The organism is Nocardia sp. NPDC023852 (assembly GCF_040639505.1).
GTDB lineage: Bacteria > Actinomycetota > Actinomycetes > Mycobacteriales > Mycobacteriaceae > Nocardia.
The window spans coordinates 226150-282007 of record NZ_JBFAAB010000006.1 but is presented as its reverse complement, the minus strand read 5'-3'; the positions used below and the strand labels follow the sequence as shown (position 1 = coordinate 282007).

Genomic DNA, 55858 nt, shown 5'->3' with positions numbered 1-55858 from the left:
GGCGCTGATGGTCCGCATCGCGCAGGCCGAAGCGTACGCAAGGACTCGTCCCGGGTTTGCGGGAATCGTGGTCCGCGACCGTACGACCGGTGCGGTATGGCGCAGCGCGGACGCGGGCGCGCTCGTCTGGGCTTGTTCCACGCCGAAGCTGGCCATGGTGGTGGATTTGCTGCTACGCAACGACTCCGGCGCGATCACGCTGACCGCGGAGGACCGCGAGCTGATGCACACGATGCTGAACTCCAGCGACAACGAGGCGGCCACGACGATGTGGTACCGCTATGGCGGTGAGGCGGAGTACCCGACGCGGTTTCCGTCCTACGGCATGACCGACATGAAATTCACCGATCAACACAAGCATTATTGGGGCTGGATCCTGACCACAGCGAACGATCTGGACCGTCTGATCAACTACGTGCTGGAGAAGCTGCCTGCGCAGCATCGGGACTACATCGTCGGTGAGATGCGTTCGGTCGATGTCAACCAGCAATGGGGGGTCTGGGGTGCTGGCGCGAAGGCACGGCCGGGGAACAAGAACGGCTGGTCCGACGACAACGCCGACGGTTCCTGGCTGATGAATTCAGTGGGCTTTGTCGGTCCGGACGAGCGGTACACGTTGGCAATCATGGACAACACTCGGGTGATCGAGGGCGGTGACAAGGTCGGCATGGAGACCACAACCAAGATCAGTGAAATCCTGTTCAACGGCTACTTCGGCTGACCGTGAGCGCGACCCCGCGCAGCACACGTTCAGATCCGGCGACGGGCATTCCGGAACTCGATGTGTTGCACTCCATCGAGCGGAAGACCCGTCCCGCGATCGTGGAATTCGAGAGTCGTCAGATGTTCACGCCGTAGTCGCGGGCGATACCCCCGAGACCCGACGCATACCCCTGGCCGATGGCGCGGAATTTCCACTCATCGCCGTGCCGGTACAACTCGCCGAACACCATCGCGGTCTCGACGGAGGCGTCCTCGGTCAGGTCGTAGCGGGCCAACTCGACGCCGGTGGCGGCGTTCACAACCCGGATGAACGCGTTACGGATCTGGCCGAACGACTGTCCCCGCGCGTCGGCGTCGTGGATGGACACCGGGAAGAAGATGTTGGTGATGGTCGGCGGGGTGGCCGTGAGATCGACGTTGATCACCTCGTCGTCGCCTTCGCCCGCGCCGGTGAGATTGTCGCCGGTGTGCTCGATCGATCCTTCCGGCGAACGCAGGTTGTTGTAGAAGATGAAGTGCTGGTCGGACAGTACCTTCAGGTTCGGTCCGCATGCCAGGGCGCTCGCATCGAGGTCGTAGTCGGCGCCGGTGGTGGTGCGCACGTCCCAGCCGAGACCCACCGACACCTTGGTGAGATTCGCCGCCTGCTTGGACAGCGAAACGTTGCCGCCTTTGGCCAAAGTGACGCTCATGATCCCCTTTCGCGCGGCACACCGGTGCCGCCTATCTCCGTTGCTATCGAGAGAACTGTTGTGCCGAGTCAGTTCTTGCTGTCTATCCAGGATTGCAGCGTGGTCACACGCCCTTTCAGTGCACGCAGCTCGCTCTCGTCGTCGAGCACAGTGCGCTGAATGCCCTGTGCGACGGCGAAGGCCGACTGGCGGTGGTCGTCGATCACCTCGACATCGATCCGGACCGCCACGTAATCGGCGGCGTCCGGCATCTCCTCGGCGACCACGTGCGCGGTGCCCCGCGCGCACATCGCCACATTGCCCCCGCCGAGGATCAGTACTGCAACGTCGGGCCGCTCCCGGAGCCGGGCCAGCGAGCCGCGGTCGGACTTGAGGCTGATCAATATCTGTCGATCGCTCGCACGCACCGGCCAGGACACCGGGATCGCGTGCGGTGCGGGATCGGTCGTGACCAGCACGCCGATTGTCTCCAAGGGCCATTCCGGGAGCACGTCCAGCTCGGGATGATCTAACGAGTGGTCTTGACGTTGAACAGGGCTCGCTCCGGCTGCCATCTTCGTCACCTCATGGATCGTCGCGCGCGGCGGGCTGTGCCACGCTTCATAGCAGTCTAGTACTGCGGCGGCACCCGCCTGAGTGAGTCCTGGGAGGTCCGGCATATGGTGTGGGATCGCATTGTGGCCGAGCCGGTTACCGAAGCGGCGCACGGATTCGGCACCTTGTGGACCGCAGAATCACCGAGTACGTGGCATGGCCGCGGCGATCTCGCGCCGTGACCGTAGGTCGAGTTTCGCCAGGATATTCGACACGTGCGACTGAATCGTCCGACGCGACAAGAACATCTGCGCCGCGATGTCGGAATTGGAGCAGCCTTCGGTCACCAGCGCGGCGACCTTGCGCTCGGTATCGGTCAGGGCCGCCCACCCGGACTTCGGGCGGTTGCGCGGCCCGCGGACACCCAGCCGAATCCCGTACGGTCGCACGCGTGCGACCGCGCGGCCGGTATCCCATGATGCGCCCAGTCGGTTGTAGAGCCTTATCGCGGTTGCCAGCGCGCTGCGGGCGTCGGCATCTCGTCCGGCGGCAGCGAGCAGCACGGCGGCGTTCTCCTGTGCCTGCGCTTCGTAGAGCGGCCACCCGGACTGCTGGAATGCGTGGACGGCCATGAAGAGGGTGTCGGGATCATGGTCGGCCAGGCCTCGGCACAGCAGGGCCGTTCCTTTTCTGGCGGCGGTCGCCCGTCGCGCCAGGAGCTCCTCCGCGCTGTCCACCACCGACCGGGCCGCATCCTTGTCACCGACATCCACGGCCAGCCGGGCGATGTCCGGGAAGATGTAGTGCAGCGTGGACGCGGTCAAGCCATCGGCCAGTCGCTGATGGGTGTCGACGAGCAGTTTCAGCGCCACGTCCGGGTGACCGCGTGCCTCCTGCGTCAAGGCTTTGACCCAGGGGTGGAGCTGCGCATAGCCGGTGCTGCCCAAACGTTCATCCGGTGCGGGAATACCATCCGGGTCCGGCAGGAAGGTGCCGCGGTGAATTCCGATGAGTGCTGCCAGGCTGTGCGCGACCGGCGCGTACCCGAGCGCGTCGGGCGCCTCTATACTCGCCGTGCATTCGGCCAGCGCATCGTCCCAGCGGCCGTCCAGCAGGTACAGCCGCGCCTTGGCTAGCAGGTTCGGGGACAGGTACACCCCGTGCATCCGGCGGTTGTGCCCGATGGCCGTCTTCAATGTCTCTTCGGCGTCGGTGAGCCGATCGAGCTCGATCAGGCAGTGTGCGTACAGCACATACGGATCGAACTGGTCCGACCCGGTCCCGTCCTCGAAGAGGGTGAGGATCCGGGTGCTCAGATCCAGCGCCTCGTCGAGGTGGCCCTGGGTGTAGCGGACCGCACCCAGAGCCAGGAGACCGTATGCGGTGGCGAGCGGGTTCCCACTGCTCTGCCCCATCGACACCGCCCGTCGGCCGGCTTGCTCCGCCGCCTCGAACCGCTCGAGGAAGAAATTGTCCAGTCCGCACATTCCCAGGAACCGGCCCGCGTCTTCGGCATCGAGATCCATGGTGGACAGCGCTGTTTCGGCGACGACGACAGCGTCTGCCAACCGGCCCTGCGCTTGGCAGACTTGGACGAGCAGCCACCGCAGTTCGACGTCGTGGCTGTGTTCCGGCCGGGTGTGCAGCGCGGCGCGCACCACGGCCTCGGCTTCGGCGGCCCGGCCGTTCCACAGCAATGCGCGGGTCTGCCAGCGGATCAGCACCGAACGCATGGCGCTGTCGAGGTCCATCGTGGTCGCCACGCGGTTCAGCAGCTGCACCGCCAGCTCGGGCGCGCGCACGATCAGCTTGTCGGCCACGGCCACCAGCCAGTCGAGGCTGGTCTTGTCGAGTTCATGGCCACCGGCCGATAGGTAGTAGGCGACTCGCTCGATCGGCGCATCGGTTGCTTGCAGGACCTGCCCCGCCCGCCTGAGCAGATCCGAGCGCAGCGAAGCAGGCACCTGGTCGGCCAGCACGTCGCGGATCAGATCGTGCCGGAACACCAGTTCGGAGTTCACCCGAGTGAGCAGCCCGCCGTCCATCGCCTCGGTGACGGCGCTCCAGACATCCAGAAGGGGGCTGTTCAGCACTGCCGCCAGTTCCGCGACATTGATGGCCGGTCCCAGGGCAGCGGCCATCGGCAGCACGTCTCGCGTCGGGCGGGACAGGAATTCCAGCCGCTGTGCGATCGCGTCCGCCAGCGAGGCGGCCGGCCCGTCGCCGGCGGCCGTTTTCCTCGGGGCGGCGATCTCGGCGACCACCATGATCGCCTCATCGCGCAACAACGCGGCCACCAATTCGGTGATGTGCAGCGGATTGCCGCCCGCACCGGCCACCTTTCGCAGCAAACTCGGGCCAGGGGCGGCACCGACCATATGTCGCACCAGGGTCGCCGCAGCCGAGTCGGGAAGTGCGTCGAGCCGAATCATCGGGGCACGACGTTCGACCAGTTCGGCCGACAGCGCGGCGAACGCCCGGTCTCGGGGCAGCGGGCGGGCCGCAAGCAGGAGCAGCAGCGGCAGCGGTTCGATGAGGGCGCAGAGCCGGCGCAACACCAACAGACTCGACGCGTCCGCCCAGTGGACGTCATCCATGATCAGTGCGACCGGAGCGGCGACACACCAGGTGTCGATGTGATCCAAAATCGCCTCGGCGATGGTGAACTCGTGGGTCGCCGCCGCGTCGCCCGCCCGATCCCCGCTGTTGAGCAGCGCGCGAATCGGATCCGAGCCCGAGACGGATGGAGTGCCCTCGACGTCCAGCCAGGAGCGCACCGCGGCGAACGGTACGTCGCGCTGCAGTTCCATGGCGGCGCCGATGCGCACCTGCAGACCCGCTGCGGCAAACCGGGTCCGGGCCGCTTCGAGCAGCGACGTCTTGCCGATACCGGGCTCACCTTCCACGAGCACCACGGCTCCCTGTCCCGCGGCGACTCGGCCCGCGAGGGACGCCAGATTCTCGATCTCGGCATCACGACCCACGAAGACCGTCGCGAAGGACTCCTGCATGCGGGTGAGCTTAGGCATCTCGGGCGCGAGTGGCCGGGCGAACTGTCGTTCGGCGGGACCGACCGTGCGGATATTTCTTTCCGGTGCGACGGATGTTCCGCTCCCGCACGTGCCATAGCGTCCCTGATAGCGGCCCGATATCCAGACATCGGTCGCGGCAATCGAAAACAACTGAGTAGAGGAGATATTCGTTGGCGTCCAGTGCTGCCACCCGTAACCCCGTGCTAGAGGTGATGCGGGGGATCGGCCGCATAGGTGGTCATGTCGCCAAGGAATCGCTCGCACGGCCTCGGGCCCGTGTCGCGACCGACGTCCCGGTGACCGGCCGTGAGGTGACCGCGGAATGGCTGACCGCGGTGCTGTGTGCCGGACATCCCGGCGCAGAGGTCGAAGCGTTCGACACGCAGGACGTGAGTGCCGGCACCTCCACCCGTTGGAAGCTCAGCGTGAGCTACAACGATGCCGGCCGAGCCGCGGGCCTGCCGGAGCACCTGTTCGCGAAGACCACCGCTGGCTTCAAACAGCGCCTCACCTTGGAGCTGGCCGGGATCCTCGGCGGTGAGCCGGGTTTCTTCGGCTCCGTGCGGCCGACGCTGGACATCGAAGCGCCGCGCGGCTACCACAGCGCGATCGATCATCGGTCGGGCCGGACGATCTCGCTGCTCGAGGATATCGTCAGCACCAAGGGCGCCACCTTCTGCACGCCGCAGACCCCGATCGACCGCACTCAGATCGAGGATCTGTTGTGCACCATGGCGACCTGGCATGCGCGCTACTGGAACGATGCCCAACTCGAGCAGCATCAGTGGCTGAAGCCGCCGCGGGCGCACTTCGCCAATCTCGACCGGTTGATCGGCATGTCGAAACGAGCACAGGTGGGGGCCCGGCGGGCAGCCGCGGTGCTGCCGCGAACGCTGCCGGACGACCATGATCGGCTGTATCGAGCGCTGCAACGATCCTTGGAGATCGCCAGCACTGGTGCACAGACCTTCTTGCACGGCGACAGTCACATCGGCAACACCTACATGACCTCCCGTGGTCGCATGGGGTTCACCGACTGGCAAGTCGTGCTGCGTGGCAGCTGGGCGTATGACTTCGCCTATGTGGTCAACTCCGGCCTCACCGTGGACGATCGGCGGGACTGGGTGCGTGAGCTGCTGGCCGTGTATCTCGAGCGCTTGGCGGCCTGCGGCGCCCCGGCACCCGATTTCGACACGGCGTGGCTGGCTTACCGGCAGCAGGCGTTGTATCCGTATTTCATCTGGTTGGCGACCATCGGCCACAGCGCGATTCAGCCGAAGTACCAACCGGACGAGATCTGCCTCGGCATCATCGAGCGCACCGCCAGCGCGGTGCTGGACCTCGATGCCGCGAAAGCGATCGAGGAAGCGGGGTAATCCGTGCAGCTCATCAGTAATCGTTGCCACACGTTCGAATACATGGTGACGGAGCCGAGCCCGTGCGCGGTCGATCTGGAGCCGTCGGCCGTCTGGGTACGCAGGTATTTCCACGATTGCCTACTCGTGACCGTCGGTGTCGGCCACGGTGATCTTGCCTTGGCGGGCGCGGCGGTGCGGGTTGTTCGGCGCATCGTCGACGAGACCGATGCGTGGCAGGTTGTCGTCGACGGCGTAGCAAACCTGCCACTACCCGGTGACATCGCGAATGCACCAGCGGAACTAGATGTGCTTTCCGAGCTCGCCGACACCCTCGACGTCCTGGCGGAATTCGCCGAACGACTGGAAGAACGCGGCGAACGAGTTCATCTGATGCCTTTCGGCTGGCACAAGACCTGCCACATCGATGCCATCGCGGGGCCGCGAGCGCGGCAGATCCTCCAGCTGTCGGGCGGTGGGACCGGCTCCGGGCATGTTCCCCCGAATCCGGTGTGTCTCGGCACGTCCGCGTTGTCCATGCGACCACACGGCGGACGCCGGGCGTCCCGATCCTGGTAATCCGAGCGCTTCGCCACCGGAGTGCCAGTCGAGTATCAGCACTGGCACCGGTCAAGCGGTTCGCGTCGGTGGTCGCAGCCGCAGGAGTGATGTCGACCGAGCTCTTCAGGCCGAGACGAGCGTGGGGATGTCGAGCGTTGCGGCCCACTCTCGTGCCATGTCCTTGGCACGAACCTCGGTCGAGGCGTCGTGCCGCCCGTGCTCGCCGGCCTGCGTGGCCCCGCACGCAATGAGCTTTTCGGCGATGATTTCGCCACCGCGGTTGAAGGTGTCGCCGTACACGGTGTCGCCGAGCCCGAACACGGCGAACCGCAGCCCGGTCAGCCGCGGTGGGCGGCGGTCGAGCGCCTCGGAGAACGGCTCGGCGCTGGTCGGCAGATCACCGTCGCCGTAGGTCGAGCAGACGATGATGTGGAAGTCGTGCGCGTCGAGGTCGTCGACGTCGAAGTCGGTCATGTCGTAGACCGAGACCTCGTGTGCCGACGAGAGCTCGTCGGCGATGCTGTCCGCGGCGGCCTCCGCGGTCCCCATCTCGGTTCCGAACAAAACGACGACACGCACTGGCACTACTCCTTACAGGCGATATGGTGAGCCTATCCTAACTGCGCGTCTCGGGTGTGTCACGACCAAGGGTTCGCCGGTCGCAGCGGAGGGGCAGCGGAAGGGCAGGTGGAAACCGAACGTTCCGATTGACGTACTGCCGCCCGCGTTGCATCATTCGTAACGGAGCCTCGTTTTTGTCGGGGACCGTCCACTATTTTGCTGCCGGCCGATGACTGTCCGGCTCCGCGTGCTGCGGCTCGCGCCCTCACCGGCGTCGCCGCGCACGAGTGCAGCGCTTCCATCTATGACGCTTCGGCGTCCGGCCGTGAGTGAGGTGAAAACGAAATGGTTTACCAGTCGTCTGGATATCAGGTGAGCAATTCGTTCCTGCGCTTCGGCACCCTTCCCCACTTCTGAATGTCGCGCCGAGCGCGGCCGCCCGGAGTCGATGCCGCGGCATCGACTCCAGGCGCCGCCGGAGATCGGCGCGGACCCCGGATATGAACGAAAACCGGCGTATGGACGGATGTGGAGACAGCGATGATGGACAAGGGAGCAGTGAATTCGGGGGCGGTAGAAATGGTGGCGCGGCGGGCGGCGGCCAATCTTGCCGTATCGACCGCGATGATCGAGGATCTCGCCTATCTGCGGGCGGAATTGGCGGTGGCGGAGGTGCCGTTCCTGCTCGTGCGCGACAGCCGAGACCGGTTCGTGCTCGCGGCCGACGCGGCGCACCATGTCATGGTGCGCAGGGTGACGGCGGCGGCGATGTCCGCGGGATTCTCTTGTATGGAATTGGAGCACAACGTATTCCGGCTCGGTCGTGACCATGACCCGGCCCACCACGTCGATCTGGAACTGTGGGAATACCACGGTGACACGGTGACCTGCCCGCGCCCGAACGCGTTGACGCGCGCCGTCTTCGACCTCGCCGACGTCCAGGCCACGCAGGTGCGATTGTTCGACCGCACCTGGCCGACCCTGGTGGACATGTTCGCGCCCCAGCCGACCGACGTCGACTTCGACATCGACCTGGTGTTCTCCTGGGTGGACGGCTCCGATCCAGAATTCCGCGCCCGTCGAGCCGGAATGCTCGCCCAGGTTGTGGTGGGGGAGGGTGACGACGCGGACGCCAGGATCCGGCAGATCGACGAGCTGAAGTACGCGCTGCGGTCGGTGCACAAGAACGCGCCGTGGATCCGGCGTATCTTCATCGCGACCGATTCCACGGCACCGGATTGGCTGACCGCGCATCCGAAGGTGACGGTGGTGCGCGCGGTCGACCATTTCCGTGACACCGCAGCCTTGCCGACCTTCAATTCGCACGCGGTGGAATGCCAGTTGCAGCACATCGAAGGACTCAGCGAGCACTTCCTGTACGCCAACGACGACATGTTCTTCGCGCGTCCGGTGCGCCCGTCGATGTTCTTCACTCCGGCCGGAGTGAGCCGATTCATCGAGGCGGACACCAGGATCGGCCCTGGACGGAACGACGAGCGGCGCAGCGGATTCGAAAACGCCGCACGGGTGAATCGCGCACTGCTCGCCGAACATTTCGGGCATGTCATCACCCGGCATCTGGAACATACGCCGGTTCCACTGTGCCGCAGCGTACTGCTGGAGATGGAGGAGGAATTCGCGGCCGATTTCGCACGAACCAGCGCGAGTCGATTCCGCTCGGCGACCGATATTTCGGTAACCAATTCCCTGTACCACTACTACGCGCTGCTGACCGGTCGCGCGGTGCCACAGGAGGCGGCGAAGGTTCGCTACGTCGATACGACGAGCTACCGGGGCCTTGCCCTGTTGGAGGGGTTGGCGCGCCGCCGGGACGTCGACTTCTTCTGCCTGAACGACGGCAGCTTTCCCGAGATCGCGGAGGCCGAGCGAGTCCAGGCGGTGTCGGAGTTCCTCGCCGAGTACTACCCGGACACCGCGCCGTGGGAGCGGCTCAGTGCACCGCCTCGTCATCCGATTCCGGAGTCGACGCCGGGCGCCGCATGACTTGCGGGATGCCCGCGGCGGGCGGTATCACGATGCCCTCCTCCGCCAGCTTCCGGTTCGCTTCCTCCGGCGTGGCCGGGGTGCCGACCGTGGGACCACGGTCGATGGGGACCACGGAGTGCACCACGGTGTCCGGGTAGATGTGCACGTAGTTGAAGGCCTGTGCGCCGTCCCGGCCACGCGTGCCACCCTGTGCGACGCCGAGGTCCTGGCTGTAGCAGGTCGCCGACGCCACCGAGACCGGGATGCCCGCGAAGGTGGCGCTGGTGGAGTAGTGCAGGTGGCCCGCGAGGATGGCGCGCACGTCGCTGCCGTCGAGCACGTCGGCCAGCCTGCGCTGGTCGCGCAGCTCGACAGTGACGGCGAGGTCGAGCACACAGGGAACGGGCGGGTGGTGCATGGCCAGGATGGTGCCGAACGGGGCGGGCTCGGCCAGCACCGAGCGCAGCCAGGCCAGCTGGTCGTCGGTGATTTCGCCGTAGTGGTGTCCGGGGACCGAGGTATCCAGGGCGATGACGCGCAGGCCGTCGATCAGGTGGACGCGGTCCAGTGGCGAGGTGGAAGCGCGCTCGCCGAGCAGCCGGGCGCGTAGCGCACTGCGGTCGTCGTGGTTACCGGTAACCCACACGATCGGCGCTCGCAAACTTCTAGCAAAAGGCTCGACGATCGCTTTGAGCTTGTCGTATGCGGCGGGTTCGCCCTGGTCGGTGAGGTCGCCGGTGAACACGATCGCGGTCGGCCGGATGTGGCTGGCAGCGGCCTGCTCCAGTAGCTGCCGTAACCGCAGGTCGGCGTCGACATCGCCGTACAACGCGTCGTCACCGGCGATGAGATGAGTGTCACTGAAATGGAACAACACGTGATCCGGACGCGGGTGCTCCGCGACTCTGGTGATGGGCACCGGACCGAACGTCCCTCCCGGCGGTTTGCCCGCCATTGGTGCTTGGATTCCGTCGCCAGGATAGCGAGGCCTATGGACAGGATTCCCAGTGCCTGGTGACGACATGCTTGCGGGAAGGTGAGCGTTCGGTGTCGAACAGCGCGAAATCAGCCTGCTGACCGAACGGGCGGCGTCACCGCCCGCCGAGCGCGTCGGCGGTGCGCAGCGCGTCGACCACCATCGGAACGTCCACGGTGAACGGCTCGTTGTGGATCGTTTCACCAGGGGCGGTCGCGCGGGCCGCGATAGCGGTGACCGTTTCCTGGTCGGCATCGTCCACGCCGAGCGCGGCGAGGGTGGTCGGCAGTCCGACCTCGGCGCAGAAATCGAGCACCGTGTCGAACTCAGCTGCGGGCGCGCCTTCCAGTACCAACTGGGTGAGGACGCCGAAGGCGACCTTCTCGCCGTGCAGGCGTGTGCGGGTGCGCGCGGCAGCGGTGAGACCGTTGTGCACGGCGTGCGCGGCGGCCAGGCCCGACGATTCGAACCCGAGTCCCGACAGCAGCGTGTTGGCCTCGACGATGCGCTCGAGCGCCGGAGTGACGGTGTGGTTGCGCACCGCGGTCAGCGCCTGCGGCCCGTCGGCAAGCAGGGTGCGGTAGCAGAGTTCGGCGAGAGCGGCGGCACTGCGCGTCGTCGCCCCGCCCCGCATGTTGCGCACCTGCGCCGCGCTGCACGTGCGTGCCTCGAACCAGGTGGCCAGTGCGTCGCCCATGCCGGCGACGAGCAGCCGGGCGGGCGCCCGCGCCACGACCGCGGTGTCCACGAGCACCAGGGCCGGATTGCGTCGGACCAGCTGGTATGACTCGAACTCGCCGGACTCGGTGTAGATCACCGACAGCGCGCTGCACGGCGCGTCGCTGGAGGCAGTCGTCGGGCAGCTGATCATCGGCAGGTCGAGATCGTCCGCTACCGCGCGCGCCGCGTCCAGCACCTTGCCGCCGCCCGCGCCCAAAACAACTGTGCTGCCGGTCTCTTCGACGGCGTCGGCGATCCTGGAGATCTCCGCCCTGCTGCATTCACCGCCGGACAGGTGGATCGAATAGGCGATCTTCGCGTCGGTCAGCGACCGCTCCCACATCGTGGCCAGTATCCGAAAGGCGCTGGTCCCCGCCACGATCAGTACCGGGCCGCCGATCCCGAGACGCGTCATCTCAGCGCCGAGCGCGGCCGTCGCGTCCCGACCCTGCACATAGTGTCCCGGTGCGGAGAACACACTCAACATTTGGCACCTCCCGATTCCGGGCGCCTAGCCGTGCCGAATCCTGTGCACGCCACTGTTGCCCGACCGACGACTCCCCACGCTACGCGCCCGGCATCGGCCCCGGCCATGCTTCTCGAACTCGGCTTGATCGACGCGGCTCGGCTCTCGCCGTCGTCCGTGTCGGGGCGAACGCCGGGCTTCTCCTTCACGGTCCGATGAACAGCGCATAGGCCGCGTCGGACTGATGCCGCGGCCTATGCGCGATCAGCTCGGGGCGGTGAGGGTTTCCGGGATTAGGCGCGGCCGGTCGCGCTCCTTGCTGTCGAGCAGCGCGAAGTAGCGGCGGAGCATCAGGATCGCGGTGGTGGCCAGGCCCGCGGTGAGCCCCCACCACACGCCCGCGGCGTCGAGACCGAGCGGGAACGCGAGCAGCAGGGCGACGGGCAGGCCGACACCCCAGTAGCCGATCAGTGAAAGCCGGAAGCCCGCGTTGGTCGCTTTGAGCCCACGCAGCAGACCGGTGCCGATATTCTGGGCGGCGTCGAAAAACTGCAGAACGATCCCGATCAGCAGCAGTGTATGCGCGATCCGGATGGTGTCGGTGTCGGACGAATCCAGGAAGGGACGCAGCATCAGATCAGGGGTGATCACATACACCGCGCCGGTCACGGCCGCGACCACCGCCGCATGCCGCAGCGCGAGCCAGGCGAGTGCGCGGGCGTGCCCGAATTCGTCGCGGGCGACGGCGTGGCTGACCAGGATCGACGCACCGTGCGAGAGACCGATCGCGACCTGGAAGACGATGTAGATGATCTGGTAGACGACGTTGTGGGCGGCCAGCGCGGCGGGTCCGATGCTGCCCATCACGAGGGCGAGCACCGAGAACATCCCCGCCTCGGAGCCGTAGGTGAGTGCGATCGGCGCGCCCAGCTTCAGTTCGGCGCGGACCGTGGCCGGTCGCACCGGCAGCGGACGCATAGGGAGGGTGCGGCCGAGTTGGTCGTCGCGCCACACCATCGCCCAGAACACGCCGAAGGTGATCAGGAAGACCAGCGAGGTCGAGACACCGATGCCGGTGAGTCCCAGCGCGGGCAGCCCGGCCCTGCCGTGGATGAAGCCGAGCGCGAGCAGCAGATTCAGCACGACCGACCCGAGCGTCACCAGCAGCAGTGCCTGCGGGCGCTGCATGCCGACGGTGTATTGGCGCAATACCTGGAACCACAGGCAGGGCAGAAGACCCGGCGCGAGCGCCACCATCAGCGGCCGTGCGTCGGCGAGTACGCCGGGGTCTTGCCCGAGCCGGGGCAACGCCCAGCCGAGCCCGATCAGCACCGCTCCACCGGCGATGCCGGCGACCGTGGCGATCAGGAAGCTCGACCGCAACAGGCCCCGGATCTCTCGATCCGGCGCCTCGCCGCGCTTTCCCGCGGCGCTCACCGCGGTGGCGATCTGGTTGCCGCTCGCGGTGATCAGCCCGACGCACATGGTGCGGATCTGGTTGAACAGCACGATCGCCAGACCGCCCGCGGCCACCTGCCGCACGCCGAGCGTGCCCATCAGCGCGATGTTCGTGGTGGACACCGCGATCTGCGCGAGCTGGGTGAGGGCGATCGGGGTCGCGAGCGCGGTCAGTCGCCGTCCGTCGGTGCGGAAGCTCGACAGGTTCACCGGCCCTCCTCGGCGGGCGATGGGCTCATCGTCGAGCCCGGTGTCGATGGGATTACCAGCCGGCGCGAGATCACACAGGCCGAGAGTGCCCCGCGATGGTCGCGCCCCGTCGGCTCGATGAGCGCTGCGCGATTGTGACTCATCGAGCCTCCACGAGACTGCCGCGCCGGGCGGCGGGAGTGTAACGCTCCAGCAGGTCCAGCACCTCGCGTTCGGCGTCGGAGTCGAGCAGGTCGCGGTCGTTCATCCAGTCGTCGTCGAAGACGGTGTCCAGGTACTTCTCCCCGCCGTCGCAGACGATGGTGACCACGGTGGAGCCAGGGGGGAACTCCTCGAGTCTGGCGAGCGCGGCATGCACCGAACCCCCCGCGGACCCGCCGATCATCAGGCCGAGCTTGTTCGCCACCGCGCGCGTGGTCGCGAACGCAGCTGCGTCGGAGACCTTCACGCCCTCGTCGAGCAGCGCATAGTCCACAGCGGTACCGATGGTGGCGCCCGGCGGTGTGCCGGTGCCGGACTGCCAGTACGGCCCGCCGGGTCCGCCGAACGCGATCGAACCGATCGGCTCGACGCCGATCACATAGGGCGTGCAGCCGAGCTGGCGCAGCCTGGTCGCGGTGCCGAACAGAGAACCGCCGGTGCCCACCGCCGACAGCAGGATATCGACCCGCTCCACGTCCTCGAGCAATTCCTCGGCCACCGCGTAGTAGCCGACCGCGTTGGCGTCGTTGTTGTGCTGCTCGGTGAAATACGCGTCGTCCCGCTCGTCCGCCATCGCCTCGGCCAGATCCTCCCGCGCCGAGGTGGCCAGGGTGTCGTCGTCCTCATCGGCGACGAACACCAGTTCCGCACCCATTGCTCGCATCGCGCGCAGTTTGTCCTTACATGCGTGGTGGTCGACCACCGCGGTGAAGCGATACCCACGTTCGGCAGCCACCACAGCCAGGCCGAGCCCGGTGTTCCCGGATGTGGACTCGATGATATGCCCGCCACCGGCCAGCAAACCGCGGCGCTCGGCGTCGAGCACCATTTCGCGCGCCATCCTGATCTTGGCCGCGCCGGTCGGGTTGAACTGCTCCAGCTTGAGCAGGAGCCGGGTGCCGGTCGAGGTGGCTGCGAGCTCGAACAGCGGCGTGCGGCCGATCAGATCCGTCACACGCGTGACGAGCGGCATGGGTGGAACTCCTCGTTCGTGTCGGTCAGGGGGCTAGCTACCGTCGCGGGTCCAGCGGAAGCGATCGCCGGATGCGTCGTTCAGCACCACCTTGGGTGGAATCGGCAGTTCGTGGAAGGCGGACTCGTTGGAATCCATCTGGTAGCCGGCGGTATTGGGGTAGATCAGCAGATCGCCGATCTCCGCGGCGCGCGGCAGCGGCACGCGACGCCAGCTGAGCATGTCGGAATCCAGGCAGGTTGCCGCACCGACACTGGTCGGCGTCGGTGTGCCGGGTCGCCTTGGCCACAGCATCGGATCGGGCAGATATTCGCTGTCGAACCACTGCTCGGAGAGGCTCAGGCTGCTGCCGTCGACCGTGAGCAGCCGGTACGGCTGCCCGTGCGCGTGCCTGGTCTTGCTGCCCTGCACACGGAAGACGGTGCAGCCGGCGTGTGCGAGCAGGGCGCGTCCGGGCTCGATCGCGAGCCGGATGGCGTTGTCGCGCAACCGACCGGCGAGATCGTCGTGGTGCAGGATCTGGGCCAGCATGGCCGGGCCGGGAGCGGGAAAGTGGTACGGATAGTACGAATCGAACGACTTGCCCGAGTGGAACCACTGCCTGCCGACCCGCTCGGTGAACTCCGCGGCCGCGTCGGCCGGAACGTAGTCGACGCCGAACCCGCCGCCGATCGACACGGTCGTCGCCGGATGCCCGAGCGTGCGCGCGTGCAGACACCGGGCGATCAGCTCGCCCGCCAGTTCGGCCCGCGCCACCGCGTCATACCCCGACAGGTGGAAGCTGAAGCCCTCCAGACGAATCGAATCGTTGTCGCCGTGCAGCGCCAGCGCGCCATCGATCTCGTCGGAGGTCATGCCGAACCGGCTCGCCGAGGCGGCGGGCAGCACTCGAAGCAGCACCCGCGCAGGCGCGGCAGGGGAGCCCAGTGCGGCGAGCCGGTCGAGCTCCGCGAGATCGTCCACGGCGATCAGCGCGCCGTGCCGGGTGGCCAACCAGAGCAATTCGTCGGCCTTGGCCGGACCGGTCACCATCAGTTCGTCGCCGCGAACGCCATGAGCGAGCGCGCCGGTCAGCTCGCCGACACTGGAGACGTCCACACCCGCGCCGTTTTCCGCGCAGGCCCGGGTGGCGCAGGCGGCCTTGTTCGCCTTCTTGCCGTAGTAGACGAAGCCGTGCACCCCGGCCCGCTCGAACGCAGCGCGGAATTCCCGGATGTTGTGCGCCACGCGCGGCGGGTACATGACGTGGAACGGGCCGCCGATCGCAAAGGCGATGTCGCCGAGCAGGTTCGGGTCGTCGAGCAGGCGATGTTCCCACGGATCGAGATGCGCTGGCATCGGCGCCGCACTGACGGTGTCGTGCGCGGCGTTGCCGACGTTGTCCGTACCGCCTCGCGCCGGCGCCGCGGCGGCGAGGACGACCGGGCCGCCGGCCGTGGGCGCCTCGCCGCCGAGGCCCGCCGTCAATCCCACAGGGGCACCTCCGTGCCACGGCCCTCCGCGATGGCCCGCTCCGCCAAGGCGTGGGCGACGGCGATGTCGGTGAGCACCAGCCCGCTGTTGTAGACGAAGATGCGCTCGTCGTCCGTGCGCCGCGCCACCGCGCGCCTGCTCAGGATCCGCGGCAGTTCCGCGTCCACTGAGCGCAGCGTCCCGTCCGGACCCACCATGTCGGTACCGGTCAGTGCCATCTGCTCGGCGCTGGTCGCGATCACACGATCGGCGTCGACCAGCGTCGAGGGCGCGAGCCCGTAGCCGACCAGCACTGCCACCGAACCCGGTGCGAGATCATCGGATTCGAGCGCGACCTCGGTGCCAGGGCCCGCGGTGGCGAGCACGACATCGGCGGTCGCCGCCGCGGCACGCGGATCCTGCACCGTCTCGAGCAAGGCGTGCGGGTAATGCTCGGCGAGCAGGCGGCCCACGGCTTCCAGTCCCTCCGGGTGCGTTCCGTACAGCATCAGCTTGCGCAGCTGCGGATTCGCGGCGAGCAGGTGTGGAAGGGCGTTGCGGCCCTGCGTTCCGGTGCCGATCAGCAGGACGCTTTCCGCTCCGCGGCGCGCGGTCTCGCGGACCAGCAGCGCCGACACCGCCGGTGTACGCAGCGCGCCGACCCTGGCGCAGTCCATCATCGCGATCGGCGCACCGGTGGTGTCGTCGTAGAGCGTGATGGTCGTGTAGTACCGCTTGGTGCTGCGGTCGTGGCCGGGGTCGAATTTGTAGGAGGTCTTCATCGCCACCACCCGCCTACGGCCGTCCCGGCCGAGCATGGCGTAGGCGACCGACCAGCCGTCCGGGTTCGCGACGCTGAGCTTGCGCGGATTGTCCGAATCACCCGCGGCGAACGCCAGATACGCCTCTTCCACGGCGCGCACGACTTCGGCGGGTGTGATGGGCACGTCGGCCAGGTCGCTGCGGCTCAACACCCGCAGCGGCGCGCTTCGGTCACGAGTGCTCAAGGGTTCCTCGATCATTCGGTACTACATCCCACTCATGAGTGCCACGCTCGATCGGCAGGGTGCCTGCCGATCGGAACGGGGCGACGATCCGTTGCCCGTAGCCATTCTCGTCGGCTTCCGCGGCCCGCCGCTGTCGTTCCGGGAGACGGATGTTCACCCGCTTCAGCCACCGATCGGTGCCGTCGTAGCGCGCGGTGAACGGCACGCGTCCGTGTACGGCGACGTCGTTATCCACCAGCAGCACCTCGCCGGGTGCGAGCGCGGCGGTCACGCAGACGCGCTCCAGCTCCGCGGTGAGTCGTGCGTAGGCCGCACGGAACTCGGGCGCGGCGTCATCGAGCGGGGTATATGCCGGGTCGTAGCGGAGGGTCTGCTCGTCCGGGCCGGCCGCGCTCCAGAGGGTAGGTAGCGGTGTGGCCGAACACTTTTCGTGTCCGTCACCGTAGGAGACGTCGGGCAGGATCGGCAGGACGGGTGTGCTCAGCAGCCCGCGTTGTTCGGCGGAGAGCTCGACCCGGCGCACCGACGACACCGTGGTGCCGACCAGTCCCGGGTTGCGCAGGCAGCCGAGCATCAGCAGGTGGGCACGCTCGGGATGGAACGCGTCCTCGGTGTGCGGGCTCAGCAGCGTCGCACTGCTGGCACCGGACTGCTCGTGCTCGTGGCCCGCCGCCGGGACGATGTTGTTGACCAGCCGCCCGCCCTGCTGGCCTAGCCAGCCGAACGGCTCACCCGCGCTGCGTGCGAGCAGCAGCATGACGAGGTCGAACTGGAACGAGTTCGCGCGCGTCGCCGGCTCGCCACTCCATCGCGCGGCCTCGCGCCAGCTCGGCGGCGTAGGGCCGAATTCTGTGTCGGTCAAGGGAAGGCGGCTGACGATGGTCGCGCCATGCGCGGTAGCGGGCGGGCGCACGGCCTGGCGTACCTCGCGGGGAAGCTCCGCGACCCTGGCATCGATCTGCTCGATCAGCGCCGGATGGGTGAGCGTGCGCGCGGCGTCGGCTTCGCCGAGGGTCGCGTCGAGTGTGGTGGATATTTCTCTGGCGAGCTCGCGCACCGCTTGGCCTGCGGCCGCGGGGAGCTCACGTCGTTCGACATTCTGCGGGTGAAGCGTCTTACGTTCGGAGAGAACGCTTTTCACCGGAGTGTCCCTTCTTCGCATAGGGTTTGACATGCGGGGTGACGATTCGATCTGCGAAGTTAGCTGTTCTCGCAGAGCCAAGCAAGGCTTACCTAAGCGCGCCGTGAAATATAGCCGAGTTGCATAACTGCGATGCGACCGAGGTTAGGCTGCCGATGGTCTTGGTGGAGCTGTTTTGGGCTTTGCGGGCGGTCTGTCCGATCGCACCATTTGTTGGCGGTGCCGGGGAGTCTTCCGCATGTTTAGGCTAGCCTGTCCTGATCCGTAACCTGAAATATGCCGGTGGTGCGCGGGATTCGTCCAGGAAGAAGGCAACGCAATGGGTTTGAATCGACGGCAGCTTTTGCAGTCGAGTCTCGGGGTGGGAGCGGTACTACTCGTCGCCGCGTGTTCGGACGGCGCGGAGGCGTCCGGCCCCGCCCGGCGTGGCGGCACACTGCGAGTCGGTGCGCTCGGCACCTCGGCGCGCATCGAACGTGATCCGCACGCCAACCTCAGCAACGATAGCGACTTCCTGATCACCTCGCTGGTCTACGACGCCTTGACCGTGCCGGGAGCCGACCCGAATGTCGCACCGCGCCTCGCCACCCGGTGGGAGCCGGACGCCGATCGGCGCCGCTGGAGCTTCACCCTGGCCGACGGCGCGACCTTCCACGACGGTACGCCGGTCACCTCGGAGGACGTGGTGTGGTCGCTGCGCCGACTGCGGACGGTCGGCGGAGCCTCGAAAATGCCAGTGGCGGTGGAGGAAATCACCACCGACGGGCCGAATCGGGTGGTGCTCGCGGTCCCCGAGCCGAACACCCAGCTTCCGCTACTGCTCCGACTGATGACTTTCACCGTCAAGAAGGACACCGCGGACTTCACGAAGGCCGTCGGCACCGGACCGTTCCGCCTGGAGTCCTATCAGGGCGGCAACGCGCGGCTGGTGCGCAACGACCAGTGGCACGGCACGCCGCCGCTGCTGGACGCGATCGAGGTCACCATGTTCGAAAGCGTGGCCGCACTCGGCAACGCCGTGCTCGGCGGACAGATCGACCTCGCCTCCAACGTCGGCGCCATCGCGGGCCGTGCCGCGGAAAGGCGCGGCGATCTGGCGGTGATCCGTCGCGCGAACGACACCATGGTCGGGGTAGCCATGCGCACTTCTGACGGGCCCTTCGCCGACGTGCGGGTTCGTACCGCGCTGCGGCTCGGCGTCGACCGCAAGGCCCTGGTAAATCAGGTGCATTCCGGTTACGGCACGGTCGCCAATGACATTCTGGGCACCGGTGACCCGGCCTACGACACCTCGATCGCGCAGCGCACCCGCGATGTCGACCGCGCGAAATCCTTGCTGCGCGACGCGAATTTCGACACCGGACGTAGCTATCCGCTGGTCACCAAGGCCGAAGCGCCCGGCGAGGTCGAATCGGCGAAGGTGATCGCCACCCAACTCGCCGAGATCGGTGTCCGGCTCGGTGTCGTCCCGCAGGAACCCAACGTCTTCTACGACCAGACCTGGCTGAAGGCGCCGCTCTACACGGTCTCCTGGGGCACCAACGACTCCACGCTGTTTTTCGCGAGCAAGCTGATGACGAATGGATCCAACCGCAACGAAACCGATTTCAAAGACGCCGGTTTCGATGCCGCGACGGTCAAAGCGCTGGGTGCACACACCGACTCCGAGTACATCGCGGCCAGTCGTGACGTACAGCGCATCCAATACGACAGGGGCGGATACCTGGTGTGGGGGATGGCCGACGGCATCGACATCGCCACCACCCGGGTGCGCGACCTACCGACACTCGGCGGGTTCGCCAGGGTCCAGCTGGAACGAGCCTGGCTGGCGGAGTGATCTCCTTCGCGCGACTCCTCATCCGGCGTGTCACCCTCCTGGTGACGCTGCTGGCGACTGTGTTCGTGGCCGTGGACCTGCTGCCGGGCAACACCGCCCGTGCCGTTCTCGGTCGCGATGCCACGCCGGAACTGATCGCGGCCAAGGAGCGCGAACTCGGTGTGGACCGACCGCTGGCGGTGCGCTTCTGGAACTGGATATCCGGTGTCGCGACCGGCGATTTCGGCCGTACCGCACGGGGGCGTTCGGTCAACGAATTGCTGGTCGATAAGTTCCCGCCGACGCTGCTGCTCGGCGGAACGGCCCTCGCGGTAACCGTGCTGGCGTCGCTGATACTCGGCGCGTGGTGGGCGGTGCGGCAGGGCGGTGTCTCGACGCGGCTGTTGCAGCCCGTGACGACGATGGCGGTCGCGGTCCCTGAGTTCGTCGTCGCGACCTTGCTGATTCTGGTGTTCGCGTTGGCGCTCGGCTGGTTGCCCCCGGTCACCATCACCGGCCGGTCCGGGTTCCCGTCCCGTCCCGACATGCTGGTGCTGCCGGTGCTCGCGCTGGCGGTGCCGCAGATCGGCTGGAACACTCGGGTGGTACGCGCCGCGCTGGCCGACGCGGCTCAGGCGCCGCACGTGGAAAGCGCGGTACTGGATGGGATCTCGACCCGCGTTGTCCTCGCGCGGCACGTCCTGCCGTTCGCACTGCCGACGATCGTCGCCAGTTTCGCCACCACGGTCGGGATGATGCTCGGCGGCTCACTGGTGGTGGAGACCATCTTCAACTACCCGGGCCTCGGGGCGGTGCTGGCCGGCTCGGTCGGCGACCGCGATACCTCGGTGGTCGCCGCGGTGGTCGCGCTATCCGGCGTAGTCATCATGGGCATGCTCGCTATCGCCGACGGCATCCGGGCCTGGTCGCTGCGGGGGACCCGATGACCGGTCTTCGTTCGATCCACACTGCTGGTCCGCCGAAGCGACGGCTCCGGATATGGACTATCGCGCCCGCCCTGCTGGTCACCGTGCTCGCGGTCCTCGGGCCGACGCTGGCGCCGCGCCCGGCCGAGGAGGCAGTGGGTATACCGTTCGGCGATCCCGGCGACGGCGCGTGGCTCGGCACCGACCGGCTCGGCAGGGACGTGGTCAGCCAACTGTTGTACGGCGGTTGGGGACTGCTGCTGCTGTCGGCGGTTATCGCGGTGGTGGTGACTTTGTTGTCGTGCGTGCTCGGCGCGGTCGTCGCGCTGCGCCCGCGGATCGGGGCCGTGATCGAACTGGGCACCGACTTCGTCATCCTGCTGCCCGCGGTACTCGGCATCCTGCTGGTGCTGACCTCCTGGCCGGACGCGGGCGTCTATGGGCTGATCATCGTGGCGCTGCTTTTCGGGGTCCCATATTGTGGGCGGGTTTTCGCGGCTGCGGCCGCGGGGGTAGCGGCGTCGGGGTACGTGGAAAGTGCGGAGGCCAGCGGTGAGTCGCTGTCCCACCTGGTCTTCCGGGAAGTCATCCCGAATCTGCGTGCTGTGCTGGCGACTCAGCTCGGCCTGCGTTTCGTCGCGGCGGTCTACCTGGTGAGCACTGCGTCGTTTCTGCAGCTGCCCACCACGCTGGGTGCGAGCAACTGGGCGGTCATGGTGCGTGAGAACGCCTCAGGGATGCTGCTCAATCCCTGGGCGGCGCTGGCACCCGGTCTGGCGATCGCGATCGTCGCGGTGAGCGTGAACCTGGCGGTATCCGCGTTCGGTCAGGAGGAGCGGACATGAAAATCGCTATGAGCCTTGTCGTCGCCCGTGTGGCGAAGCTTGATTCGTACCGGTCGGGCTGCTGTCGGACGGCTCGGCGGGGTGCGGAAATTGAGTGATCTCGTCCTGGTCGACAGGCTGACCGTGCTCGCTTCGAACGGGCAGAAATTGGTCGGTCCAGCGAGCTTCCGGATACCTGCGGGTACGGTCACCGCGCTCACCGGGCCGTCCGGATCTGGCAAGACCACGGTGATGCGTGCGCTGCTCGGCCGGCTGCCGTCCGTCACGGCCCGGGCCACGGGGACGGCCTCGGTCGCCGGAAACGATGTGTTGGCGCTGAATCACGTTGCATTGCAACGTTTTCGGCGCCGGCACATCGCCTATGTCGGGCAAGACCCCGGATCGGCGCTGAACCCGTTGCTGCGGGTGCGCGCACTCCTGCGCGAGGTCGCGCCGGACGCAACCATGGCCACCCTGGTCGACACCCTCGCGTTGGTCGGCCTGTCGGCGGAGTACCTGCGCCGCAGGCCGAGCGAACTTTCCGGTGGCCAGCAACGCCGAGTCGCCCTGGCCAGGGCGCTGATCCGCGACACCGGCGTATTGGTGCTGGATGAACCACTCGCCGGATTACACGGCGCCCTGCGCACCGACATCGCGGGACAGCTGGTCGACATAGCGCGGCGACGTTCGGCGGCGATCCTGCTGTCCGGCCACGACACCGCCCTCGTGCACTCGATAGCCGACCAAGTCGTCGAACTCGGCGCCGTCACCGACCTGACCGAGGCCGGGCCGCCACGAGCACTGGTTTCCTCCGGTCGTCCTCAGGGGCGAACAGCGAATCCCTCGGACGGAACCGGCACTCAGTCGAAAATCGGGGACGCTTTCGTCGAACATGCCTCGCCGGTCGTCACGTTGCCCGACCGAGCCCCCGGGGTGCCGGTATTGCTCGACACGGATTCGGTCGGCGACCGGGCAGGCGATCATCCGATCGGCAGCGACGCAGACCCGGTCCGCAACGGACGGCGTGGTTCGCTCGGCACCGCCGCGGAGGCCGGATTCGCCCAGGACGAATTCGCCTTGCGCGCACAGGGTATCGGCGCATCGGTCGATGGCCACCAGGTGCTCGCCGACGTCGATTTCGAGCTGTGCGCAGGTGCGGCCCTCGCCGTGGTCGGCGCGTCCGGCGCGGGCAAGACCACCTTGGCCCGCGTCGTCGCGGGTCTGCATCGCTGCGCGACCGGATATCTCGAACTGCGCGGTGCGCCGATCTCGGTGGGTCGGGGACGGCGAATCTCGCACGGCGCAGGGGGTATCCAGCTGGTCACCCAGAATCCGCGATCGGCGCTCAACCCGCGCCGCACCGTCGCGCAAACCCTCGGCCGTCCGCTGCGTCGCATCGGCGGCGTCCCGAGACGACGACTGCCGCAGCACATCACCGAGCTCCTCGCCTCGGTCGAACTGCCCGCCGATCTGGCCGCTCGCTACCCGTACGAGCTTTCCGGTGGCCAACGTCAACGAATCGCCCTGGCCCGGGCCCTCGCCGCCGAACCAGCTGTGCTGCTCTGCGACGAGATCACCTCGTCCCTCGACCACACCACCGCTGCCTCGATCATGGCTCTCCTCGACCGCGTCCGCGCCGACCACGGCACCGCGCTGCTGATCATCAGCCACGACATGGCCTTGGTCGCCGAACACTGCTCTCGCCTTCTCGTCCTCGACCACGGTCGCGTTGTCGAGTCGGGTGACACCGGAACCGTTCTCGCCGCGCCGACCCGTACCGCTACCCGGGAGCTACTCGGCTGAGGCTGCCGCGCGGAACGAGTATCCGGCGCCGACCGATGGGGTCGCCGGCGACGGTTGGTTCGGCGATCGACGGTGGGCCCTGGCGCCGGCGCCCATCTGGATGATGGAAGGTGTGTTCCTGAAGAAGACCGGCGCCTTGGCCGCCGCCATGGTGATCCTCGCGCTCGCCGGTTGCGGGATCGATCGCGACCACACCCCGATCCCGGAGGGGATTCCGCCCGGCCCCGGTACCCCGCTGCCCGTCATCGACCTGGACGCGCCCGGGCGCACTGCCGTCCAGCTGCGCGGCTGGGCCGACGAGCAGGTTGATCGGCTGGGCATTCCCGCCGTCGCGCTGGAGGCATACGGCTACGCGGCGGCGGTACTGGCCAGGGCACGTCCCGACTGCGGCATCGCGTGGACGACGCTCGCGGGCATCGCCAGCGTGGAGAGCAAGCACGGCACCCACCGCGGGGCGGAGGTCGGCGCCGACGGCACGGTCCGCCCGCCGATCATCGGGGTCGCGCTGGACGGCTCGCCCGGCGTCGCGCTGGTCGAGGACACCGATGCTGGTGTGCTCGACGGCGATCCGGTCTTCGACCGAGCCGTCGGTCCGTTGCAGTTCATTCCGGAAACCTGGAAGCGCTGGGGCGTCGACGCCAACGGCGACGGGGTCGCCGACCCACAGAACATCGACGACGCAGCGCTCACCGCGGCCCGCTACTTGTGCACCAGCGGCGGCGATCTCACCTCCGAGCACGGCTGGCGGCAGGCGTTGCTCACCTACAACCAGTCGCTCAGCTACTTGCACGCGGTGCGCGATCGCGCCGCCGTCTACAGCGTCGGGCGCAGAGCGTGATCCGCCGCTCGCCGGAGTGCCGGTTACCGAGCCGGCCGCGAGGACGATAGGCTCGCAGCGCACGGCCAATCCCGTGAGACCTACCGTGTCCGCAGCCGAAGGAGTGTCGTTTTCGTGGCCATCATCGAACAGGTCGGAGCTCGCGAGATCCTTGATTCGCGCGGAAATCCCACCGTGGAGGTCGAGATCGCCCTCGACGACGGCACCCTGACCAGGGCGGCCGTGCCGTCCGGGGCGTCTACCGGCGAGCACGAGGCTGTCGAGCTGCGCGACGGTGACGAGCGGTACGGCGGCAAGGGCGTGCGGAAGGCCGTCGAGGGTGTGCTCGACGAGGTCGCGCCGGCAGTCATCGGTCTGGACGCGGTCGAGCAGCGCACCGTCGACCAGGTGCTGCTCGACTTGGACGGCACCCCCGACAAGTCCCGCCTCGGCGCCAACGCTCTGCTGGGCGTTTCGCTGGCCGTGGCCCGCGCGGCCGCCGAGTCCTCGGGCCTGGAGTTGTTCCGCTACCTCGGTGGCCCGAACGCCCACGTGCTGCCGGTGCCGATGATGAACATCCTCAACGGCGGCGCGCATGCCGACACCGGCGTCGACGTGCAGGAGTTCATGGTCGCCCCGATCGGCGCGCCGACCTTCAAGGAGTCGCTGCGCTGGGGTACGGAGGTTTACCACGCGCTCAAGTCGGTGCTGAAGGCCAAGGGCCTGGCCACCGGACTCGGCGACGAGGGCGGCTTCGCCCCCGACGTGGCAGGCACCCGGGACGCGCTGGATCTGATCAGCTCGGCGATCGCGAAGACCGGCCTGAGGCTGGGCAGTGACGTGACGCTCGCGCTCGACGTCGCGGCCACCGAGTTCTACACGACGGGCAGCGGCTACAAGTTCGAGGGCAGTCTGCGTTCGGCCGAGGAGATGGCGCGGTTCTACGCGGAACTGCTCACCGACTACCCGCTGGTCTCCATCGAGGACCCGCTGTCGGAGGACGACTGGGACGGCTGGGTGGCGCTGACCGACGAGATCGGCGACAAGATCCAGCTGGTCGGCGACGACCTGTTCGTCACCAACCCGGAGCGGTTGGAAGAGGGCATCGCCAAGGGCGCGGCCAACGCGCTGCTGGTCAAGGTGAACCAGATCGGCACGCTCACCGAGACTTTGGACGCCGTCGAGCTGGCCCACCGCAACGGCTACAAGACCATGATGTCGCACCGATCCGGCGAGACCGAGGACACCACCATCGCCGATCTCGCCGTCGCGGTCGGTAGTGGTCAGATCAAGACGGGTGCTCCCGCGCGCAGCGAGCGTGTGGCCAAGTACAACCAGCTGCTGCGCATCGAGGACGCACTCGGGGATTCGGCGCGCTATGCGGGCGACGTCGCGTTCCCTCGATTCGCGTTCGAGGGCTGACCCCGCGGTACGACCTGACATGACGGAGCGACGTGCGCGTGGTACCAGTCCAGCCGGACGCGGAGACCGCCGCACGTCGCGTGCCGCCAGATCGCGCCCGGCCGACGCCGCGGCCAAGCGCAGCCGCAGGCGGGCCGACTCCGCGGAGAAGAAGCCGGGGCCGCGCAAGAGCGAACAGGGTTCCGCGGGCGACAAGCACGACCACACCATCCTCGGGCTGTCCACCGGCAAGGCGGTGATCCTCGCGATCGTGGTGTGCGGGCTCGCCCTCACCCTCGCCGTGCCGATGCGCACCTACTTCACCCAGCGCGCCGAGGCAGCCCAGCTGGCGCAACAACGCGACGAGCTGGAGGCCGACCTCGCCCGGTTGCGCGATCGCCGTGCGCAGCAACAGGATCCCGCCTACATCCGCTCGGAGGCCCGGGACCGGCTTCGTCTGGTGCTGCCCGGCGAGACGCCGTACATCGTGCAGGTGCCCGGCATCGAGGCACCCGCACCGCCCGCGGCGCCCACCAGGTTCAGGGAGCCCGATCCCTGGTACACCCAGCTGTGGCGCAGCATCTCCGAGCCGCAGCCGACGCCAGCGGCCGCGCCGCCAGGACGGGAAGGACCCAGGTGACCGCACCGAACGACCAGGATCTCGCGATCATCGCCGAGCAGTTGGGCCGTGCACCGCGCGGTGTGCTTGCCATCGCTTACCGCACCCCGGATGGGCTCCCGGCTGTGGTGAAGACCGCCCCTCGGCTGCCGGACGGTACCCCTTTCCCGACCCTCTACTATCTGACCGATCCCCGGCTCACCGCGGAGGCGAGCAGGCAGGAATCCACCGGTGTGATGCGCGAGATGACCGAACGGCTCGGCGCCGACCCGGAATTGGCCGCCGGCTACCGCGCGGCGCATGAGAGCTATTTGGCCGAGCGCGACGCGATCGACTCGCTCGGCACCGATTTCACCGGCGGCGGGATGCCCGAGCGGGTCAAGTGCCTGCATGTCCTGATCGCGCACTCGCTGGCCAAAGGGCCGGGCGTGAACCCGCTCGGTGACGAGGCGGTGGCGCTGGCCGCCGACCACGGCTTGCGCGGCACCGCTATTCCGGCGGACTGGCCGACGTACGAGCCGAGCGGTCCACGAGACAAGGAAGTGCGGTAATGAGTAACCGGGTAGCCGCCGTCGACTGTGGCACGAACTCCATCCGACTGCTGATCGCCGACGTGCTCGGCGACGGCCGCTTGGCCGACGTGCACCGGGAGATGCGGATCGTCCGCCTCGGCCAAGGGGTCGACGCGACCGGCTCGCTCGCGCCGGAGGCGATCGAACGCACCCGCGTCGCCTTGGCCGACTACGCGGCGCTGATGCGCGAGGCAGGTGTCGGCCGGGTGCGGATGGTCGCTACCTCCGCGACCCGGGACGCCGCCAACCGCGAAGATTTCTTCGCCATGGCGCGTGCCGAACTCGGCATAGTGGTGCCGGGCGCCGAAGCCGAGGTGATTACCGGTGACGAAGAGGCGCGGCTGTCGTTCGCCGGCGCGATCGGCGAATTATCAAGCGAGGCAGCACCTTTCGTGGTCGTAGACCTGGGCGGCGGCTCGACCGAGCTGGTGTTCGGCGACAATGCGGGCGTGCGGGCCGCCTATTCCGCCGACATCGGCTGTGTCCGGATCACCGAGCGCTGCCTGACCGGCAATCCGCCGACGGCCGACCAGATCGCGGCAGCCCGCGCATTCGCCTCCGAGCGGCTGGCGGAAGCGTTCGCGCGTGTTCCTGTGGAGGGGGCACATACCTGGGTCGGTGTGGCGGGCACCATGACCACCATCGCCGCGGTCGCCCTCGACCTCCCCGAATACGATGCGGAGAAGGTTCATCTCGCGCGCCTGACACTGGACCAGGTCCGTGCCGTCTGCGACCGGCTGGTCGCCATGGACCACGACCAGCGCGCCGCCCTCGGCCCGATGCACCCGGGCCGGGTCGACGTGATCGGTGGCGGCGCGGTCATCACGGAGGTACTCGCGGAGGAATTATCCCGTCGCGCCGGAATTTCCGAGCTGGTCGTCAGCGAACACGACATTCTCGACGGCATCGCACTGTCCATCGCCTGAGCATCCCCTGGAACAGGGGCCGCGGCGCTCAGGTGCGGGAGGTGTCCTGATCCTGATCGCCATCGGCTGTGTCGCGCGATCTGCCGACCACGATATCGGCGAGCCTGGACAAGGATTCCTGATTGCGCGGCATCAGCAGCAGTTCCTGGATGATGTCGGGCACCCACGTGCCCGGGCCGTGCTTGGTGTGCTCGTGCATGCGGACCCGGGTCCGGCCGGGTGCCGTCTCGGTGAGTTCCAACCGGATCCACGCGGAGCCGAACGGTCGGAGCTTGGCCTCCAGTTCCAGCAGTCGCGGCGGATCGACCGCACTGACCTGCGTGATGTCGTCTACCGTGAATGGCCACACACCGGCGCGGTAGTGCAGCCGGGTGCCCTCCGCGGGCCAGCCGGGGTCGACGTCGCGGATATGGGTGGCACCGACCACCCAGGCCGCGTACGACCAGCCGTCGGAAAGGACGGCGAAGGTGTCTTCCGCCGATGCCTGCACCATGTGTTCGACGTGGGCCATAAGCACAACGCTTTCTGGGCGGGGGCTGATCGTGGTGGATTCGCCGGATGCCTCCTGAATGCCCGGCCGCGGAAGGGACAAACGTTCACAACGTTCAGTGTCAGTCGCCTGCGGAATCGATGACCTGCGTGCGATCGTTCGGGGATGGTTGAAGCGGCAACATCGCAGGAATCAGTGGAGACCCGAACGCTGTTCGGCCACCCGATCGGGCTGGTCAACCTCTTCGGAGTGGAGCTGTGGGAGCGTTTTTCGTTCTATGGGATGGTCACCATTCTCGGGTACTACCTGTACTACTCGGCGACCGACGGCGGTCTGGGTCTGGCCAAGGACACCGCGGTCGGCCTCGTCGGCGCCTACGGCGGTCTGGTCTACCTGTCCACGGTGCTCGGCGGCTGGATCGCCGACCGGCTGCTCGGCATGGAAAGAACCCTGCTCTACGGCGGCGTCGTGGTCATGGCCGGGCACATCGCGCTGGCCGTGCTGCCCGGACTGGCCGGCGTCGGGGTCGGTCTGGTGCTGGTCGCGTTCGGCAGCGGTGGGCTGAAGGCGAACGCGTCCTCGCTGCTGGGCACCCTCTATTCGAAGGGGGACGCGCGCGCCGACGGCGGGTTCACGCTGTTCTATCTCGGCATCAATCTCGGCGCGTTTTTCGGCCCGCTGCTCACCGGTCTGCTGCAGACCGATCTCGGCTTCCATTTCGGCTTCGGCGCGGCGGCGATCGGTATGGCACTCGGCCTCACCCAGTACATGGTGTTCCGCCGTAACCTCGGCACGCATGGCCGCGCGGTGCCGAACCCGCTCCCGCACAAAGCTGTCGGGCCGTTGGTTGCCGGAGCGGCCGGGGCTGCGATGCTCGTCGCGGTGGTGTGCGTGACCGGCGTAGTCACGCTGGACAGCCTGCCCGAGGTGACGACCGGCGTCATTGTCGCCGCTTCGGCCGGGTACTTCGTCGTGCTGCTCACCAGTGCCAAGGTCACCCAGCTCGAGCGCAGCCGGGTGCGCGCGTTCCTTCCACTGTTTCTCGCCAATGCGGTGTTCTGGTCGCTGTTCAAGCAGATCTTCACGGTGCTGGCGGTCTACTCCGACGAACGGATGAACTGGAACATCTTCGGTTGGACCGCGCCTTCGAGCTGGATCGGTTCGGTCCAGCCGGTATGGGTCCTCCTGCTGTCGCCGCTGTTCGCGCTCCTGTGGACCAAGCTGGGGCAGCGCGCACCGAGCACGCCGCGGAAATTCGCGCTCGGCGTGATCGGCATGGGTGCCGCGTTCTGGTTGTTCGTGCCCATGTCCGGCACCACCGGGCGGGCCGTGCCCGCACTGCTCGTGCTGGCGATCATGGCCGTGTTCGCGATCTCCGAACTGCTGCTTTCGCCTGTCGGTCTTGCGGCTACGACTCGACTGGCACCGGAAGCTTTTCGGGCTCAGATGATGGCATTGTATTTTTTCTCTGTTGGCCTCGGAACGTCGATGTCGGGTACTTTGGCTCGGTTCTATGACCCAGGCCACGAATTCGCCTACTTCGGTATCACCGGGACGGTCGTAGTGTGTGCGGGGTTGCTCGTCGCCGCTATCGCGCCGTGGATCAGCAGGTTCATGGCGGGCGTGCATTAGCGCCGTCGAGGCGAACAGATGCTCGACAGCATTATGAAGGAGGACGTGGTGACGAACCCCAGGCCTAGAGCCGGCACGACGGGTGATGTCTCGTCTCGATGGGGCGGTCTGTTCCGCACCAAATCCGTCGAACAGTCGATCCGCGACACCGACGAACCCGACTCGAAACTACGCAAGGACCTGACCGCCTGGGATCTCACCGTTTTCGGTGTCGCCGTGGTGGTCGGCGCGGGCATCTTCACGCTCACCGCCCGCACCGCGGGCGACGTCGCGGGTCCCTCCATCTCGATCGCCTTCGTCTTCGCCGCGATCGCCTGCGGGTTGACCGCGCTCTGCTATGCCGAATTCGCCTCCACCGTCCCCGTGGCGGGCAGCGCGTACACGTTCTCCTACGCCACCTTCGGTGAGATCGTCGCCTGGATCATCGGCTGGGACCTGATCCTGGAGTTCGCGCTCGCCGCGTCGGTGGTGGCCAAGGGCTGGTCGCAGTACCTCGGTGAGGTGCTCGGCACCACCTCGCCGGTCGCGCACTTCGGCCCGGTGTCGTTCGATTGGGGCGCGGTGCTGCTGATCGCGGTGCTCGGCGTGCTGCTCGCGACGGGCACCAAGGTGTCCTCGCGGGTGTCGGCGGTGGCGGTGGCCATCAAACTCGGCGTGATCGCGCTCGTGCTGATCATCGGCTGCACCTACTTCAAGGCCTCGAACCTCACGCCGTATATCCCGCCGTCCCAGGCTGGGAAGGAAGGCGAGGGCCTGCGGCAGTCGCTGTTCTCCTATCTGACCGGCGCCGGGCACAGCAACTTCGGCTGGTACGGCCTGCTCGCCGCGGCCAGCCTGGTGTTCTTCGCGTTCATCGGTTTCGACGTCGTCGCCACCACCGCGGAGGAGACCAAGAACCCGCAGCGCGCGGTCCCGCGCGGCATCCTCGGCTCGCTGCTGATCGTCACCATCCTGTACGTCGCGGTATCGCTCGTACTCACCGGCATGGTGCCCTACACCGAGCTGACCGGCAAAAACGCCACATTGGCCACGGCGTTCGCCATCCACGGCGCGACCTGGGTGAAGAACATCATCTCGATCGGCGCACTGGCCGGACTCACCACCGTCGTGATGGTGATGTTCCTCGGGCAGACCCGCGTGCTCTTCGCGATGGCGCGCGACGGCCTTATGCCGCGCAAACTCGCCCACACCGGCAAGAAGGGCACGCCGGTGCGCATCACCGTCGTCGTCGGGGTGGGGTGCGCGCTGCTGGCCGGGTTCGTGGACTTCGGCACCCTGGAAGAGATGGTCAACATCGGAACGCTCTTCGCCTTCGTGCTGGTCTCCATCGGCGTGCTCATCCTGCGCCGCACCCGCCCCGACCTGCCGCGCGGCTTCCGCGTTCCGCTCGTCCCGCTGGTCCCGGTCCTCGCGGTGCTGGCCTGCCTGTGGCTGATGCTGAACCTGTCGGTGGAGACCTGGCTGCGCTTCCTGGTCTGGATGGCTATCGGCTTCGTCATCTACTTCACCTATTCCCGCCGTCACTCTGTGCTCCGGCAAACCCCCGCCGAGTAGCCCGCGAGCGGGACATGGCGGTGGCGGACCCGAGAAAGCCCCACCACCATGTCCCGGTCGGGGAGCGGGGGATAGCCTGGCGCGGTGTCGCAGCGTGAGTTGGTTGTTCTCGGGACCGCTAGCCAGGTCCCGACGAAACAGCGAAACCACAACGGTTACCTGCTTCGGTGGGATGACGAGTCGGTCCTGTTCGATCCGGGCGAGGGAACGCAGCGGCAGATGACGTACGCCGGTGTCACCGTCACCGGTCTCACCCGTATCGGCATCACCCATTTCCACGGCGACCACAGTCTCGGGCTGGCCGGAGTGGTGCAGCGGATCAATCTCGACCGAGTGCCGCATCCGGTCGACGTGTGGTTCCCGGCCTCGGGCGCCCAGTACTACGACCGACTCGTCAACGCGACCTCCTACTATCACCGCGCCGAGCTGCGACCTCACCCGGTCATCGGCCCGGGCGTGGTGGACCTGCCCGGCACGCCTTTCACGATCACCGCGGCCCGGCTCTCCCATCCGGTCGACACTTTCGGCTACCGGCTCAGCGAGCCGCCCGGCCGCCGCATCCTGCCGGACCGGTTGCGCGCCCTCGGTCTGCGCGGCCCGGTCATCTCCGAACTGCAACAGCAGGGCAGCATCGAATTCGCGGGTCGCACAATCACTCTGGACGAGATCAGCGAGCCGCGCCCCGGCCAGAACTTCGCCTTCGTCATGGACACCCGGCTCTGCGCCGGCGTCCAGGAACTGGCCGCCGACGCCGACATGCTCGTCATCGAGGCCACCTTCCTGGACGCCGACGCCCACCTGGCCACGGAATACGGCCACCTCACCGCGGGCCAGGCCGCCAGGGCCGCCGCCGACGCAGGCGTCCGCACCCTCGTCCTCACCCACTTCTCCCAGCGCTACCGCGACCTCGATGAGCACCTGACCGAAGCAGCGAAGTACTTTCCCGGCGAAATCCACATCGCCGCCGACCTCGCGCGAATCCCGCTGCCACCCCGCCGCTGAACTTCGTCCCATCGAATTCGGCCGCCGACGCTAACGATTGGCCGCCGCCAACGATCTAGTTCTCTGGGACGCCTGCCAAACACCGAGCCGAACGACCAGTCCGCACCGATCGCACCACCGAACCGACCACTACCTCGGCAACGGCCACGCCCCGCCACCCGACGAACACTCGGGATTCCGGTACACCCGTACGACTCGGTACGCTGTCCCGGACGGCCCCCATAGCCCAATTGGCAGAGGCAGCGGACTTAAAATCCGCCAAGTGTCGGTTCGAGTCCGACTGGGGGCACTACGACGCCGCAGGTAGATAGCCCTCTATCGCATCCCTGTCAGCCTCCACGGCCCCCTCGGAGAGTTGAACCCGCGACAAGGAGATCAACCGATGGCACTGTACGCGGAGATTCGAAAGCTCGAAGAGGACGAACAGCAGGTCCGATACGCCTACACCGATGTGTCGGGGGTTGAGCAGACCCTTCGTCTCGACAAGGCTGTCGAGACGATTCGGCTCGAGACTGGCGCCGATGACATGCTCTTCCGTGCAGAGTTGCCTCTGCCTGGCGGGAGGGCAAGGGGGCGCCTGATCGTCTAAATGTGCCCTGCGCGGCATCGACATGGAAGTAGGCGTCGTGACCATTGAGTACCGCGGCGATCTCGTCGAGCGGTTGAATGGCACCGGTCTCGTTGTTGACATGCATTATCGAGACGAGGAGCGTATCGGGGCGCAGGGCGGCTCTGACGTCGTCCGGATCGCGGTACCGCGCCAGCATCGGCCGATCGCGCTGACCGACCGCTCGGCGCAAGTCCGGTTCGTCCGCCGCGATACCGAAGCGCTCGACGCGGAGCGTGTCGAAACGCCGCTGGGCCCGGCGCTCGTCACGACGCCGGAGCAGACGGTGCTCGATCTTGCCCAACGTCCCGAACTGGGCAACGCCGAAACGGAGGTTCGTCCGGCGATCGAGACGCTCTACCGCCGTAGTGATTCGGCGAGGCTTACGCAGCTCGCTACGGATCAGCGTCGGGGTGCGGCGCTTCGGCGTGCGGAAGGTTGGGTGGGGCATGAGCATCGACGAACGTGACAGTGTCGCAGTTCAATTCGGAGTTTCACCCGAGCAGGTCGAGCGCGACCATCTGATCTCCCATCTGCTGGCGGCTATCAGCCGCGGGTTCGGCGACCGACTGCACTTCATCGGCGGAACTGCTCTTGCTCGTACGCATCTGGTGAGCGGCAGGCTCAGTGAGCTGATCGTCACGGAGGTATGGACTTCGACGCAGCCCTATGACGGTTTGATCGCCACCACCCTGACGTCGGCGTTCATGGTGCGAAGCTCGATCAGCAACCTGACCAGAGGTACCGGGTCGATGGTCAGGCTGCGTCGGTGCGGTGGCTGACGAAGCTCACGTGGGTGTCGTCGACGTCGAGGGCAATGTTGAGGGTGGCGTCGAGGGCATCGGCGAGTTTGGCGAGAAGGGGAAGGGTCGGGACGGTGTCGGAGCCTTCGATGCGCGAGATTTTGGCTTGTGACAGCCCAGCTCGCTCGGCGAGGTCGGCTTGGGTGAGCCCGAGTTCGGTCCGGCGGTCGTGGACGGCCTTGGCCAACGCCATGGAGAGCCGGATTTCTCGGCGGGCCTCGATGACATCGTCAGGTTCGGTGTAGCCCTCGGCGAGTTTGCGTTCCCGGAGGGTCTTCCAGCGTGCGTGGTTCATCGGTCCAGTTCTCCTTTCTCGATTGTGCGGGTGAATTCTTGATGGGCGGGTTCGTGTTCGGCTTGGCAGGCTTGCTGGGCGAGTTTCGCGCGTTTGACTTCGGCGTCTTCTCGCATTCGGGTCTTGCGGAACACGGTCAGCAGGATTGCCCGCCGTCCGGGTGCAAGCCAGTAGGTGATGCGGATGGCGGCGCCATCCACTGTCGGGCGCAGCTCTCGGACTCCGTCGCCGAGACATCGAGCGTAGGGCTCGCCGAGGGTTTCGGCTCGTTCGGCGAGGAGGCCGACGTACTCGTCGATTTTGAGGAAGTGCCTGGCTGGCAGAGCCTGCAGCCAGTCCCGCACCTCGGGCTCGATCTCGATGGCGAAGATTTCACCCACGCCAGTCAGTATATGTCGTTGGCGACATATCGCAAGCATCGCTGGGGACTGGGCGACGGGTCAGCTGGTCATCGGGCCGTCGAGTTAGTTCGTCGACGAGGCTGCCGTGCGCATGTTTGGTCCGGACGTGCTGGTTTCGTTGAGCCGGGTGGAGGACAGTCGCGGTTCTCCGGCGGGGTTCGACTCCGATTCCGGCCAGGTCGCGGAGTCGCTGTACCGGCAGGCGCTGTTGTTGTCGTTCGGGTCGACATGACCGAACAGGCATGGCCTGACTGAATCTTCGGCTGCGGCGACTGGTCCGCCGAGCATTGAAGCGCCGATAACGCGGGCAGTGAGCATGGCCCCGAGCAGGTCACGCATTCTGATCTTCCCTCATTTCCTGATACGAACGCCCCCGCCCTCCATCCTCGGGCGGAGGCGAATTTCGTGTGTAGAGTTCAATCGTCGCTGACGCTGTACCCGAGATAGAACCGTGAACGAGCTTTATAGCCCTGGCCCGGATGGTTCCGCGAACAACGAGAAACTCTGGGGCACAAGCCCGGTCGAGGCCGGATATCCCGGCTTCTGCCGGGGGGTTCTGGGTGCCGTCGACCTCAGGCATTGGTGGTCCGGTACTCGCGGTAGGGGCGTGTCGCGGCGAGGCGACGGCCGCAGTCGGTGATCCGCCAGTAGGTAGGAACCCCGTCGGTGCTGGATGCCCATCCGTCGTGAGTGAGGAAGGTTGCGGCGGCCCGCGCGCTCCCGATCACTGATACGCGCCCTCCACGCGCAGGGCATCAAGACGTTTCAGCTCGATGACTTCTCAGACGTGGCGGGCCTTAACGGCACCCCGAGATCGAGTTCCCTACGCTGTTGCCGACTCGGACCAGCCCTGTAGGAGATCTGAATGGCCCGCCACACCCCGCCTCGGCCAGTCGCAGTTGAGGAGCTGTTTCCCGAGCTGATACCCCTACGCAGAAGTACAGTGCGACTTCACCCACGTTCGGGCGACCCCACCTATCGTGATAGTTCGGTCGGAGGCCCATTGCTGTGGCCGGCCGAGGAACCCTGGCCGATGTGCACCGAAGAACCCGACGTCCATGATGCCGCGGTTCCATTCGTGCCGATCGTGCAGCTGTATCAGGCCGATGCTCCCAGCATGTCGTTCCCGCAGGGATGTGATCTGCTGCAGGTGCTGTGGTGCCCGTTCGAGCACGGTGATAGCTATTACCCGCTGCCGCGGGTCTATTGGCGTGACGCCCGCGCGGTCGACCAGGTGGCGGCAACTCCTGCGGCGCCTGGCGAAGCGCCGGAGGACCACGTTCCCAATCCGTGTGTGGTGCATCCCGAGCAGGTGACCGAGTATCCTAGCTGGGATCTGCCGGACGACGTTTGGGCCGCGCTCAAGGACCGGTTCGCGCAGCTGAAAAGCGACACGGGCTGGCGCTATCACTACCATCTTGCCGACGCCCCCGGGATCAAACTGGGTGGCTATCCGGGCTGGACCCAGGAACCGGTTTGGCCCGACTGTGACTCGTGCGGCCAGCGCATGCATCATCTCCTCACAGTGGCCAGCTGGGAGTACGACGGGGAGTCCTGGCGCACCTGGCTGCCTATCGAGGACCGGGCGGTCGACGACGCACAGGAGCCGTGGCGCTCCGAACAGGGCAAGGCGGCGTGGGATGCAGCTGGTCTGATGCTGGGAGATGCGGGTGGCGTGTACATCTTCGAGTGCCCATCGTGTCCTGGTCGCCCGATCGGTCACCGGTTCGATTGTTCCTGACCGCACACCCCTGCTGTTCTCGACTTCGAACCACCTCGGCCGGGCCGCCGGCACGGCCCCGGATCGAAGCGAACAGGTATCTACGTCCGGACCGCGTCGGGTCTGGAAGGAAGGCGTCTCGTGCACCCCTGCAGTAGCGCAGCTGAGTGCGGTCATGCCGCCTTCGCCGCTGGGTCCGGTGGATCGCCCCGCCCTGGGCACGAATCGAGAAGGCGATGGGGTCGGGCTGCCGCGCGACTATCGGGACTTCATCGATCTATACGGCGACGGGGCGATCAACGACGAACTCAGAGTCAACTACCCCGCCTGGCAGCAGGATGACACCTCGACTCTGAGCACCTTGGTGGATGTGGCCGAAGAGGACAACGGCTATGGCGTTTACGAAGCCTTGGAGGTGCCCTTTCCCGGGTATCCGGCACCGGGCGGCCTGCTGCGGTGGGCCGGCAATGACAACGGCGACATGCTTTGCTGGCTGACCGAGGGCGAGGACCCGGATGACTGGCCGGTGGTGGTGGTCTTCCGCCACATTCGCGACCCGTCGTTGCGGCGGGATGTCGTTGCACTGCTTGCCTTCTCGTCTGGCACCGGATCCAGGGCGCCGACGCGGCGCTTACGCTTCGGCGATTCCGCGGGGTCAGACGCCGCTGGCACGTCAACTGTCAGTTGGCGGGCCATCGGTGATGAAGATCGTAAGGCGCAGCACGCCGGGCGCGGTGTCAGCAAAGAAGTTCAGATAGCACAAAGACGGATCTATGAGAAACCGGACGAGATGGTCGAATGCACCCCAACGCGCCGGTGCCGACGCCTGTGGGCGTGTCATTGCCAACCACCAGCGGGCCCGCTGAGGACTTGTATCGATCGAAGACCTGCCTTGTAGTCGAAAATCGCTATGCCATAAACGATTTGAGCGGGGAGCTCTTGAGCCTCGACGGCGCTCATCGAAACCTACGGTGAACCACCGCACGCGCCTCGGGAACGCCTCCGCAGATCGAATGGACCGGCATAGAAATCACTAGCCCCAACCCCTCTGTCCGTGTCATTGTGCGACTCAACCCTGGGATAACCAATATTTATGGATAAGCCGAACACGCTCGCCGCAACTAAAAAGAGAGTAGCCCTAGTTTCGGGTCGCTACGCTATCCTCGAGCGGTCGGCTAGCATATCAGATAAAGCCACGTCGATTGCATTGAACAAAGGAGATCAATGTCAATTACCTCGTACCATGGAACTTTCTATACGGATAGCCCGGAAATTGTGGAACATATACTTAGATCATGGCTGTCGATCAACGATTTGCAGATGAGGCCGCACCGCAGGTTCCAAGTTTACTACGAGACCGACGGATTCGAACTCTATTGTTACGATGCCGGGGGGTTGGGTGCGCCCACATACTTCCTTCTCGAAGGACATATCGACGGCCTGACCGAGGTGGCGGTTGGTAGGTTTCTGAATCTTGCCGAGCACTGCAGAAGCGCTGGTCTCGAGTTCAGCGTCGACTATGAAGAAGTCGACGCTGACGGAAATCCGCTGCGTGCTGAGAAGACGATCAGCTGACCGGGACGGTAACTCGCACCGGTGACTACAGCTAACGGTCCATTGATTGGAATAGTTCCGTACCGCTGAAACATGATACGAGCCCATATGTCAGCAGAACCGATTCTCACCCCGGAACAAGCCAAGCAATACCTGATCGAAGCGTTCGGCACGAGCCGGGAATACCGGATGTACCCGTTCGAACTCGGCTGGGCGATCCACCCGATCCTGTCGAGTCGGAGGCTCACCAACAGGCAGAAGCCGCTGCGGTGTAAGCCGCAAATCGGTTACGTTGCCTTGCGCGTCCACGGTCACGCCCAACTCGCCACCGCGGGAACTGGCGCGAACGGCGATTTGTGCCAGCCCGCGTCGCAAAGTCTGGTACTTGCTCTTCCATTCCGCGACGAGCAGGCGCTGGTCCTCATTCCACTGGTTCAAATAGTCCATGACAGCACACCTCAGGCTTTCAACAGAAGACGTCAGAACATGGGCTGCGGCCCCGCGGTTATTCCCGGTAGTAAGCAACCTGATAATCGCATGATTCGTCGACAACGAAATCGGTTGGCAGATACTGAGCGAGCTTCGGTAGCTTCGATGGCGGGACGTCGTACCCCCCGGCCTCCGGGGGGTAATTGACACCGTCGATCTCGCAGCTATCGTCGAAGTGAAGGATGCCTTGCAAAGTCGGCGTGTCGAGGCCCTGCAAAGGATGGTCCCGCACCAGAAATTCGGTCTTCTTATCGAACGCTTCTAAGTACCACATATCACTTCTTCCACTGCGGCTTGTTCCACTGCGGCTTGCGCGTCGAGTCGCCAGGCTTGGTTTGAGCGCCGGTCTCGGCATCGTATTCGCCGAGATGTTTGCCGTTCTTGTTGTACTTCTCTACCGCGCCGTGTTGATAGTCCCACTCGTACGTATTCCCCTCATCATCCTTCCAGGACTTCCTTCTTCCCATCCGCTTTGTCGGCTTGGGGTTGGGGAATCCCTTCAAATCTTTGGGTGGTGTGACGTAGTGTTGTTGGTTTCCGCCACCTTTGGTGTTGGCGTTGAATTGGGTGGGGCTGGCCTCGAGTAAGGGTTGCAGTTCGGTGGCGACGCCAATAGCGGCGGTCCCTGCGGCCACCGTCACCCCTGTGAGTGCGGCGGCGGTCGCCTCGAAACCAACGAGCACGGTGATTGCGAGGCTCGCTGCGCCACTGGCGCTGGCTCCCGTAGTGACAGTTGCCCCGGGGCCACCTGTGAAGAAGCCGACGGCAACGCCCGCAATGATCGCTACGCCGAGAGCGCCGGCGAGGATTGCGAGAAGCTTGCGGTGGGCCTCCTCGATCTGATCTGCCCAGTCATCACAGGCTCTGCCGAGATTTTCGTATTGAGTCGCGACGTCTTCGACGCCGGTGAAGACTATGTCCATCTGGGCGAGCGCCTGGGGTAGCTCGTCCGACTCGAGTTCTTCGAGATCGATCCATCCCTGATCGGTCCCGCTGCTGGCCCGCCGTATGCCGGTGGCGGCCGTCCGCCAGGCGGTGCCCAGCTTTCTCAACTTATCCGGGTCGCCGTTCGGTCAAGTGTGGCCTTACAGCCAGCTGCTGATCATCTCCCAGCCGAAGGGAGGATCGGTCGCGCCGCCGAAAGCGCCCTTGAATGTCGGTGCTGTAGTAGCTGGCAGAACAGTGGGGTCTGGGTCAGGGGGCTCGGGAGGTTGCTTGTTCTGTTTCTCGACGTTGGAGTGGTTGACAGCGGTGGATGCCAGGAGGTCGTGAAGTTTGCCGAATGCGTTGACGATGTCGGTTCCCGGCCGCCACTGCTTCGAAGGCGGCCGGGTCGTAACTGCTGGCCCACGTGCGCGCGGCACTGTCGCTGCCTGCGCATCCCAGTCCGCGTCGAGGGCCGTTGCTAGCGTCTTGACTTTGGTTTCAGCACCGTCGTACGCCGTCTTATATAGTCCTGCAGCGTTGCCGACGAGGGCCGTATTCATGGTGATGGGCGCCATCAGGGCCACATTCCCTTGTTGTGTTCGACGTTGGCGAGGTAGCGCTCGCGAGCTGCTTGGGTGGCCGCTTCGAGCTCAGCGAGCGCTGTTTTCATATCCTGCATTTCGCGCTGCCAGGTGTCGTGCTTGCTCTTTTGCGCGTCGGCGGCTTCGCCGCTCCACTCGATGTGCAGCGCGGCGACTTCGCGCTCGACATCGGCGATGCGTTGTTCGATTTGCTGTCCGACTGTCTTGGCTTTCGCCACGAGTGCGAGAATTTGGTCAGTGTCGGCTGTGTAGGACGCCATCAAAAATTATCCGGATTGAATGGCATATCAGTGAGAGAGTTCGCGTTGCTGACGTCGGTATCGGTGTAGGCGTTTGCCGCCTGATGCACGAGCACAGCATCCTCGCGCAGCGTAGTTGCCACCTTTCGAGCGGATTTGACCCACTCGGTCCACAAAGCGGCGTGCGTGCTTGCGGCCTCGCCGACCCAGTCGGATGACATCAGCGTCTCGGCTTCTTTGCGCAACGCCTCGATGTCGTCCCAAAATTCGTCGGCTCTCGCTGACATACGGTCCGCTGTGGCGTGCATTTCTTGCGGGTTTGCATGCACGCGCGCGACGGTAGCACAAATGAGGACCAGCGAATTCGGGCAGCTAATGGACTCTTCCGTGAGGCACGTGCACGGGTGAAAGATGTTGGGATGCAAGCAGCCACGGCTACAATGCTGTGGCTGCTGGAACATCCAAACCGCGCGCAACGTCAGCGGTCGTGCGACCGGTATCGAGTACCCGGTGCGCCGCCTCGACCCGGTACGCGGCCATGAACCACCGCCGCTTCCTCCGAAGACGATGACATACTGGACACTCTTCCAGCAGGACCCGAGTCCCACTAAGTCGGTGATGTTCCCCGGGTTTCGTGTCGACCTCAGGCATTGGTGGTCCGGAACGCACGGTAGGGGCGTGTCGCGGCGAGGCGACGGCCGCAGTCGGTGATCCGCCAGTAGGTGGGGACTCCGTCGGTGCTGGATGCCCATCCGTCCTGAGTGAGAGATGTTGCGGCGGCCCGCGCGGTTGTCGGCGCGAGACCCGTCCAAATGCTCAGTTCCTGCGTCGTCAGCGGCTGGTCTTGAGCTAAAGCGCCGAGCACCATCGCCTGCGATCTACTGAGCGCCATCGGATTTCCTCGCCAGCGCGCGCAAGGCGTCGAAGAAATGTCGGACCAGCTCCAGGGACTGGTCCTCGCCGGCTTCCCTGAGGAGCTCGGCGGTTTCCTCGGGGCTGTAGGGCCAGCCATCGGCGCCGATGATCGACAGGGTGCCGTCGATGTGGCTGTGCCCGATGCCGATGGGCTCGTTGTCATTCGGCATGGTCGTCCCCGTCCCCGGAGCCGATGATGTAGGCCGCTGCCGACAGGTATTGCAGGCAGGAGGTGCCGTGGCCACTGTGGACGTCGGCGACGAACTGGGCCTGCTCCAGCGACCGGAATGCGCCGTCCTGCCAGCATTTACGGTGAAAGTGGCGCCACATCTCGGCGTCGGCGAGGGTGATCGTCATCGGACTGCTCGCCATGGTTTGACGATCTTGGCTTCGATGAGGACGTCGAGTGCAGCGGCTTTGTCGCCACAGGTTTCGGTGTCGCAGCCGATTCAGGCCTGCCACACCAGGTGTGCTTCCTCCGTGGTGTACGGATTATCGGGTGCGGGATGGCAAGTATCAGCGCTTCTTACGGGCCGATCGAAGAAACAGATCGTGCCGTAGAAGACGGCAGTGACTGTGAAGGCAATCACCAGAGCGATGGGCATTCCGTCTATACCCCCGGGGCGCGTTGTGTGTTCTGGAGTTGGAAGCACCCGATGCCGGGTCACAGCCTTGGTCGGATTTGAGGCCAGCCCCGGCATCGGGAGCTGAACCTCACGTTAAGAACGAGACATGTACCGATCAGGGACATTCCGTACCCCATGCCATCTGGTCCGATACGCTTTAATCCAGTGGGTAGGTCATAGGAGGGGCACCATGCAGGACCCCAGAGGTGAAGCGCCTGTCGGCACACGAATCAAGTGGCTACGCGAGCGCGCAGGCATGTCGCGCCCGGTCCTGGCTGGGCTGGTCGGGCGGTCGGCGGAGTGGATCAAAGCTGTCGAGACAAGCAGGCTCCAACCACCGAAGCTGCCGATGCTCCTCCGGATCGCGCAAGCGCTGGAGGTCAAGGATCTCGCCGAGCTGACCGGCAGCGGTCACGCCGTGTCGGTGGCGGTGTTCGCCGGCGAGCAGCACGAAGCGCTGACCGAGGTACGTCAAGCCCTCACCGACTATCGGATGGCAGCCGGTCTCCGTGCTAGCAGCATCGAGCATCTTGCGATTCGTCTAGACCAGGCGTGGAAGATTCGTCACACCAGCCCAGATCACCGAACCCAGCTAGGCGCCCTGCTTCCGGGTTTGATCAGGGACGCACAGCAGGCTGCTCGCATCCCTGGACCGACGCGCAGGAAGGCGCGGCGGATCCTGGCTGGCGTCTATCAGTTGGCGGACTTCTACGTCGCGTATCAGCCTGCCCCGGAGCTGGTTTGGCTCGTCGCGGACCGGGCAATGAATGAGGGATTCGAGGCGGATGACCCGTATGTGATCGCGTGCAGCACTTGGGCGATGGTGCAGGCGCTGCGTGACTCCGGCCGTTGGGAGGAGGCGATCAGGCTTGCGCGGGATGCGATGGATCAGCTCGCGCCCTACCTCGGCAGGGATGAGACGCCGGACGATTGGCGGGGGATCGCGGGCGCGCTCGAGGCTGAGGTGGCGTACGTACATGCTCGCCGCGGCCGTTATGGCCAGGCGTGGGAGCACTGGGAGGCCGCCGATGGGACGGCGCGGCAGCTGGGTCCGGAGTACCGGCATGTGCAGACGTCGTTCTCGATGCCGGTGATGGCTGCCCATGCCACAACCCTGGGGGTGGAGCTGCGGCGATCTGCTGAGGCGCTGCGTGCCGCGAGGGAGGTGGACGCGGAGACGATCGTGTCGGTGCCGCGCCGCAGTCGGCATTACATCGAGGTGGCCCGTGCATATTCGCAGCGGCGGGAGGCGGCTGCCGCGTTCGCGATGCTGGAAAAGGCGCAGCAGACGGCGCCCGAGACGATCCGGTACAACGGGTTCGCGCGCGAGATGCTGCGTGGGCTGGTGAAGTCTCCGCCTGCGGGGATGAGCCGCGATGTTCGGGAGCTGAGTCGCCAGGTCGGCATACCGGTTTAGACCATGCTTCACGTCGTCGATTTGCCAGTTTCTGCCAGCGGGTCAATGCTGCGGCGAGGGTGATGAAGTAATGGCTGGGCTGTTACTGCTTGGGTTTGGCCGGGGGAATGGCGGCAACACAGACGGCAAGGTCGTTGCGCAGCCGACATTGTTCTTCCGCAGACAGCGGAGAGAACATTTGCCGTTCGATGGCGCGCACGGCCACGCTGGCGGCGTGCAGCTTTTCCTGCCCGGCGCTCGTGAGCTGGGTGGGCAGCGCGCTGCCTTGGGGCGCCCGCTCGGGTCGGGTGAGCAGGCCGCGGTCTTGTAAGCCGCGGAGTACGAGGTTCATCGATTGGCGGGTGACAAACGCGCCACGGGCGAGCTCGGAGTTGGATCTTCCGGGGTATCGGCCGAGCTGTTCGAGGCAGGCGTATTGCGCCACGGTCAGCTCCAGTGGGCGCAGCACCGCGTCCATGGCGGAGTGCAGTGCGGCCTGGGCCTGTTTGAGGACGTAGCCCACCGACTGCTCCAGGTCGCCCACGATCTCCTCTTGACTCATGTCAGCATGTTGACACACACTGTGCGTGTCAACATGCTGACACCCCGGAGGTGGATGATCCTCACGAAAGGGTGCGGTCGCGCCGACTTTGGCTCCGAATTCGCGACAGCAAGGAGAAACGATGGCTGAGATCCGCAACAAGGCGGACGATGTCGAAGACATCAACCGGCGAACACGCAGCAGGCAGACACGGTCTGCCACGATCTCCGGCAGCCATACCGACATCCTCGGCAAGAAAGGCTTCGCGCACCTCGCATCTCTGGGGCCGGACGGTGAGCCGCAGTCACACCCGGTATGGTTCGATTTCGACGCCGCCCACGGGCAGCTGCTCGTCTCAACTGGCACCGACCGGCAAAAATACCGCAACATCCAGCGGGATCCGCGGGTGTCGGTCTCGATCCTCGATCCGGACGACCCCTATCGGTACCTGGAAGTCCGCGGGCGTGTCGTCGAGATCGAGCCAGATCCCGGGAAGACATTCCTGGACCAGCTCGCGCGCAAGTATCTAGAGCTGGACACCTACCCCTACGAGCAGCGACGGAATGTCGAGCGGGTGATCCTCCACATCCAGCCGGATCACGTCGTGGGCTGACCTTGCGCCCACGCCTACCGCTCGACTCCCAAGGGATCCATCCGGTTGCCGTTGACGGCGGTGGCGTCCCGCGCCGGCAGTTGTTCGGCCGCCCCGCCGCTCGATGCGGCCCGCTACCGCTCGCGAGTCGGATCGCTTCGCGAGCACGACTACGGTGGAGCGGGTGGACCTACGGATCTTTACCGAACCCCAGCAGGGGGCCAGCTACGATCAATTGCTTCGCGTCGCGATGGCCACCGAGGACGCCGGATTCGACGCGTTCTTCCGGTCGGATCACTATCTGAAAATGGGCGTGGCGTCCGGGCTGCCCGGGCCGACCGATGCCTGGATAACGCTCGCCGGTCTGGCGCGCGAAACGTCCCGGATCCGGCTCGGAACCCTGGTCACCTCCGCCACCTTCCGGCACCCGTCGGTGCTGGCCATCTCGGTGGCGCAGGTAGACCAGATGTCCGGCGGCCGCATCGAATTTGCCCTCGGTTCGGGCTGGTTCGATGCCGAGCACACTGCCTATGGCATCGAACTGCCCGATTTCGGCGAGCGTTTCGACCGCTATGCCGAGCAATTGGAAATCGTGACCGGCCTGTGGGAGACGCCGGACGGTTCGACCTTCACCTTCCTCGGCAAACACTATCGGTTGGAAGACGCTCCGGCCCTGCCGAAGCCGGCGCAGCGTCCGCGGCCGCCGGTGATCGTCGGCGGTGTCGGCAAGAAGCGCACTCCGGCGCTGGCTGCCCGATTTGCCGACGAATTCAATCTACCGTTCGTCGACTCCACCACGGCCGCACGGCAATTCGAGCGGGTGGATGCGGCGGCCCGTGAGATCGGGCGCGATCCGAAGGAGATCACTCGGTCGGTTGCGCTCACGCTGTGCGTCGGCCGCGACGACGCTGAAGTCGCCCGCCGTGCCGACACCATAGGCCGTGAGGTCACCGATCTGAAGCGGCAGAGCGAGCTGGTCGGTACCCCCGCCGAGGTGGTCGACAAGATCGGCCGCTATCGCGAGGCGACCGGTATCACCCGTCTATACCTGCAGTACTTGGATCTCTCGGACCTCGACCACCTTGACCTGGTGGCCGCCGAGATCGCACCGCAGCTGGACTGATCCGCGACGGAAGGATCTTGCCGGGTATCGACGTGCGGGAAGTAAGCCACGCGAACTCCGGCAGCGCGACCGCGACGCGGTGACGCTTCGGGAGCCGGTGCTGGTCGGCTGATCCCTCACGACCATTCGGCCCCTCACCCGAATTCCGAATTCCGGTGAGGGGCCGAAGGCGTTATAGCGCAGCTCTACTGGAGTCGGTGCGTCTAGTTGCCCTAATCGTTGCGACAGCACGCCGAGTCATCGAGTTCGCACAGCGAAGAATCCGAAGACCTTGCGGCAGCGATGCGCTGGATCCACCACGCAACCATGCAGGGTAATGCGCTGTTACCCACCGGATCCGAATCTGCTCCGAGTAGTTATCGAACCGAATCCGCTGAGGCAAGGGACGGGATTTCGCGTCCTGCCGATTCGAACGCCTTCAATGCCTCCCGCACCTCGTGAAAGCCGACCGAAACCAGTGGCAGCTCACCCGATTGCGCGGGTACGCCTAGCTGCTCGAGGAGCACGAAAGCGGCGGCATCGTCCGGCAGCGGCAAGTATCCCCGTTTGTTGTCGTCTCGAATCGTTTCGATGATGCGGTCCGCTGTGACTCCTTCGGGGATACTCGTCGTTACGCCGAGGCTCGCCACGAGTTCGTCGTGGATGCGGACATCTGCTTCCGTCAGCCATCCGCGAGCGCACGATATTCGCGCCGCAACCAACATGCCGAGTGCAATGGATTCCCCATGTGAAAGCCCATCGGCATCGCGTTGCCGGTGGTCGAGCAGTTCGATGGCATGTCCGACTGTATGGCCGTATTCGAGAACGAGACCGTCTTTTCGCTCGTATGTGTCGTTCTTCGTTACCTGCCCCTTCGCGCTGATACTGGCATCCAATAGCCACAGGAGCGACTCGGGCGCGGCTAGATTCCCCGTCGTCAAGATTTCTTGTAGTTCGGAAATAATCTCAGGCTTGATGGCCAAACAATTCTTGGCCATCTCGCAGAGTCCGGAGCGAAGTTCTCGAGGAGACAGGGTGCCGAAGAGTTCTACGTCGGTGAGTATTGCGGTTGGCGTGTAGTAGCTACCGACATGATTCTTGCCGACCCTACTATTTATGGCCTGTTTGAGCGACAGTACCGAATCCATCGCGCTGACGGTTGTGGTCGGGATATGAACCAGACGTACGCCGCGGAACAACAGACTTGCCATCAATCCCGCCAGGTTTCCCGGCACGCCTCCACCGAAGGAGACGACGACTGATCTTCGTGTGGCTCCATCCCCCAAAGCGTGCTCGATATGCTCAGCAAGAGAGGGAAGTGTCTTCATCGCCTCACCGGGCTCATGACGAAGAATCGTGACAGGCGTCCCGGTTCCCAGAGCGCGAAGCAATGCTTGTCCGTGCAGGCCGAAGACGTGATCGTCGGTAACGACCACAAATCTGTCCGCGTCGAGCGTGTGCAGGGTTTCGGCGATGGCGTCGAGACAGTTGTTGCTGAACAGGTATGGAAACGAAGACTCGCCGATCCGGATGTGGCGCTGTTGCATGGTCGGGTGCGATAAGAGTTCTTGCGCGGTCGAGGCCATTGATTCTGCTCCCAGTTGTAACTTTGCAAAGGACGGCGGGGCGATAATCGCATCGACACCCGGTCTGGCTTCTGAATTTTACAATCGGGTCCATGTTATGAGAGCAACCAGTCGGTTCCCAGTGCGGAGAATAATTCCTCTGGTTGAGTTATTACCAGAATGTATAATTCTGCTCACTCTGCTCGGGGTGGGTCCGGAGGAGGACAAAGCCGCAGGTCGCCGACGTCTTCGACGGAATCGCCGTCCACCGTCGGCCGGAGCGGTCACCGGCATATGTTTAGTAATGTTTCATCGGGGGTATTCTTGCGATGCTGTGTGGTCGTTCGTGAATAACTCGTGACGTATAGGTTTCCGTCTGGTTCGATGGTGAGTTCCTCGAGGGCACATATCTGATCAGCGGCGCTGTTGGTGTTTTCGGCGATGCGGGCGAGCCGCTGCGAAGCCATGTCGACGCCGTGTGACACCGTTGAAGAATGCTTGCGCGAAGAACATCGGCTGTTGCTGTTCAAGGCCGAACCGTTGGACGCGGAGGCCTGATTCGGGGCTACGAGTCCGCGCTCGTGGTTGCCGGGCGCGATCACCGACTGCCTCGAGTTCGCGGCTGCGTACGCTGCCTGCAGTGGAAATGTCGCTCCAATGAGCCAGCGGAATCCGCCGTCATAAACCGGACAAAACTAGAATTTATCCGGTCTTCCGGCCGGCCGACTACGAGAGGTACCTCTGGCAGCCGGACGGGTCTGTCATCGTAGGGCGGCAGATGCGCACCTGTGTGCCGTCGACTCGGCGTGCACTTGTGTCGCATTACCGCTTATCGAATTTCCGAGCATGACGTCGACTCGAGTACTCGTCATGCGGACAACTATCGGTCAGTGCGATCACGGCCCCACCGAGCGCCGTTGCTCAATTCGGCTGCACCCCGTTGTGCACCGCAGGGGCCGCAATCGTTCTCACCTACTGGTCTTCACCGACCTGGTGGCAGGTTGGGGCGAGGTGTGGTGTCTTCCTTGTTGTGATCGGTGTCAGTAGACTGACTCAAACGTTATGAGGGCACCTGTGCTCGTTCGACCTTTTCCGCGCATGTGACGCACGGAAACGCGCAAGCCGCTGGAGGATTGCTCATGGCACTTTCTGAGCAGTACCTCGTGCAGGAGGCCGACACCGCCGTGGTCTCGGCCCGCGAGTCCACCGACTTCTGGGTCGAGCACATCCTCCGTAACCAGGGCACCCTGCAGTTCCGTTTCGGCAGTGCGTCGACATTCCACGGCAGCACGAGGGCCCAACACTACGCGGACTACCAGTTGATCGGCTTTCGGTCCGCCAGCATCACCTACTCACGAACGCGCACAGATATACGCCGGGATGACGATGCGAGCCTGCGCATAATCGTTCCGACCCGGGGCGCAATGAATTTACGACAAGACGACAGCACCGTTCAGGTCGTGCCCGGACAGGGCGCACTGGTCACGAAAGCACGTCCGGTCGATGTCGCACAGCCGCAGAACGCACAAGGGTGGGTGATGAACATCCCTGCCGGCGCGCTGCCTCTCGCCGCCGGCGCCGGACCTGCGGTGATCGACCTGAGACAGGGCCTGGGATCGGTCGCCTTCGGCATGATCGGCGAGCTCAGCAAGCAGCGCAACGTCATTGATGGGCCCGGCTTTGCCACGACGTGCGATGTGATGATCGATCTGTTCAGACTGTGCCTGCGTCCCGGTGACAAGTCGCCCACCACTCTGGCAGCAGTCGACACCGCGGTCCGTGACTACATCCGCCGACACGCCACAGACCCCGAACTCACCCCGACCCTGATCGCGCACAACCTCGGTTGGTCACTGCGACAGATCCAGCTGGCACTGCACGGCACCGGTACGACACCGAGTCAACTGATTCGCACTGAGCGGCTGGACCGGGCACGCCGCCATCTTCGGGAGGCTTCTGCCGACCGGACCGTAGCCGAAATCGCCTACGCCAGCGGTTTCAGCTCGCTCAGTGCCTTCGGCGCCTCCTTCAAGGAACGGTTCGGATTGACACCGCAAGAAGCACGCCGCCGCTGAAACAGTGGGTGGTGTCGGGATCCACGGAGTTCAGGCGCGAGCCGGTCTGATCGGGAGGCTCAGCGAGGGGAGGACGGCTGCGGGGATGCCGCGGTGGAGAAGAGCCGGGATGCGCTCCAGTACTCCGCCCGCGAAGATGTCGTAGAGCGGGAGGGTTTCCAGGTGGACGTAGCCGATGTGGCAGTCGCATTCGGTGCGGGGGCAGGAGCGGGGGGTGAGGGCTCGGCGGTAGGTGTTGTCGTAGAGGTTGCCCAAGGGGGTGGGGACGAAGTGGCAGCGGCGGACAGTGCCTTCGCCGTCTACCGAGATCACCGAGGAGCCGGTGCGGCAGGGTAGGCCCGCTGAGCGGTGGGGGTGGCGGCTGAAGGGGAAAAGCGGGTCGACGGCGGTCCAGGTGGACGCGGCTTCGTCGGTGTAAGTGTGGCCTTCGGCGGCGTTGATCCACAGGTAGATGTGGTCGGGCAGGTCGGCGCGCAGGCGGCGGGCGTGGTCGAGATGGTCGGGTAGGCCGACTATTCCGACGCTGAAGCGTACGCCGGCGCGGCCGAGGTGGGCGGTCTTGTCGAGGAAGCGGTCGTAGGGGGTCTGGTCGGGGTGGTAGGTGCACCAGAGGGCGACGGTGTCCAGGTCGGCGTCGGCGAGCCATTCGGTGCGGCAGCTCAGGTTGGTCTGGATGGCGACGCGGTTGATGTGCGGCTGCCGGGACAACTCGACCAGCGCGCGGCGGTACCAGGATCGTACGAGTCCTTCGCCCCACGGGGTGAACAGGATCGAGAGGCGATCCTCGGTCTGTGCGCACGCCCACCGGGTGAATCGTTCGAGGGCGGTGCGGTCGGCGCGGAGCTGGGTGGTCGAGTCGCGGCGCTTTGCGAAGGGGCAGTATGGGCAGTCGTAATCGCAGGAGGCCAGGGGGCCACGGTAGAGAATAGTGAGATCCACTGTTGGTCACCGATGTTCGTAGGCGGCCATCGCGGCGCGGACCGCGGGGGAGAAGAATTCGGGGCCGATGGCGTCGGAGTAGGCCAGGCCCTCGGGGGTCAGACGCAGGTGGCCTGATTCCGGGTCGGCGAGCCAGCCACGCTCGGCGAGGGCGTCCAACTCGGCGGGGAAGCTGTCGCGCGGTTCGTGACCGAAGCGCTGCCGGTAGTCTGCCACCGCGAAACCCTCGGCTTGGAGCAGGGATTGCAGCACATACCGCCGCTCGGCCTCGTCGCCGTCGATCTGCCGTCCGTAGACGGCGCGGGTGAAATCGGCGGTGGCCGTGTAGGTGTCGATGATCGCACGCACCTCGCGCGGGGCGACGGCGTAGTCGAAGGAGTAATGCGTTCCCGACGTGTAGGAGCGGGCTCCGCAGCCGAGACCGATCATGCCGTCGGTCTGGCAGGCGTAGTCGTCCGGCCCCTGGGGCGGTGCGTCGGTCCGGCGGAACATGCGCATGGAGATCTGCGCGTAGCCTCGGGCGAGCAGGTGGTCGCGGCCCTCGGCGTAGCGACGGAGCCGTTGGTCGTCCCAAACATGTTCGGCCGCAGCGGGATCGGCGTGCCGATTCAGTCCGGTGAGCGGACGGACGTAGAGCGGGTAGAGGTAGATCTCCTCGGGCCGCCACGCCAGCGCGGCGTCGAGCGACTCTCGCCACGTCGCCGCGGTCTGACCGTCGATGCCGTAGATGAGGTCGATGTTGAGGACGGGTATCGCGACGTCGCGGATGCGGTCCAGCGCCGCCTCGACGTCCGCGCGTCGCTGCGGTCGCACAGCGGCGCGCGCCTCCTGTTCGAGGAAACTCTGCACGCCCAGACTCAGCCGTGTCGTCCCGCGTTCGGCCAGCACGGCGAGACGATCCGCGGTGGCGGTGGCGGGGGACGCCTCGACCGAGAGCGGGATGGCGCGCAGGTCCGCGCCCATGATGTCCTCAGCGGTATCGAACAGTCGGGTCAGTTCATCGGCCTCGAGGAAGGTGGGGGTGCCGCCACCGAAAGCGGCGGTGGCGAAGTGCGGTGTTTCGGCGTCACCCAGTGCCGCGCGGACAGCCTCGGCCTGGCGGGTCAGCGCGTCCAGATAGCGCCCGGTGAGGCCGTCGGGCGAGCCGACCCGGGTGAACAGATTGCAGAATCCGCAGCGCACCTCGCAGAACGGAATGTGCAGATACAGCGAGAGGGCTCGTCGCGATTCACCGGCCCAGAGGTCGGCGAGCGCGGGCCGCGGTGTGAGCGGGCGGTAGGCGGTCTTGTGCGGATAGGCGTAGACGTAGTTCTGATACGGCCGGGGCAGGGTGATCGTGCGTGTCATGTGGGTGGCTCCAGGAAGAAATGTCCGTAGGGAACCGTCCAGACGGATTCGTGTCCGAGCCGGTGGCCGGTGTAACCGTCATCGCCGTAGGCCGTGCCGTGATCGGAGCAGACGATGGCGAAACAGCGCCGCCGCGAACGCATCACGTCGAACAGTCGGCCCACATGCCGGTCGACGTATTCCAGTGCGGCGGCGTGGGTGCTCATGTTGTCGCCGGTGTCGCGGGTAGCGCCGGGCAGGTGGAACCAGTTGGGCTGGTGGAGGGCCGAGACATTGACGAACAGGAACAGCGGCCGCTCGGCGGGCAAGGCGGCCACGAGCCTTTCGGTACACGCCACCTGAGCTTCGAACGAGGTGGGTGATGCCACGGAGAACTCCGATTCCCAATGACTTTCGGCGAACAGGCCGGGCAGGACATTGCCCAGCGCTCCCCGTTTGTTGAAGAAGCCGACGCCGCCGACGCAGGCCGTGTGATATCCGCGCGCGGCGAGTGCGCTCACCAGATCGGGTTCGTCGAAGACGAAGGTGCGCTCGGCGGTGGTCTCGCTTCCCGCGAATCGCGCGGCGAACAGCCGTGGGTGCGGGCCCGGCATCGCGGGCGTCGGAAGGAATCCTGCGAAGATGGCGTGATGCGCGGCGTAGGTGAAATTGCCGGGGGCGTGGCACTTCTGCCAGACGTTGCCGGGAAGATGGGCCGTCAGATTCGGCAGACGTCCCGCCGCCGCCGACTCGACCGCGACGTCGTAGCGCAGGGTGTCGAGGGTGAGCAGCAGCAGGTCGTCCCGGCCGACGACGGTCTTCATATCCGGCTGGGATAGTTCGGGTTCCGAGGTCGTCACAGCGGGACACCCCTGAGCGCGCCGACCAGCTCGCGCGAACTGGTCTGTCGTGCATTGTGATAGCGGCTGGTCGCGGCGATGACCTGCGCCGTATAGGTGTCGAGTCCGGCGGCGGGTCGCTCGGGCAGCCCGGTGAGCCGGGGCAGCAGATCCCCGAACGCGTTGACCTCACCCACCACGAAGCGTCGCCAACCGACCGCGGGCAGCAGATCCACGCCGACGCACAGCGTGGTGGGGAAACAGGCCGCGGCTCGTTCGCAGATCGACAGTGCCTTCGCCCAGTGGTCGCCGGCGGCGGCGCGGAAGGCCGCGAGATCACCACGCGCACCGCCGAGATGCAGGTTGGTCAGCGGTGCGCGGCTCGTCCTGACGACGACGTGGGTGGCGCGCCCGCCGATCACCACGACACGGAGATCGGCGGACCGGCCGTCCTGGGAAACCTTGGGAATCCAGCGCTCCAGGTGCAGTCCGTCCGGGGCCAACCGGTCGACGATGGACGCGATCTCCCGTTCGGAGGTATAGCGCCGGATGCGCAGCGAGTTGTGCAGATGACCTTCCGTCGTGATCTCCACCGAGGTGGTCGCGCGCAGCCGTCCGTCGCGGGTGGATTCGATGGCGAGGACACCCGAGGCCGACGATCCGTGCGCGAGTTTGACGAACACGCGCGGCATTCCGGCGTCGCGCATATGGGCGCGCACATCCGCCCACCCGCGCACGGGAGCGCGTCCGCCCGAGGTGGGTGAGGACGGAACCGGCACACCCGCGTGTGACAGCCGGGCGTGGCACAGCCGCTTGTCGAACAACACGGCCAGGTCTTCGGTGTCGTCGAGCCGGAATCCGCCGTGCAACGAGCGCACCGCGTCGAGGAACCGCGTGTACCAGCGGGCCGAACCCTCGACCCGCGTCGGTTCGTAGGTCTCGCGCAACAGGCGATCCACCTGTGCGTTCTCACCGGGGGAATCCAGACGCACGACCTCGTCGTCGGCGAAATCGTGGCGGCCTTCGCGCAGCACGTCACGCCATTCGACGACCCGGATGGTCGCCGCCCCGGCGGAGCGGGCGGCCTCGGTGAACATCTGGACGCGCCGGTTCTCGCCGTTGCCGACGATCACCCAGCGCGGCGGGAGCGGCGGTGTCGCGGACGCGTACACGGCTCACTCACCGACGGAGACGAACCGCCACACGGTGCCGTCTTCCTCGTCGCTGTCCTCTTCGGCGTCGTCGGAGTCGAGTTCGAGGCGCACGCCCGCGGGTTCGAGAGTCTCGCGTAGCTTGGTGCGCATCGCGTCGGACAGGTAGTTGTAGTGCATGTCGAGGACGCTCAGATGGCTGAGCGGCTGACCGGAGAGCAGGGCCGCGACACCGTCGTCGGTCAGCACGCCCATCGAGACGTCCAGGCTGTCCAGCCGGGCCACCACGGGCGCCGCCGCGAGCGCGGTGCAGATGTCGTCCTGGGTCTCGCTGTTGCGCAGGGCCAGATGCTTCAGTGCGGGCAGCCGGTCGCCCGACAAAATCGGCGCGAGATCGGCCACCTCGCTGTCGCCGCCGTACTCCGAGGTGCCGAGCCACAGGTCGAGGTGCGTCAGCGCGGGCAGGTCGCTGGCCGCGATTCCGCGCACGACCGAGGCGGGCAGACCGCCCGCCTCGACGACGAGGGTGTGCAGCCGCTCATGCCGCACGGCGGGGAACTCCAGGTTCTGACCGCCGCGCACACCGAAGACCTCCAGCTCGGGGAAATTCTCGAGCAGCGGGGTCACCAGACCTTGGTTGATCCAGGAGATCTCGCATTCCTCCCCGACAATGTCGCCGAGGAACAGTGCGCGCAACGCGGGCAGGCGGTCCTTTGCCGCGCACAGTGCCTCGATGACCTCGTCGGGACCGTTGTCGTACACGTCCTTCCACGTCCCGACGATCAGGGCGGTCACCTTCGCTGTGTCGACGGCGGACAGGAAGCGGGTGAAACATTCCCCCCACGTCTCCTCGGCGTCATAGGTGTCGACGCTCAACCGCCATGCGACCGAGTCCGGCTCCGGTAGGACGACCGCCTTCTTCTCGTCGGTCTCGGCATCGGGAAAGGTGAAGGCGGGTAGGCTGCCGAACTCCTGCAGATGGTCACCGATGGTCATGTGATGTGCCCGCCCCTTCCGGCAGTGCCCGTGATCGTCAGGAGGTTTCTACCAAGTCGTACCGACACAGGGCGACTCGGGCGGTCTGTCGGTGCCGGGCGCTACGGTCTCGGGCAACGGCGGCGAACTCGCGCCGTGACGGGAGGAAATTCATGTATCGGCAAGGTGATGTCCTGATCGCGCCCGTAGCGGAAAACGCTGTACCACCGGCACTGCTGCACGCGCCCTCGGTGGCGCGGGATCCGCGCGGCCGGTTGGTCCTCGCATTGGGCGAGGTCACCGGCCACGCGCATGCGGTGCGCGGCCCGGGCAGGCTGATCCATGAATCCGGGGCGACGGGGCCGATGCTGTTGCATCTGCCCGAGGGCGGCCGCGTCGTCCACGAGGAGCACGCGGCTATCACGTTGCCGAAGGGGTGGTTCCGGGTGGTGCGGCAGCGGGAGTACGTGCCCGGCTCGGTCCGCATCGTCGCGGACTGACGCGTGCGGACGAAAGACTGTCGGTGAGTACAGAATCGAGCGAGTACATGACGAAGCGGGACGAATGGCGGTCGGTGTCGACGGCGACCGGACCCGGAGACAGGACGGCGGCCGAGGACGCGGTGCGGTCGGCCTACCGGCAGGCCGGGCTTGCCGAGCCCGAATCCCTTGTGTGGGCGCGGTCGCCCCTCGAGGCAGTGCGGATACTGCGGGACGCGGAGTCCGGTTCGGATACCGGCGTGTGTGTGCGGGAGGCGCTGCGCAACGCCCCGCTCGCGGCCGAACGCGAACGCGTCCACACCGAACTCGGTCCCAAAGGATTCAGCGAGCACTGGAGTGCGACCGGCGCTGACCTGTGGGAGCTGACCGGGACCATCATCGACCGGATCAGGGCCGGGGTCATCGATGCGATGGCACGTAATCGTCAAGAGCAGAACACGATTCGCCTGCTGCTGCTCGACGCCGTCCTCGGTCAGCACGACTCCGCGTGGCTGTCGGCGTTCGGCAGCGGACCTGATGAACCGCTGCACGCGCTGGCGCGCGTTGCCCGCGAGGCGGGCTGGTGGTGGCCCTTCGAGAAGGTCGCGGTGATCAGCGAGCGGCCGACCGAACTGCACCGCGACGAGGCGGGTCGGCTCGACAGTGGTGCGGGCCCCGCCCTCGCCTACGCCGACGGATTCGAACTCTTCGCCTGGCGCGGTATGCCCGTCCCCGCCGAATTCCTCGACAGCTTGCGCACTCTGACGGCCGAACGCATCCGCACCGAGGAGAATGCCGAACTGCGCCGGGTGATGCTCGAGTACTACGGCTACGACCGCTATCTCGACGAATGCGGTGCGCGTCCGATCCACCGCGACGAGACCGGCGTGCTCTGGCGCATCGAACTCGACGGCGACGAGGACGTGGTGATGGTCGAGGTGATCAACTCGACGCCCGAACCCGACGGCACCAGCCGAACCTACTGGCTGCGGGTGCCGCCAGACACGCGCACCGCCCGCGCCGGCGTGGCGTGGACCTTCGGGCTCAGCGCCGAGGAGTACGAGCCCGTCGCGCAGACGTAGGCGCTCAGACCGTCTCGCCGACCACGTTCGGCCGGATCATGATCACCGACCTTCGGCCACACACGCGCGCTGTTGCTGCTGATCGCCCGGTTCAGCGCGAAAGGCCATGGGCGCGAGCGATGATGCGTTCCATCACCGTGCGGGGAAGCAGGCGGCGGAGGGTGAAGAGTACGGGGGCGTTGCTGCCG

General features: G+C 66.2%; 58 protein-coding genes, 1 tRNA gene and 2 pseudogenes (2 of these 61 running past the window's edge). 31 read left to right on the top strand and 30 right to left on the bottom strand.

The features are described 5' to 3' along the window. Positions 1-721 carry the 3' portion of a serine hydrolase gene (locus AB0H00_RS13925; RefSeq protein WP_357265527.1) on the top strand. The gene continues 152 nt to the left of window position 1, outside the view, so only the last 721 of its 873 coding nucleotides appear in the window; its start codon lies off the left edge, out of view; it ends in the stop codon at positions 719-721. A gap of 118 nt (positions 722-839) precedes the next feature. Here the strand turns inward: AB0H00_RS13925 and AB0H00_RS13920 are convergent, their stop codons facing one another. From AB0H00_RS13920 to AB0H00_RS13910, 3 genes are all read right to left on the bottom strand, one after another. Further along, the gene (locus AB0H00_RS13920) at positions 840-1415 is read right to left on the bottom strand and encodes a TerD family protein (RefSeq protein WP_357265525.1); all 576 of its coding nucleotides are present in this window, start codon (positions 1413-1415) and stop codon (positions 840-842) included. A gap of 68 nt (positions 1416-1483) precedes the next feature. After that, complete coding sequence (locus tag AB0H00_RS13915) at positions 1484-1969, bottom strand: hypothetical protein (protein ID WP_357265572.1); 486 nt, start codon at positions 1967-1969, stop codon at positions 1484-1486. Positions 1970-2149: 180 nt separating this feature from the next. Then, complete coding sequence (locus tag AB0H00_RS13910; RefSeq protein WP_357265523.1) at positions 2150-4960, bottom strand: AAA family ATPase; 2811 nt, start codon at positions 4958-4960, stop codon at positions 2150-2152. 191 nt (positions 4961-5151) lie between these two features. Here AB0H00_RS13910 and AB0H00_RS13905 point away from each other — a divergent pair, with 191 nt between their 5' ends. Beyond that, a complete protein-coding gene (locus AB0H00_RS13905; protein WP_357265521.1) occupies positions 5152-6357 on the top strand; it encodes a phosphotransferase in 1206 nt (401 codons plus the stop codon). 42 nt (positions 6358-6399) lie between these two features. After that, entirely contained in the window at positions 6400-6915 is a 516-nt protein-coding gene (locus AB0H00_RS13900; RefSeq protein ID WP_357265519.1) for a hypothetical protein, read from the top strand. A gap of 105 nt (positions 6916-7020) precedes the next feature. Here AB0H00_RS13900 and AB0H00_RS13895 read toward each other — a convergent pair whose 3' ends face one another. After that, positions 7021-7476: a flavodoxin family protein gene (locus tag AB0H00_RS13895; RefSeq protein WP_357265517.1), complete on the bottom strand. Its 456-nt coding sequence runs from the start codon at positions 7474-7476 to the stop codon at positions 7021-7023. 561 nt (positions 7477-8037) lie between these two features. On the opposite strand from AB0H00_RS13895, the gene AB0H00_RS13890 reads away from it, so the two are divergent. Beyond that, positions 8038-9462, top strand: coding sequence for a stealth family protein (locus AB0H00_RS13890; RefSeq protein WP_357265570.1), 1425 nt, complete (start codon positions 8038-8040; stop codon positions 9460-9462). Here the strand turns inward: AB0H00_RS13890 and AB0H00_RS13885 are convergent. The 7 genes from AB0H00_RS13885 to AB0H00_RS13855 all read right to left on the bottom strand — a co-directional run bounded on the left by AB0H00_RS13885 (position 9410) and on the right by AB0H00_RS13855 (position 18048). Beyond that, entirely contained in the window at positions 9410-10363 is a 954-nt protein-coding gene (locus AB0H00_RS13885) for a phosphodiesterase (protein WP_357265515.1), read from the bottom strand. The two genes, AB0H00_RS13890 and AB0H00_RS13885, sit on opposite strands and share 53 nt — an antisense overlap. 172 nt (positions 10364-10535) lie before the next feature. Then, positions 10536-11627 (bottom strand): glycerol dehydrogenase, encoded by a 1092-nt coding sequence (locus AB0H00_RS13880; RefSeq protein WP_357265513.1) that lies wholly within the window; start codon positions 11625-11627, stop codon positions 10536-10538. A gap of 243 nt (positions 11628-11870) precedes the next feature. After that, positions 11871-13274 (bottom strand): MATE family efflux transporter, encoded by a 1404-nt coding sequence (locus tag AB0H00_RS13875; protein WP_357265511.1) that lies wholly within the window; start codon positions 13272-13274, stop codon positions 11871-11873. A gap of 139 nt (positions 13275-13413) precedes the next feature. After that, on the bottom strand, positions 13414-14448 hold the full coding sequence (locus AB0H00_RS13870; RefSeq protein WP_357265509.1) for a cysteine synthase family protein: 1035 nt from the start codon (positions 14446-14448) through the stop codon (positions 13414-13416). Between the two features lie 33 nt (positions 14449-14481). Beyond that, positions 14482-15921 carry an alanine racemase gene (locus AB0H00_RS13865; RefSeq protein ID WP_357265507.1) on the bottom strand — a complete coding sequence of 480 codons (1440 nt, stop codon included), beginning with the start codon at positions 15919-15921 and terminating at the stop codon, positions 14482-14484. Then, on the bottom strand, positions 15912-16922 hold the full coding sequence (locus tag AB0H00_RS13860) for an ornithine cyclodeaminase family protein (protein ID WP_357265505.1): 1011 nt from the start codon (positions 16920-16922) through the stop codon (positions 15912-15914). Before AB0H00_RS13860 ends, AB0H00_RS13865 begins: the two co-directional genes overlap by 10 nt. Further along, a complete protein-coding gene (locus AB0H00_RS13855) occupies positions 16894-18048 on the bottom strand; it encodes a TauD/TfdA family dioxygenase (protein ID WP_357265503.1) in 1155 nt (384 codons plus the stop codon). Before AB0H00_RS13855 ends, AB0H00_RS13860 begins: the two co-directional genes overlap by 29 nt. A 319-nt stretch (positions 18049-18367) precedes the next feature. Here AB0H00_RS13855 and AB0H00_RS13850 point away from each other — a divergent pair, with 319 nt between their 5' ends. The 9 genes from AB0H00_RS13850 to AB0H00_RS13810 all read left to right on the top strand — a co-directional run bounded on the left by AB0H00_RS13850 (position 18368) and on the right by AB0H00_RS13810 (position 27752). Continuing rightward, the gene (locus tag AB0H00_RS13850) at positions 18368-19885 is read left to right on the top strand and encodes an ABC transporter substrate-binding protein (RefSeq protein WP_357265501.1); all 1518 of its coding nucleotides are present in this window, start codon (positions 18368-18370) and stop codon (positions 19883-19885) included. Beyond that, positions 19882-20811: an ABC transporter permease gene (locus AB0H00_RS13845; RefSeq protein ID WP_357265499.1), complete on the top strand. Its 930-nt coding sequence runs from the start codon at positions 19882-19884 to the stop codon at positions 20809-20811. Before AB0H00_RS13850 ends, AB0H00_RS13845 begins: the two co-directional genes overlap by 4 nt. Further along, positions 20808-21635 (top strand): ABC transporter permease subunit, encoded by an 828-nt coding sequence (locus AB0H00_RS13840; protein WP_357265497.1) that lies wholly within the window; start codon positions 20808-20810, stop codon positions 21633-21635. Before AB0H00_RS13845 ends, AB0H00_RS13840 begins: the two co-directional genes overlap by 4 nt. 90 nt (positions 21636-21725) lie before the next feature. Continuing rightward, complete coding sequence (locus tag AB0H00_RS13835; protein ID WP_357265495.1) at positions 21726-23417, top strand: ATP-binding cassette domain-containing protein; 1692 nt, start codon at positions 21726-21728, stop codon at positions 23415-23417. 103 nt (positions 23418-23520) lie between these two features. Further along, positions 23521-24255 (top strand): lytic murein transglycosylase, encoded by a 735-nt coding sequence (locus AB0H00_RS13830; RefSeq protein WP_357265568.1) that lies wholly within the window; start codon positions 23521-23523, stop codon positions 24253-24255. Between the two features lie 114 nt (positions 24256-24369). Beyond that, the gene (eno, locus tag AB0H00_RS13825; protein ID WP_357265493.1) at positions 24370-25656 is read left to right on the top strand and encodes a phosphopyruvate hydratase; all 1287 of its coding nucleotides are present in this window, start codon (positions 24370-24372) and stop codon (positions 25654-25656) included. Between the two features lie 19 nt (positions 25657-25675). Continuing rightward, entirely contained in the window at positions 25676-26275 is a 600-nt protein-coding gene (locus tag AB0H00_RS13820; RefSeq protein ID WP_357265491.1) for a septum formation initiator family protein, read from the top strand. After that, entirely contained in the window at positions 26272-26805 is a 534-nt protein-coding gene (locus tag AB0H00_RS13815; RefSeq protein ID WP_357265489.1) for a DUF501 domain-containing protein, read from the top strand. Before AB0H00_RS13820 ends, AB0H00_RS13815 begins: the two co-directional genes overlap by 4 nt. Next, on the top strand, positions 26805-27752 hold the full coding sequence (locus tag AB0H00_RS13810) for a Ppx/GppA phosphatase family protein (RefSeq protein ID WP_357265487.1): 948 nt from the start codon (positions 26805-26807) through the stop codon (positions 27750-27752). Before AB0H00_RS13815 ends, AB0H00_RS13810 begins: the two co-directional genes overlap by 1 nt. 28 nt (positions 27753-27780) lie before the next feature. Here AB0H00_RS13810 and AB0H00_RS13805 read toward each other — a convergent pair whose 3' ends face one another. After that, positions 27781-28263 (bottom strand): SRPBCC family protein, encoded by a 483-nt coding sequence (locus tag AB0H00_RS13805; protein ID WP_357265485.1) that lies wholly within the window; start codon positions 28261-28263, stop codon positions 27781-27783. Positions 28264-28407: 144 nt separating this feature from the next. Here AB0H00_RS13805 and AB0H00_RS13800 point away from each other — a divergent pair, with 144 nt between their 5' ends. The 5 genes from AB0H00_RS13800 (at position 28408) to AB0H00_RS13780 (ending at position 33019) form a co-directional block, all read left to right on the top strand. Beyond that, positions 28408-29874 carry an oligopeptide:H+ symporter gene (locus tag AB0H00_RS13800; RefSeq protein WP_357265483.1) on the top strand — a complete coding sequence of 489 codons (1467 nt, stop codon included), beginning with the start codon at positions 28408-28410 and terminating at the stop codon, positions 29872-29874. 48 nt (positions 29875-29922) lie between these two features. Further along, complete coding sequence (locus AB0H00_RS13795) at positions 29923-31428, top strand: amino acid permease (RefSeq protein ID WP_357265481.1); 1506 nt, start codon at positions 29923-29925, stop codon at positions 31426-31428. 84 nt (positions 31429-31512) lie between these two features. Beyond that, positions 31513-32430, top strand: coding sequence for a ribonuclease Z (locus tag AB0H00_RS13790; protein ID WP_357265479.1), 918 nt, complete (start codon positions 31513-31515; stop codon positions 32428-32430). Between the two features lie 215 nt (positions 32431-32645). Next, a tRNA-Leu gene (locus tag AB0H00_RS13785) sits at positions 32646-32719 on the top strand. A 93-nt stretch (positions 32720-32812) separates the two neighbouring features. Continuing rightward, entirely contained in the window at positions 32813-33019 is a 207-nt protein-coding gene (locus AB0H00_RS13780) for a hypothetical protein (protein ID WP_357265576.1), read from the top strand. Positions 33020-33068: 49 nt separating this feature from the next. Here AB0H00_RS13780 and AB0H00_RS13775 read toward each other — a convergent pair. Continuing rightward, positions 33069-33170, bottom strand: a pseudogene (locus AB0H00_RS13775) (aminotransferase class V-fold PLP-dependent enzyme); the annotation flags it as partial. Here AB0H00_RS13775 and AB0H00_RS13770 point away from each other — a divergent pair. Then, complete coding sequence (locus tag AB0H00_RS13770; RefSeq protein WP_357265566.1) at positions 33144-33506, top strand: type IV toxin-antitoxin system AbiEi family antitoxin; 363 nt, start codon at positions 33144-33146, stop codon at positions 33504-33506. The pseudogene AB0H00_RS13775 and the gene AB0H00_RS13770 overlap by 27 nt on opposite strands. Then, positions 33487-33669 (top strand): annotated as a pseudogene (locus AB0H00_RS13765) (nucleotidyl transferase AbiEii/AbiGii toxin family protein); the annotation flags it as partial. The gene AB0H00_RS13770 and the pseudogene AB0H00_RS13765, both read left to right, overlap by 20 nt. 124 nt (positions 33670-33793) lie before the next feature. On the opposite strand, the gene AB0H00_RS13760 reads toward AB0H00_RS13765, so the two are convergent. After that, complete coding sequence (locus AB0H00_RS13760) at positions 33794-34135, bottom strand: helix-turn-helix transcriptional regulator (RefSeq protein ID WP_357265478.1); 342 nt, start codon at positions 34133-34135, stop codon at positions 33794-33796. Then, positions 34132-34515 carry a type II toxin-antitoxin system RelE/ParE family toxin gene (locus AB0H00_RS13755; protein ID WP_357265476.1) on the bottom strand — a complete coding sequence of 128 codons (384 nt, stop codon included), beginning with the start codon at positions 34513-34515 and terminating at the stop codon, positions 34132-34134. Before AB0H00_RS13755 ends, AB0H00_RS13760 begins: the two co-directional genes overlap by 4 nt. 106 nt (positions 34516-34621) lie before the next feature. Between AB0H00_RS13755 and AB0H00_RS13750 the strand changes: the two genes are divergently transcribed. The 5 genes from AB0H00_RS13750 to AB0H00_RS13730 all read left to right on the top strand — a co-directional run bounded on the left by AB0H00_RS13750 (position 34622) and on the right by AB0H00_RS13730 (position 38446). Beyond that, positions 34622-34768, top strand: a complete 147-nt coding sequence (locus tag AB0H00_RS13750; protein WP_357265474.1) for a hypothetical protein — start codon at positions 34622-34624, stop codon at positions 34766-34768. 846 nt (positions 34769-35614) lie between these two features. Further along, entirely contained in the window at positions 35615-36277 is a 663-nt protein-coding gene (locus AB0H00_RS13745; protein WP_357265472.1) for a hypothetical protein, read from the top strand. Positions 36278-36431: 154 nt separating this feature from the next. After that, entirely contained in the window at positions 36432-37154 is a 723-nt protein-coding gene (locus tag AB0H00_RS13740) for a hypothetical protein (RefSeq protein ID WP_357265470.1), read from the top strand. Positions 37155-37480: 326 nt separating this feature from the next. Then, positions 37481-37831 carry a hypothetical protein gene (locus AB0H00_RS13735; RefSeq protein WP_357265468.1) on the top strand — a complete coding sequence of 117 codons (351 nt, stop codon included), beginning with the start codon at positions 37481-37483 and terminating at the stop codon, positions 37829-37831. An 87-nt stretch (positions 37832-37918) separates the two neighbouring features. Continuing rightward, on the top strand, positions 37919-38446 hold the full coding sequence (locus AB0H00_RS13730; protein WP_357265466.1) for a hypothetical protein: 528 nt from the start codon (positions 37919-37921) through the stop codon (positions 38444-38446). A 128-nt stretch (positions 38447-38574) separates the two neighbouring features. Here the strand turns inward: AB0H00_RS13730 and AB0H00_RS13725 are convergent, their stop codons facing one another. The 7 genes from AB0H00_RS13725 to AB0H00_RS13695 form a co-directional block, all read right to left on the bottom strand. Further along, on the bottom strand, positions 38575-39351 hold the full coding sequence (locus AB0H00_RS13725; protein WP_357265464.1) for a colicin E3/pyocin S6 family cytotoxin: 777 nt from the start codon (positions 39349-39351) through the stop codon (positions 38575-38577). Positions 39352-39384: 33 nt separating this feature from the next. Beyond that, positions 39385-39801 carry a hypothetical protein gene (locus AB0H00_RS13720; protein WP_357265462.1) on the bottom strand — a complete coding sequence of 139 codons (417 nt, stop codon included), beginning with the start codon at positions 39799-39801 and terminating at the stop codon, positions 39385-39387. Next, entirely contained in the window at positions 39801-40088 is a 288-nt protein-coding gene (locus AB0H00_RS13715; protein WP_357265460.1) for a WXG100 family type VII secretion target, read from the bottom strand. Before AB0H00_RS13715 ends, AB0H00_RS13720 begins: the two co-directional genes overlap by 1 nt. Beyond that, positions 40088-40396 (bottom strand): WXG100 family type VII secretion target, encoded by a 309-nt coding sequence (locus AB0H00_RS13710; protein ID WP_357265458.1) that lies wholly within the window; start codon positions 40394-40396, stop codon positions 40088-40090. Before AB0H00_RS13710 ends, AB0H00_RS13715 begins: the two co-directional genes overlap by 1 nt. A 314-nt stretch (positions 40397-40710) precedes the next feature. After that, entirely contained in the window at positions 40711-40959 is a 249-nt protein-coding gene (locus AB0H00_RS13705; protein ID WP_357265456.1) for a hypothetical protein, read from the bottom strand. Continuing rightward, positions 40946-41152 (bottom strand): hypothetical protein, encoded by a 207-nt coding sequence (locus AB0H00_RS13700; protein WP_357265454.1) that lies wholly within the window; start codon positions 41150-41152, stop codon positions 40946-40948. Before AB0H00_RS13700 ends, AB0H00_RS13705 begins: the two co-directional genes overlap by 14 nt. Further along, positions 41142-41354, bottom strand: a complete 213-nt coding sequence (locus AB0H00_RS13695) for a hypothetical protein (protein ID WP_357265452.1) — start codon at positions 41352-41354, stop codon at positions 41142-41144. The genes AB0H00_RS13700 and AB0H00_RS13695 overlap by 11 nt, the downstream gene beginning before the upstream one ends. A 444-nt stretch (positions 41355-41798) precedes the next feature. Between AB0H00_RS13695 and AB0H00_RS13690 the strand changes: the two genes are divergently transcribed. Continuing rightward, positions 41799-43025: a helix-turn-helix transcriptional regulator gene (locus AB0H00_RS13690; RefSeq protein WP_357265450.1), complete on the top strand. Its 1227-nt coding sequence runs from the start codon at positions 41799-41801 to the stop codon at positions 43023-43025. Between the two features lie 82 nt (positions 43026-43107). Here the strand turns inward: AB0H00_RS13690 and AB0H00_RS13685 are convergent, their stop codons facing one another. Further along, positions 43108-43566 carry a MarR family transcriptional regulator gene (locus AB0H00_RS13685; protein ID WP_357265448.1) on the bottom strand — a complete coding sequence of 153 codons (459 nt, stop codon included), beginning with the start codon at positions 43564-43566 and terminating at the stop codon, positions 43108-43110. Positions 43567-43687: 121 nt separating this feature from the next. Between AB0H00_RS13685 and AB0H00_RS13680 the strand changes: the two genes are divergently transcribed. Continuing rightward, positions 43688-44158: a PPOX class F420-dependent oxidoreductase gene (locus tag AB0H00_RS13680; protein ID WP_357265446.1), complete on the top strand. Its 471-nt coding sequence runs from the start codon at positions 43688-43690 to the stop codon at positions 44156-44158. 163 nt (positions 44159-44321) lie between these two features. Continuing rightward, positions 44322-45260 carry an LLM class F420-dependent oxidoreductase gene (locus AB0H00_RS13675; protein ID WP_357265444.1) on the top strand — a complete coding sequence of 313 codons (939 nt, stop codon included), beginning with the start codon at positions 44322-44324 and terminating at the stop codon, positions 45258-45260. Positions 45261-45616: 356 nt separating this feature from the next. On the opposite strand, the gene AB0H00_RS13670 is transcribed toward AB0H00_RS13675, so the two are convergent. Then, positions 45617-46825: a 2-deoxy-scyllo-inosose synthase gene (locus tag AB0H00_RS13670; protein ID WP_357265442.1), complete on the bottom strand. Its 1209-nt coding sequence runs from the start codon at positions 46823-46825 to the stop codon at positions 45617-45619. Between the two features lie 1118 nt (positions 46826-47943). On the opposite strand from AB0H00_RS13670, the gene AB0H00_RS13665 reads away from it, so the two are divergent. Continuing rightward, on the top strand, positions 47944-48879 hold the full coding sequence (locus AB0H00_RS13665) for a helix-turn-helix domain-containing protein (protein ID WP_357265440.1): 936 nt from the start codon (positions 47944-47946) through the stop codon (positions 48877-48879). Between the two features lie 30 nt (positions 48880-48909). Here AB0H00_RS13665 and AB0H00_RS13660 read toward each other — a convergent pair whose 3' ends face one another. From AB0H00_RS13660 to AB0H00_RS13640, 5 genes are read right to left on the bottom strand one after another with little or no spacing between them, the layout of a single operon-like run. Beyond that, on the bottom strand, positions 48910-49818 hold the full coding sequence (locus tag AB0H00_RS13660) for an STM4011 family radical SAM protein (protein ID WP_357265438.1): 909 nt from the start codon (positions 49816-49818) through the stop codon (positions 48910-48912). Positions 49819-49824: 6 nt separating this feature from the next. Continuing rightward, complete coding sequence (locus tag AB0H00_RS13655; RefSeq protein ID WP_357265436.1) at positions 49825-51165, bottom strand: STM4012 family radical SAM protein; 1341 nt, start codon at positions 51163-51165, stop codon at positions 49825-49827. Further along, positions 51162-52004 (bottom strand): STM4013/SEN3800 family hydrolase, encoded by an 843-nt coding sequence (locus tag AB0H00_RS13650; RefSeq protein WP_357265433.1) that lies wholly within the window; start codon positions 52002-52004, stop codon positions 51162-51164. Before AB0H00_RS13650 ends, AB0H00_RS13655 begins: the two co-directional genes overlap by 4 nt. Then, on the bottom strand, positions 52001-53155 hold the full coding sequence (locus tag AB0H00_RS13645) for an STM4014 family protein (RefSeq protein WP_357265431.1): 1155 nt from the start codon (positions 53153-53155) through the stop codon (positions 52001-52003). The genes AB0H00_RS13650 and AB0H00_RS13645 overlap by 4 nt, the downstream gene beginning before the upstream one ends. A gap of 3 nt (positions 53156-53158) precedes the next feature. Further along, positions 53159-54130, bottom strand: a complete 972-nt coding sequence (locus AB0H00_RS13640; RefSeq protein ID WP_357265429.1) for an STM4015 family protein — start codon at positions 54128-54130, stop codon at positions 53159-53161. A gap of 152 nt (positions 54131-54282) precedes the next feature. On the opposite strand from AB0H00_RS13640, the gene AB0H00_RS13635 reads away from it, so the two are divergent. After that, positions 54283-54609, top strand: coding sequence for a hypothetical protein (locus AB0H00_RS13635; protein WP_357265427.1), 327 nt, complete (start codon positions 54283-54285; stop codon positions 54607-54609). A 23-nt stretch (positions 54610-54632) separates the two neighbouring features. Further along, a complete protein-coding gene (locus AB0H00_RS13630; protein ID WP_357265425.1) occupies positions 54633-55670 on the top strand; it encodes a DUF6745 domain-containing protein in 1038 nt (345 codons plus the stop codon). Positions 55671-55761: 91 nt separating this feature from the next. Here AB0H00_RS13630 and AB0H00_RS13625 read toward each other — a convergent pair whose 3' ends face one another. Then, on the bottom strand, positions 55762-55858 hold the 3' portion of the coding sequence (locus AB0H00_RS13625; protein WP_357265423.1) for an SDR family oxidoreductase. It continues 707 nt past the right edge of the window; 97 of the gene's 804 nt are visible here — the last part of the coding sequence; its start codon lies beyond the right edge, outside the window — the gene reads right to left on this strand; the stop codon is at positions 55762-55764.

What these genes read in the sequence shown, in the direction of transcription:
- AB0H00_RS13820 (WP_357265491.1), top strand. Translation starts at nt 25,676, where the DNA reads ATGACGGAGCGACGTGCGCGTGGTACCAGTCCAGCCGGACGCGGAGAC.
- AB0H00_RS13920 (WP_357265525.1), bottom strand. Translation starts at nt 1,415, where the DNA reads ATGAGCGTCACTTTGGCCAAAGGCGGCAACGTTTCGCTGTCCAAGCAG.
- AB0H00_RS13880 (WP_357265513.1), bottom strand. Translation starts at nt 11,627, where the DNA reads ATGTTGAGTGTGTTCTCCGCACCGGGACACTATGTGCAGGGTCGGGAC.
- AB0H00_RS13915 (WP_357265572.1), bottom strand. Translation starts at nt 1,969, where the DNA reads ATGGCAGCCGGAGCGAGCCCTGTTCAACGTCAAGACCACTCGTTAGAT.
- AB0H00_RS13735 (WP_357265468.1), top strand. Translation starts at nt 37,481, where the DNA reads ATGTCAATTACCTCGTACCATGGAACTTTCTATACGGATAGCCCGGAA.
- AB0H00_RS13700 (WP_357265454.1), bottom strand. Translation starts at nt 41,152, where the DNA reads ATGCCGAATGACAACGAGCCCATCGGCATCGGGCACAGCCACATCGAC.
- AB0H00_RS13655 (WP_357265436.1), bottom strand. Translation starts at nt 51,165, where the DNA reads ATGACACGCACGATCACCCTGCCCCGGCCGTATCAGAACTACGTCTAC.
- AB0H00_RS13715 (WP_357265460.1), bottom strand. Translation starts at nt 40,088, where the DNA reads ATGGCGTCCTACACAGCCGACACTGACCAAATTCTCGCACTCGTGGCG.
- AB0H00_RS13705 (WP_357265456.1), bottom strand. Translation starts at nt 40,959, where the DNA reads ATGGCGCTCAGTAGATCGCAGGCGATGGTGCTCGGCGCTTTAGCTCAA.
- AB0H00_RS13870 (WP_357265509.1), bottom strand. Translation starts at nt 14,448, where the DNA reads ATGCCGCTCGTCACGCGTGTGACGGATCTGATCGGCCGCACGCCGCTG.
- AB0H00_RS13685 (WP_357265448.1), bottom strand. Translation starts at nt 43,566, where the DNA reads ATGAGTCAAGAGGAGATCGTGGGCGACCTGGAGCAGTCGGTGGGCTAC.
- AB0H00_RS13640 (WP_357265429.1), bottom strand. Translation starts at nt 54,130, where the DNA reads ATGACCATCGGTGACCATCTGCAGGAGTTCGGCAGCCTACCCGCCTTC.
- AB0H00_RS13860 (WP_357265505.1), bottom strand. Translation starts at nt 16,922, where the DNA reads ATGATCGAGGAACCCTTGAGCACTCGTGACCGAAGCGCGCCGCTGCGG.
- AB0H00_RS13910 (WP_357265523.1), bottom strand. Translation starts at nt 4,960, where the DNA reads ATGCAGGAGTCCTTCGCGACGGTCTTCGTGGGTCGTGATGCCGAGATC.
- AB0H00_RS13805 (WP_357265485.1), bottom strand. Translation starts at nt 28,263, where the DNA reads ATGGCCCACGTCGAACACATGGTGCAGGCATCGGCGGAAGACACCTTC.
- AB0H00_RS13730 (WP_357265466.1), top strand. Translation starts at nt 37,919, where the DNA reads ATGTCAGCAGAACCGATTCTCACCCCGGAACAAGCCAAGCAATACCTG.
- AB0H00_RS13665 (WP_357265440.1), top strand. Translation starts at nt 47,944, where the DNA reads ATGGCACTTTCTGAGCAGTACCTCGTGCAGGAGGCCGACACCGCCGTG.
- AB0H00_RS13840 (WP_357265497.1), top strand. Translation starts at nt 20,808, where the DNA reads ATGACCGGTCTTCGTTCGATCCACACTGCTGGTCCGCCGAAGCGACGG.
- AB0H00_RS13690 (WP_357265450.1), top strand. Translation starts at nt 41,799, where the DNA reads ATGCAGGACCCCAGAGGTGAAGCGCCTGTCGGCACACGAATCAAGTGG.
- AB0H00_RS13810 (WP_357265487.1), top strand. Translation starts at nt 26,805, where the DNA reads ATGAGTAACCGGGTAGCCGCCGTCGACTGTGGCACGAACTCCATCCGA.
- AB0H00_RS13800 (WP_357265483.1), top strand. Translation starts at nt 28,408, where the DNA reads ATGGTTGAAGCGGCAACATCGCAGGAATCAGTGGAGACCCGAACGCTG.
- AB0H00_RS13635 (WP_357265427.1), top strand. Translation starts at nt 54,283, where the DNA reads ATGTATCGGCAAGGTGATGTCCTGATCGCGCCCGTAGCGGAAAACGCT.
- AB0H00_RS13760 (WP_357265478.1), bottom strand. Translation starts at nt 34,135, where the DNA reads ATGAACCACGCACGCTGGAAGACCCTCCGGGAACGCAAACTCGCCGAG.
- AB0H00_RS13890 (WP_357265570.1), top strand. Translation starts at nt 8,038, where the DNA reads ATGGTGGCGCGGCGGGCGGCGGCCAATCTTGCCGTATCGACCGCGATG.
- AB0H00_RS13780 (WP_357265576.1), top strand. Translation starts at nt 32,813, where the DNA reads ATGGCACTGTACGCGGAGATTCGAAAGCTCGAAGAGGACGAACAGCAG.
- AB0H00_RS13670 (WP_357265442.1), bottom strand. Translation starts at nt 46,825, where the DNA reads ATGGCCTCGACCGCGCAAGAACTCTTATCGCACCCGACCATGCAACAG.
- AB0H00_RS13830 (WP_357265568.1), top strand. Translation starts at nt 23,521, where the DNA reads ATGGAAGGTGTGTTCCTGAAGAAGACCGGCGCCTTGGCCGCCGCCATG.
- AB0H00_RS13900 (WP_357265519.1), top strand. Translation starts at nt 6,400, where the DNA reads ATGGTGACGGAGCCGAGCCCGTGCGCGGTCGATCTGGAGCCGTCGGCC.
- AB0H00_RS13740 (WP_357265470.1), top strand. Translation starts at nt 36,432, where the DNA reads ATGCCGCCTTCGCCGCTGGGTCCGGTGGATCGCCCCGCCCTGGGCACG.
- AB0H00_RS13720 (WP_357265462.1), bottom strand. Translation starts at nt 39,801, where the DNA reads ATGGCGCCCATCACCATGAATACGGCCCTCGTCGGCAACGCTGCAGGA.
- AB0H00_RS13695 (WP_357265452.1), bottom strand. Translation starts at nt 41,354, where the DNA reads ATGGCGAGCAGTCCGATGACGATCACCCTCGCCGACGCCGAGATGTGG.
- AB0H00_RS13850 (WP_357265501.1), top strand. Translation starts at nt 18,368, where the DNA reads ATGGGTTTGAATCGACGGCAGCTTTTGCAGTCGAGTCTCGGGGTGGGA.
- AB0H00_RS13680 (WP_357265446.1), top strand. Translation starts at nt 43,688, where the DNA reads ATGGCTGAGATCCGCAACAAGGCGGACGATGTCGAAGACATCAACCGG.